This is a genomic window from Streptomyces sp. NPDC086989 (assembly GCF_044745505.1).
GTDB lineage: Bacteria > Actinomycetota > Actinomycetes > Streptomycetales > Streptomycetaceae > Streptomyces.
Genome location: NZ_JBIVAL010000027.1, coordinates 1 through 50752, shown reverse-complemented (window position 1 = coordinate 50752; position 50752 = coordinate 1). Strand labels below are relative to the sequence as shown.

The window sequence follows — 50752 nt, the reverse complement described above, 5'->3', positions numbered from 1 at the left end:
CCCGCGGAGCGGGATGGGTGACGCTCCGCGTCATCCCAGGGAAGGCGGGCCGCTCCGCGGCCCGCGAGAAAGCGCATGCGCAAGCTAGATTGCAAACTAGAAAGTCGCTGGTCAGCTGAGGGACAACAGACGCAACGACGCGGGAAGGAGGTGCCTCACCCTGCCGGAATTTCGGCCTTCCCGAATTCGGATTCGACTTTCTAATTCCGCTTCGCGGAATTAAAACCAGGTGGCCAATGTTTATTCTGGCACCTATTCTGCGGTTCTGATCTCTTCGCGATCAAAACCAATAAGGCGATTCCTGCAGTGACTTGAATTAGCGTCAACTGGGTTCTAGTTTTTTCATCTTACCCACTAGTGGAGTTATTGAATACCCCACTACTGCCCTTGCGTTGACGTTCTCGTGGAGGAACTCCGTTGAATCTAGGACCTAATTGGTAACTGGGCTCCCAGTGTCGTCCCCCCTGCGAGGCTGCGGCTGTTGTCCTTGGCTGGCGGCACCGCGGCGCGCCAGCGCTCGGTCACAGCTGGAACAGCTTCGGGCGCGGTGGTGTGTTGACCGAACTAGCTTAGGTGTTTTCGCAGGTCAGCCACGGTTTCTGCTAGCTTCCCGCCATGCCCGCTGAATAGCGTCCCGGAAGGGACTTGAAGAACTTTGTGCTGCCCGAGACAGGTCAGTTACTGGAGACCGAAGCCCGTGGGAGCCCGTGCAGCTCCTCGACGCGTTCGGCAGACCGATCGAGCCGGCCGCGGTCTACTTCAAGGCTCTACTCACCCCTCGCCGCGGGCCCCACGACGCCGACGGCAAGGTGCGCAGCCTCCTGCGCCGCCCCTGGCGGCCGCTCGACGGGGTATTGATCTCGATTCGGAGTAGCGGCGCGGCGCACCCCGATCTCTTGGCGTCCACAGGATCATGAGGGAGCCGGGACAGTACGAGGAGAAAATTTCGATGCCCTTCTTTGCCAAAGTAATGTCCGTATTTGTTGCCTCTCCTGGCGACACCTCAGATGAACGAGACGCCATCGAGGCGGCAATCCGCAGTTGGAATAGTGACTACTGCCTCAGCAAAGGAATCATCCTTCTGCCCCTGCGCTGGGAGCTTGACGCAACGCCTCAGCTGGGCTCGGGTTCGGCACAGGATAGCATCAATAGGGAACTCGTAGACCGTGCAGACATTATTGTCGCAATGTTCAAGAATCGACTCGGAAAGCCCACGAGTAACGGCCTGTCGGGAACTGCAGAGGAAATTGAAAAGGGAATCGAGCGGGGTCTGTATACGCATGTCTTCTTTTCGGCTGGTTCGTTCCCAAGAAATGTTGATCCGGCTCAAGTCGCGGCCCTCCAGGGGTTTCGCGCGCGTCTCGAGAGCGCTGGCATCATCGGCGAGTACATGTCACCCGAAGACTTGGCTAGTAAAGCTCGATCTGCGCTAGCGAGAGATGTGGAGCAGGAGCTTCAGAGAAAGGTGGGTGACTATTTGAGTCCTGACGACACCGAGCAAGGGGGTCCTGGCTGGCCGGCCCGCATCGTACCGTATATCGCGGATAATATCCTTGGAAATCTAAGTCTGGGCTTGAGGAATAGCGGGCGCACCCTGGCCGAGGATGTAGAAATCCTCGTTGAGCCAATTGGCGATGGGTCCCCGCCGGGATTTCTTGAACCGCTCATTGCCGAGCGCATCCATCCGGGCGACTCCGTGCACTTCACCTTCCCGCGATCCATGGGGATGGCGCCATCTATTAAAGTCAGATGCTTTTGGAAGGCGCTCGACCAACATTTCAAATCCGTCGACATTCTTCAGCTCTATTAACAACGTCTCTCAGATGGCTCCCTCGGCAGTTCCTCGCGCGACGGCGTTCTCACCAGGTCAAGTCGAGGTCGCGTTAGTTCGGAGAAGGCGTGACGGCTTCCAGGCCGGAGCCTGACAGAGGCGCACGGCACCGCGTTCTTCGTGCGCTTCAGTGTGCGTTCCGTTCGAGCACCGGTAGGCAAGCCAGGCTTGCCCAACTCCCCCAGGCTTCGGAGGCCGGCCGCGCGCGGAGTGCGGGTTCGCTTCAGCACAACGCGCCCTGCAACACGCCTCCGTCACGCCTGCCGGACGAAGAATGTGCAGGTCGGAGCTGCAACACCCGGCTCACGTAGTGCGGGTCGCGGGGCGCGTTGCACAGGCAGGGCTGGCTAGCCGGCCCGCGCGGCTAGGTATCAGCGGGCGGCAGAGTCGGGTTGGAGCCGGTGCGTGGAGCGGCAGCTTGCTGGGGGATCGACTGAATGAGAGCGGCCACAGGGGAGGGGGCGGGGAGCCCACGCCTGCCACCTGGCGGCAGATCTCCGTCCTCAGCGGTGGCGGGGTGTTGGGCAACCTGGTGGCGGGCTGTCTTAAGATTTCCCTCCGCTTCGGCCTCTTCTCGCTGTTCTTTCATTTGGTCCTGGATCAGGATGGCGTACCCCATCAAGCAAGCTACCGGGGAGCAGCAGAGCAGAAAATAGAAACCGGTGACGGCGGCCTGCGTGAAGTAGGTGCGGACAAAAATCTCGATTTCTGCCATCGGGAGCCGGGAGAGAACAAAGTCTCGGATCAGCTTGTCGAACCCGAGCGGGCCCCACAGCCAGTAGCCCGCTCCGAAGAGAATGGGCAGCTTGCGAATAGGCCAGATGTCTCGCGCAATGATCCGCAGCATGAGGAATGCACTGACGGGAAGGGAGATGATCGCTAAGAAAATCACGCAGGCGAGGATGCGCCAGCCTCCGAGGGCGTCCGGTCCCCTCTTCCCGGAGATGATGCGCTGCGCAGCGCCGGCCGCGGCGTCCTGGTACAGGAACGCGACCAGGCGGTTCATGTCCTCGCCTGCAGTACGCCGCTTCTTGACCAGTGGCTCTTCTTGGTTGTCTTCCTGCTGCTCGGGCTCTGGTCTGGCGACCTCACTCGCTTCATGCGGCTCCGGGCGGATGACGTTAATCACGACGTCTCTGACGATGCCGGCTAGACGTTCCGGTGTGATCAGGTGCTCGGAGCGCGTGGCGGCCCGTTTGGGCGCGGCACCGGGGCGGGACCTGGCTGTCTTCGTCCCGCTGTGTTGGTAAACGGCCGTAGGGATGGGGCCGAGTGGTGGCTCGTCGCCGAAATCGAACCACTCACCTCCAGCACGGTAGGCAGCAAAGGCCTGATGCAGGTGGGCTTCCAGGTCCCGGCCGCCAGGCGTCTGCCACAGCACCTCGAGGCGGTCGGGGTTGCCTGTCTGTAACTCTTTGAGACGCTTTTCGGGGATGATGCTCGTGCCGATCTTGACCCGGGTCGAACCGGCGGAGCCGATCACGTACACGTAGGAATCGCCTTCCGGCGTGGAGGAGGTCACGGCCATGACTCTACGAGCGGCTGCTGACATCGGTTGTTCGCTGGCGAAGTTCAGCGTTCGCAGGACGTGGCTTGGCAGGTCGGCGAGCATCCTGGGATGGACACTGAAGTAGTAGTGGCTCTTATCGGGCTTCCGGTCACGGCCTTGGGGGCTGCGATCGCTTACCCCGTGGGCCGGGCTGTTGCCCGTAGGCAGGCCGCGGACCAGCACGCTCAGTGGTTGCGTACTGAGCGCCGCAACGCGACCCAGGCATACTCCGACGTGACGACGAGGTTCATTGAGGAGCTCAGGTCGTCATGGGAGGAGGTCGGGCGGCCTGAATACGCGCACACTCGGCGTCGCGATATCGAGTTACGCAAGCGCCTGGACCCCGCGCTCTACGAGCCGTTGAAGCGGTCTCTGGGGTCGTTGCACAGCGCGGGAGCGGTAGTGGCGCTGCATGGACCTGAGGGGGTAATAGCCGCCGCTGAGGGCGTGTATGGGGCTGCGCTGGCGGCCACAGGCCAACTTCTGCGGTTCGATGCTGCCAACGTATCCCGGTCCATCCAGTTGTCAGCGATGAAGCATGACGAGTCCGGCCAGCGACAGCTGCAAGCAGCGCTGGAAGACCTGGACAGGGCGTTCGCGCGCTTGGCCGCTCCGTTGGGTCTGCCTGAGTACCCAGCCGAGATCGAGACGATGCTGCGAAGTGCCTCGGCGGCCGGCGCCGCTATCCAGTTCTTGCGGTCCCTCAACGAACCTGACGCGGCACGAGGCGCGATGCTCGATCTTCGCCACTCCCTGGAGGGCGCCGACGAAGAAACACGGCAAGCGCTGACCCCTGTGCTGGCACTGGAACCGCTGGTGGAGTTCAGCGCTTTTGCTGTCGCCATCCAGGCAGGCGAGCCGATCAACCCTGAACGCTTCTTCTCCTTGGTGGGCGCCGCAATGCCTGCCTTGATCAACCTGTACAGCGGGCTGCAGGACCAATCCGGGATGCTGCGGGGGCTCTTGGCAGAGCTGGATGCGGACCCTGTGCTGGTCAGCGCGGTAGAGACTATGACGGGGTACACCGAAAGGCTTTCCGAGCCCATGCAGATCTTTCAGCAGCTGCAGCAGCACTTTGAGCAGGCCCAAGAACTGGTCGCGACAGAAGTGCCTCCCACCACCGCAGTCGCGTGGGCAAGCGGTCTGCATCCGCTGACGGATTCCCTCCGTGCTTCCAACGCTCGTACCGAGGCGTTGATGCCACTGATGGGCGAGACACTCCGTCCGTTGTTCGATCGCCCGGTCGACGAAGCAGACGTGTTGATGCGCTGCGAGCTGGACCGGATCGTCCACGAGCACGTCGAGTTCCTGGAGCGCGCGCGAGAGGCAATCGACCTTGGATGACGCCGGACGTCAGGCCCCCAAGGGCGAGCTCCTGAGGTCTTCTGGAGGCTCAGCACCTTTGAGATACGGCGACGGCGTTCCCCTCTTTCGAGAGGCTCTGTGCGGTCTTGTGGAGGCGTCGCCCAGCCATCTCTGAGGAAGTGGCTGCGACGCGGGGAGGGGGTTGGGACGATCAAGGGTCGCCGTGCCAGTCATCGAGGAGGACGCGATGGTTCCTGAAGTACATCAGCCACCGTCTTGGGGGGACTACCTGCACCACCACTTGAACCTGACCCCAGAGTTCGAGGCCGGTCGTCTGAGTGTGGAGAGGGTCGCCGATGTCGTGATGCTCGCGATGGCCCACTCCGACGGGTACGCGGCGACCGCGCATTTGGTGTCGCTGATGGGCTCTCTGCCTGTGCCGTCGGATGAACCTCACGACTTCTGGTTCGAGCTGTGGCAGTCGTCCGGCAGTGCGTACTGGATGCCGGGGAACGTGAGGCACCACGTGCTGCGGGCGCTGCGGGGCGACGGGGCCGGCCTGGCCCATCACCTGATAAGTGCTCTTGCAGAGATGGACAGCGAGCGGCGGGCGGCTGCAGCCAAGGTCATTGGTGGGGTGCTTCAGGAGGGGCTTTTCGGCTTCCCGGTCTGGCAGCTCGGTCAGTGGTGGCTGCGTGATGTGGAGGAGACCTCGTGGCGGGTCGTGTATGCGGACCGCAAGCGCGTGACCCTGGATGAGCAGAGGGAATTCGAGGAGGGGTGGCGCACCTCCTGACAGTGCTCGCCTACGCGGCGGCCCTCGAAGGCATCCGGGGGCCGCCGCGCATTTCCTCCTTCAGGGATTGATCTCGAACTCCATCAGGTCGATGTTGTTCAGCTGGATCTCGGTGTAGGCGTTCTCGCCGCCAGCCTCCCGGATGTACTCGTTCTGGAGGTACTCGCGGATGATGCGGTGGGCTTCCTGCTCGTCTCCGTCTTCGAGCGCCTGCCACAGGGGTGTGGCGTAGAGGGGCGGGAGGGTCTGGGCGATGGTCCGCAGCCGTCCGTCGGGGGTGCTTCGGCCAGAGGAGGAGTTGGTGTATCCGATCTCGGCGCGGGTGCGGAGCTTCACGGGTACGGCTTTGGCGTCCTTGATGACCTTCTTCTGCAGCCGGGGCTTGGAGCTGGCGCGGACTTCGGCTTCCAGCCTCTGCGCGATCTGCTTGGGCGGGTTCTTCCGCTTGCCGCTGAGGTAGCGGTACACGGAATCGGGCGTGATGCCCAGGCGGGCGGCCACCCTCTTGACCGCGCCGGCCTCACCGCGCTGCTTCTTCTCCTCTCGCAGCAGGGCGGCCGCCTGTCCCTTGGCCGTCTTGGGGATGGCGCGCTGCTCTGGGGTGAGCTTGTCCTGCACAGCCCGGCGGAGTCCGTCGAAGATCTTGCCCATGGTGCTCACTCCCTTTCGTCGATGCGCTCGCCGTCACGCGGCGCGATGTACCGGGCGGGGTTCACGCCGCCGGTGTGGGTCTCGATGTACCAGTCCAGGGAGCGGGCGCCTTCTAGCTTCGCCCAGCCCGGGGCGACGCCCAGGCGGAACGCCCCGGGGATCTGCTGGCCGCTCTTGTCGCGCGGGATGGTCTCCAGCGGGGAGCGGGTGGTGGTCGGGTAGATGACGCAGTCGCTGTACGTGGCGAGGGGGGCCCGGCCGGTCAGTTGGAACGTCTTGACGATCTTTCGGTGCTGGACGATGCGGGCGGTGGCGATGACCGAGGCGCGGATGTCGGGGCGCCACCAGGTCTGCTCCAGGTCGGGCCAGGGCTCGCCGTCCTTGTAGCCGGGGTAGCGGGCCGGGGTGGTGCGGAGCTTGCCGATGCCGCTTTTGACCGACTGCTTGATGGCCTTGAGGACGGTGCGCTCGACGGGGTCGCCGTCGCCTTCGTCGAGGCGGGCCATGGCGGCCAGGAACTCTTCGGCGGCCATGTCCTCGGTGATGCCGAGGCGGGCCATGGTGGTCTTGTAAGCGAAGGAGAGGCGTTCGTTCCACGGGTCCAGCCATCCAGCGGCCAGGGGCTCGCGCAGCCATGCCTCGATCGGTTCGACGGTGAGGCCGAGCTTGCGGGCGTAGTCGCAGGTCTGGGTGGTGTACCAGCGGGGGCCAGCGGGCGGTTGGCCGTTCGGGGTGAACGGCGAGGGCAGGCGGGGGTCGAGCGGGTTGACCTGGCCGGGCTTGAGGCGGGTGGCGAGCTCGGTGTGAGCGTGGGAGAAGTCGACCTTCCAGGCTCCGGGGATCTTCGGGTCGAAGGCGGGGCGGATGCGGTGGATGGGGTCGCTGTCGCCGACCAGGAGCCGGGAGGAGCCGGAGAGGAAGGAGGTGTTGGTGTCGATGCCGACGCAGCTGGTAAAGGTCCGCTCGTCGTCGGTGACGTCGCGGTGCCAGTTCCACGCTTCCTCGCGCATCACCTCCTCCTCCGGACGGCTGGTGCCAAAGTGCTCGTGGACCACGGGGTGCTCGTCGGGGGCCTCGCAGGGGGCGGGCCTGCGCGCCTTGGTCAGCGATCCCTCAAGCGGGCCCGGCTTGAACACCTCGCTGACTGCACCAGTCTGCTCATCTCGGACCTCCACCCGGACGGGCCGGGTCTGCGGGCGCAGCTGGAGCATCAGCTCGATCCCGGAGGAGGCCATGGTGCCTCGCGGGGAGATGACGCGCTGCGCGTAGGTGCCCAGGGTGCGGGCGATCTGGGCCGGCGGGGTGTCGTCGTCCATGTACCAGCCGGACATGGCTCCCAGGGCGCCCCAGGGAACGATGCCGAGCTGGACGCACCGCCGGACGCCATCGTGGACGGGCTTGTAGATGCGGGCCCAGGGACCGAAGCCGCGGCGGGTGAGCGACCAGCCCGCCTTGGTCAGGTCCTTGATGACCTTGTCCGTGTCCGGGAGGCGCAGGTTGCTGCGGTCCTCCAGCTGTGGGGGCAGGCCGTACTTCTTGGTGGCGGCAGGCGTGAGGATCAGCAGAGGGTCGCCGTCGGTGCCCCACTTGTGCAGGCGGCGCTGTCCGAGGCCGGCTTCGAGGGCCCAAGGAATGAGCGTCTTGAGGCTGCGAGCCGGGACGTCGAGGGTGCGGCCGTCGGAGAGGTGCGCGAGGACCCGGCCGTCGTCGGTGACGTCGAGGACGGCCAGCGGCCCGTTCGGATACGCGGGGTCCGTCTCGGGGGCAGGGGCCTGGGCTCGGCGACGAGGTACGGCCGGACTGTCCTCGGTGGCGGGACGCGGGGAAGAGGTACGGGGCGCGGTGGGCCCGGGCTGTGCGGCCTGGGCCGGGATCAACGGCATCACCGGCGCCGCGGGTGCGGCTGCGGGCTGCTGGGCAAGGTGGGGGAACGCCTGGGCGTTGAGGTGCTGCATGGCGGGGTCGAGGTAGCCGACGTCGCAGCGCATGACGCCCGGGATCTCCATGTGCGCCCAGGCGCCGTTGCTCTGGTGGGTGGTGTGGTGTCCGCAGCGCACGCAGGTGCCACCGGGAACGTCGTCCATCTGCACAGCCATGCGGGTCGCCTCCTCGTCCGCGGGCGGGGGGCTGGCCGGAGCGGGCTCGGGCTGCGGGGCAGCGCCGGCTTCGGGCTCCTCGGTGATGGTGTCCTGGACAGGGCTGTCGCCCTGCGGCGTGCCGCTGTCGTCGCCGGGACCCTCGCCGCCTCCCCCTTCGGTGCCCGGGGTGGAGTCTTCGTCGCCGGTGGGGAGGACGAAGGTGTAGGTGTCGACGGTCGTACGGCCGGTGCGGACCTTGTTGCGGAGCTGGTTGTTCGTGATGAGGCGGCCGTCGTCTCGGAGGTCGCGCAGGCCCAGGAGTGCGTCTTCGATGTTCGCGTCGGCGGCGATGGCCTTGATGCCGTTGGAGAACACCGCGACGTGCTGGGGGGCGAGGTAGAAGCCTTCGAGTTCGCGCGAGGCGAGCTGGGGGGCGTTCTCGCCGCCCTGGATGTACGCCTTGTAGAGCGCGAAGTCGGGGAAGGCGCCCGGCCGGGAGGAGACGGCCTGGACGACGGCGGCCAGGAGGCGGTCGGCCGGGTTGCCGCCGCGCTCCTCCAGCTCCATGGTCAGCGTGCCAAGGCGCTCCCGGGCCGCGCGGAGGGCGGCGTCGCGCAGGCCGGTGACGTCCAGCATCTCTTCCAGGCGTTCGGCGCCGGCGACCGCGAGGGCCAGGTGCTCGCCGAGGGTGGAGGCTACGCCGTCGACGCCGCTGCCCAGCTCGTCTTCCGCCTTGGCGACGGCGTCGCGGAAGTCGTTCAGGCGCAGGTCGGCCAGGAGCCAGCGTAGGGGCCAGCCGTAGGCGCGGTAGCTGAGCTGCTTGACGCGCTTGGCGGTCTGGCCGTCCTTGACGATGGGGGTGGGGATTTCCACGACGCGGGCGGCGATGCCTTCGTTGGTGATGCGGCCGGTGACCGAGACGTTGCCGGTGGCGAAGAGGACCGATTCCCATCCGGCGGTGGTGCGGGAGCCTCCGCCGCGCAGGCCGATGGTGCGCTTGGCGCCGTCGGTGGTGGTGAAGATGGTCTGCTCCAGCTTGGGGCCGGAGAGTCCGGAGGCTCCCAGCTCGTCGCGGAAGGCGGTGACGATGCCGAGGGCGCCCAGGCTTTCCATCAGTCCGATCGGGCTGACGCTCCACCCGGTGACGACGTACTTGGGGTTGCCGAAGATCGCGGCGCCCGCGTCCATGCCGGTGGTCTTGCCCTGGCGTGCTCCGCCGACCGCCAGCACCCAGAAGCCCTGGCGCTCCAGCGGGCTGAGGTAGATGCCGCCCAGCGCGGCGCCGAGCATCAGGGCCAGGCGCTCGTTGCCCTCTTCGGCGGCGAGGGTGAGCAACTTCTGCCAGTTGGTGCGGGCTCGGCCTTCGCTGAGGATCTCGACGAAGTATCCGGGCGGGGCGACGTCTCCGGAGGGCACGACGAGGGTTTCCTCGTTGACCCAGCGCGGGACGGCTTCCTGCTCGGGGGCGTAGGTGACGGCGATCTCGTTGATGGCGGTCTGGACGGCCTTTTGCACCTTGTCGTCGGCGGACAGCGGCACGTTCAGCATTTGTGCCCATTCGCCGGTCTTGATCTGGTCGGGCGTGCACTTGGCGATCTCGGCGCCCTCGTCGAGGGACATCGTCAGGCGCAGGTCGTGGCGGGCGCGGCGGGCGGCACCGTCGCGGACCACCAGCTGCTCCAGCACGTAGGGCAGGACGGAGGAGAACTCCCAGACCTCGACGCGTTCGCCGGTGCGGGGGTCGCGGACGGTGGTGAGGCGGTAGACGCCGCGGTCGAACTCGTCGCTGCCGTCGCCCAGGGAGTACCGCCACTGGCCGGTCGACATCGCGAGGGGGTTGGCCGGCTCGATCTCGGCGGGCTTGGGACCACGCCGCTTCGGGCCGGTCTTCTCCTTGGGCTCCGCCTTCTTGGCCGGGGGCTTCTCCGGGGCGGGCGCCGCGGCCGGGGCTGCGGGTTCGGCGAGCGCGCCTTCCAGCGTGAGGGCGTCGACGTCCTCGAGCTCGTCGAGGGTGTGACCGGCCTGGAGGTGGTCGGTGGCGTCCGCGCCGTCCGTATCGACGGCCGCGCGCACGACGCGGACGGAGGCGGCGACGCCGTCGAGCTCGTCTGCGACCTGGGCGGCGTGGCGGTAGCCGACGAGGTCGTTGTCGGCGACGACCACGACGTGCGCGCCGCGGAGCTGCTCGGTGTGCTGGCTGGACCAGGAGCCGGCGCCGTTGGAGTGCGAGGTGCCCACTCCCCCGGCCGCGATGACGGCGTCTGCGTCGCCTTCGCCCTCGGTGACGTGGATGGTGCGGCCGTCGGCGATGGCGGCGGCGACGAGGGGGAGGTTGTAGAGGCCGAGCCAGTCTCCGAGCTTGCGGCCCGGGTAGGGGTTCTTGCCGTCCGGGTAGGAGGTGGCGAAGCGGCGGCCCTTCTTTTTGTCCGGGCAGGCCGCGTCCGTGCACTTGTGGCGGTGGACCCGGGCCAGGATCACACCGTCGACGTCGGTGTAGGTATGGGTGGTCTCGGCAAAGGCGTGGGTGTGCCCGGCCAGGGCCTTCTTGAGGCGGGCCTGGGTGGCCTTGCGAGCCTTCGCCACGTCCTTGCCCGGCGTACGGTCCTGCGCAGGCTCAATCGCGGCCTCGGGGGCCGTACGCCGACGCGGGAGGGAGGTGCCCCGGGCACCACTCTTGGCCTGGGCCTCCGGAGACAGCCCGTCGTACAGGTCTGCCCACTTCAGCCCGAGAGCGGCGATGACGTCGGCGCGGTCGCAGCCTGCCTTGCACTCGAAGACGACGCGGCCGGCCTTGTCGTGGGTCGGCGGCTTCCAGTCGGCGGAGAGCGAGGGGCTGTTCACGTCGTGCACGGGGCACAGGGCGTCCAGGCCGTCCCCACGGGGGCGCGGGTTGCAGTCGTGGGCCTCAAGCGCGGCGAGGAACCGCTGCAGGCTCACACGGTCGTGGGAGCCCTGCGCGGAGGTCTGGGTGGTGGGAGAGGTCACTGGTCACCGCCGTCGTAGATCGACACGGACGGAGTGACATTCCGGACATTTGAACTGCTGGTGTAGTGGATGGCCGAAGCCATGGGTACCCTCTCAACTAGCGAGGGCATCGCTTCCTGAACCAGCAGCGGTTGATAAGACCGCCTTCCGGGCTTGATAACCCCGGTCGGGAACAGGTCGCGATGCTTGTGAGTAGATGAGGGCCCGGAGAACCTTGCGAGGGGGAACCGGGCCTTTGTCGTGTTTGGGGTCAGGCGACCGCTATCACTCCGGACTCCTCGTTCCGGGCGCGCATGATCTCCCGCACCAGGTCCTGCAAGTCGTACGTCGCGTTCAGGAACGCCTGCGGGTCCTCGGCCAGAGCACGCGCCGAACGCTCGCTCAGCAGGCCGACCGACAGCGCGATCGCCATCCGCCGGCCGTTGTCCGGGGAGATCCCACGCCGGACGTCGTGTCCGGGTACGCCCGCTCTCGCCGCAATGGAGGCAGCCGTCGGCCGTGTGACGGCGCCGGACATCCGCGCGATCTCCGCAGCAGTGACCCCCATCCGCTGATCCGGGCCACGGTGAGATGAGCTCATGAGTCTCTCCCCATCCTTCATGAGAAAAATCATCAGACGTCAAGCTACACCACACCAGCGACTTCTGGATCACAACGCGCCACCTCTAAAAACGTTCGTCACAGCGGTACTTCGGTCGGATAGGCCGATGAGCCGGGCTGGCCCTGCACCAGCCCGGTCCCCGGGTCAGTCAGTTAGGCGTGGGCGCGTCCGAGTGCGGGCGTACGGGCATCAGCAGGTAGCGCAGGGCCCGGTCGGAGTCGGGGGTATGGAGGAGGACCGGCCGGTCGGGCCGGGTCAGACTCAGCTGCACGGTGCGGGACTTAAGGGCCCGAAGGCCGCCGAGCAGGTACGTCGGGCTGAGGGCCAGGCGGATCGGCTCACCCTTGACGGACCGGGGCTCCAGCTCGTCCCGGGTCCGCGCCTCGTAGCGGGATCCGCCCGCGACGACGAGGGGAGCGCCGGGCTGGATGGTGAGGCAGACCGGGACGTAGTCGCCCGCCACGGCGACGGCGCGGCGCACCACTTCGGCCAGTGCCATGCGGTCCAGCACCGCGGTGGTCACGAAGGACTTCGGGGTGAGCTTGTCGAGGTCCGGGTAGTGGGTGGCCTCCAGCGGCGTGTGGGCGACGGTCACGCCGGGCGTCGACACGGAGAACCGCTGTCCGTCGGCCGTGGGCAGGCCGATGGTCACGGTCTCGGCGTGCCGGAGGCCGGCGGCCGTCGCGCGCAGTGCCTTGCCAGGAACGAGGCAGAGCTGGGACGGGGCCCGGCGGGCAGTCCGCTCGATGGGGATGGACCGGAAGGAGGCGCGGTGCCGGTCGGTGGAGGAGAGCCGCAGTTCGTGGCCGGCCAGTTCGACACGGATGCCGCCGAGCATGGGCAGTGTGTCGTCGGTCCCGACCGTGACGGCGACCTGGTTGACGGCCGCGGCGAGCTCCCGGCCGCTGACCGTCCCGACGGTCCTGGGCAGGTCGGGCATCGCCGGGTACTCGCCGTCCAGGAGCGGGATGGCCATGCTGCTGGCGCCGAAGGCGAAGTGCGCGATGCCGGTCTCGACAGTGATGTCGAGCGGGGCCTTGGCAGGGAGGGTGCGAGCGATGGCCGTGAGCATCCGGCCCGGCAACACGGCAGCGCCAGCCACGTGCACGGCCGCCGGGAGGGCAGTGCGCATCGCCAGGGTGCGGTCGCCGGAGGCGGTCAGGTGCAGATGCTGGCCGTCTGCAGTGAGCTGGAGCCCGGCCGCGATCGGCTCGGTGGGCCGGGCGGGGATGCGGCGGCCGACCAGGCGCAGGGCGTCGGTCAGGGTCTCGGTGGTGAGGGTGAGCTTCATGCGGCGGTGCTCCTTCCAGAGGACTGCGGACGCGGGGAGGGGGTGGGTCGGAGGTCGATCGGGCCGGGCCCGTACGTGCCGGGCGTGGGCGGGGACAGGACGGCCTTGAGCTGGCCCCGGTAGAAGAGCCGGCCGTCGTCTCCGAGCTCGAAGGGGACGGGCTCCGGCTCGCCCTTGGGGCGCGGGACCGGCTCGTACACCGGGACGGTGTCGATCCGTTCGCCGTCGATGAGGAGCCCGCGGTGGTCGCAGCGGATGACGTGGCCGTAGCGGTGGACTTCGAGGGCCTGGCGGTTGGCGGTCTTGTCCTCACGGTCCCACCGCCAACTACGGAACTCATCCGTCATGCCGCCACCGCCTCGTGGAGGACGGCCCGCAGCCGAGACCCGATCCAGGTGCCGACCTGCGGGGAGACGGCGTTGCCGAACCCGTCAACCTGGTCGCGGGCCGATCCCCAGACGGTGAAGGTGCCGCGGTAGTCGTTGAAATCGACGTCGAAGCCGCAGCCGCGGCCGATCTCGTGCGCCGCCATCATCCGGTAGAAGCAGTCCTCCAGCGGAAGCTCGGCGAGCGACGCCTGCCACTGGGCCATGAGCAGCGCGGCCGTGTCGCGCGAGGTGAGTGTCCCGAGCGGGTCGGTAATCGGGTGCGGCGCGGTCTCGTTCCCGGTGGGACCGTTCTGCTTGTACCAGCCGGCGGCCGTCAGTACCGCCGGGATCTGCTCGGAGGTGAAGGTGGGCATCGCCTCGGCGTGCAGCGTGGGCAGCGTGTGCTTCCGGTACGGCAGGACACCGGAGGACAGCACGGCGAGGGTCTCCGAGCCGACCTGGGTGGGCAGCGGATCCCCTGCGCCACGCGCCGCCCCCTGGAAGTTGTCCACTGCGAGCGCCATCGGCGGCAGCGCGCCGGCGGCGTCCGGGGTCCACAGGGGCTGGACGGTCGGACCGGTCGACAGGAGCGCGGTCTCCTGCTGGCTGGTCTGCGTCGCCATCGGCTGCAGCAGGAGACGCTCCGAGCCGTGCACGCCCTTCGCGGGCATGAGGATCGCGGGGAAGTCGGCGAACCGCTGGCGGCACCGCTCGGCGCGCGCCATTGACGACCGCGCCAGCGGCCCCACAAAGCCGTCCTTGAACGTCTTGATCGGCTTGTCGCCGATGCGCGTGCCCAGATCACTCAGGTCGAGGGCGGCCAGCGAGGGCGTCATCGGCGGGACGACGGGGCGGCGGCAGGACGGGCACCGGTACTCGTACTGCTTGCCGTACATCACCGTGCCGGACGCCGGGACGCCGGTCTTCCACGTCCACACCGCCTCGACGTCCTTGTCGCAGCGCCCGCAGTGCGACACCGGCCGGTGCTCCAGGTCGGGCATCGGCAGGGACTTGTCGACGAACACCCAGTACCCGCGGTCCCTCGACTGCGGGACCCCGAAAAACTGGCTGTTCAGGTACAAGACCTTGGCGGGGTGGTAGCCGAGCAGCTCGAACTGCCGCAGCCACCACCGATAGGTCGAACCGTCCCCAACCGACTTGCGGCCGGGCAGTGCGACCCCCCAGGACGTGAGCTGGGTGGTGCACTCGACCAGGATCAGCCGCGGGTGGTGCTGGGCGGCGTACTGCAGGACGCAGTTGGCGGTGGCCCGATCCCGCTCCGACCTGGTCACCCGCGCCTCGTAGTCCGGGTCCTCCAGCTCGAACAGCGTCAGGCCCTGCTCGTACGCCCTGACCGTGTTGGCGAGCGAGTGGTTCACGCAGCTCACCCCGGCGGCCAGGAGATCGGCCGGAGGGAGATCGCGGGCGGAGTGGTAGTCGGCGGCCTCGGGGTCAACCAGGTCGGCGATCCAGTGCTCGGCGTCGGGGTGGTTCCGCTCGTGGACCCGAACCTTGTACTCGTTGTGGTTCGCGGCCATGATCGTCGTGAATCCGGCATCCCCGATGCCCTTGGTGAGCCCCCCGAAGCCGCTGAAAAGATCGACGGCGACATACTCGTCGTGGCGGAAGCGCCGATGCCTGGCGGCTGGCCGGTGAGTGGCTGTGCTGCTGCGCGTCTTCGCCTCCATCACAGTCCCGCCTCCGGGTCAGTGTCGAAGGTGAAAGTGAAGGTCATGGCGCCGGGGCCCGGCTGGATGCGGCCGTGCTCCTCCAGGAGCTCGAGGTGGCCCTCGGTGCAGATCAGGCGGCCGTCCTCCAGCAGCTCCCACTCGTAGGTGGCGGCGACCTCGCGGGCCTGCTGCTCGGTGTCGAAGTGGGCTTCGCCGCCGTCGGGGTTCTCCAGGACCTGGCCGCAGGCGTCGCAGGCGGCGGCCAGGCACGTCACGGTCTTGAGGGCCATCACCGCACCGCCTTCGCGGGGCGGCCGAGGGGGCGGATCTTCCAGCCCTTGTCGCGCCAGGTGCGGATCGTGCCCTTCGTGATGCCGAGGTAGAGGCCGACGTCGGTCGGGCCCATGCCCTTGGCGGTCAGCAGGCGCGCGATCTCGATCTGCTCGGGCCGGGTCAGGTGCTCCGGGAGCTCGCCGTTGACGGCGAGCTCGACGGCGATCCAGTCGATGCCGCGCTCCTCGTCCACAGTGGCCGCGCTGACGGTGGCGAGGCTGATGCGGTCCTGGCCGGTGCCCAGGCGGTGGGCGGTCCTCATCCGTCGGCGGGTCATGCCGCCACCGCCTCGGGCAGGACGACGACGAACTCGTCGCGACGGACGACGTAGTGGACGTGCGCGTCATGGCCGATACGGCCGGCGAGCCGGTCGGCGACGGCCAACGAGCGGGTGTTTCCCGCGGGAAACGTCTCCAGGCTCCGGCAAGGGCGGCCGTCGCAGTCGGCGCACCAGGAGTCGGTGGGCGGGCTCGCGGCGGTGCCGCTTGCGTCCCGGGCGATCGGTGTGGTCATCTCGGTCTATCCCTTCGGGGTGTGTGCGGGGCGCGTCCGCTTGCTTGCTGGCGATGGGGACGCGCCCCGTCCTTATGTCTGGGTGCTGGTGGTCAGAGGGCCTGCGGGCAGTAGGGGCAGTCGCAGTGGTGTCCGGCGAAGACGGCGCGTTCGCGCTCGTGCTCGGCGGCGGGGTCTGCGGCCAGGCGCGGCCAGCGGCCCGAGTGCCGCTCGGCCTGGACGACGGTGCGGACCTGGTCGACGGCGCCGCTGACGACGCCGAGGCGGAAGGCGATCAGGGACGGGTGTTCCTTGATGTGGCCGCGCACCAGGACGTCGGCGAGGTCCACGACCATCCCGTGCGCGGCGATCTGCACGGCGTCGAGGGTGTTGTTCACATCGCTCACGAGTCGCTGCCTTTCGGTGGGCCGCCGGGCCCGGGTGGTCCCGGCGGAAACGCGAGTCGAACACGCGGAGCCTGTGGACGCGGGAAGCGGAAACCGCCTCCCGCCGCAGGTCAGCTGTGGATAACTCCGAGGGCGAGGGCGCGCAGTTCGGCGTCGGCGAGGTAGCCGATGGCCAGGCGGCGGCCCTTGTCTCCGGGCAGGCGCAGGACGCCGGTCCCGCGTTCGGCGCTGATGAGGGCGGGGTCGATGCCCAGGCGGGACAGGAGCTGGCGGCTGGGGCGGCCCATGACGACGGTGGCCACCTTGTTCAGGACGTCCCGGTCGCCAAGGCCGAACCAGCGGAGCGCTTCGAGGTCGGCGTCGAGGGCGAGGTGGCAGCCGACGCTGTGGCCGGCCAGCACGATGGGCCGCAGCAGGCGGACGGCGGCGTCCAGCTCCGCGTGGCCTCCCCCGTTGATGCGGGCCCGCATCTGGGTGAGTTCGTCGGCGACCAGGAGCCGTCGCGGGCCCTGTTCGCCGGAGGTGTGCCGACGCATCATCTCGGCGTGGAAGAGGCGGATCTCCTCGGCGATCTCGGCCGGGGACCTGCCGATGGTGAGGCCCGGGAGGCCGTCCAGGTTCTCGAAGCTGGTCTGCTTGGGGTCGATGACGGTGACGGTGGTGCCGTCGACGAGGGCCTGCGCGGCGAGACGGCACAGCAGGGAGGAGACGCCGCCTCCGGTCCATCCGGCGGTCAGCAGGTGGGGGTGCTGGTCGAGGTCGAGGGTGACGGCCTCGCCGGTGTCGAGGTCGGTGCCCAGGGCCAGGTGGTGGTGGTTGTGCGCCTGGGGGATGCGGTTCGAGGTCATCGGGGTGCCCTTCTGGCAGATGGGTGGGTGGTGTGGTGGTCAGTGGTGGAGGGCGCCGAGGGCGAGGCTGCGGGCCTGCTCGGCGGTGATGTGCGTGAGGTCGAGCTGGCGGCTCTGGGCGGCGGCCGGGGTGCGCCAGATCGCGGCGCCTTCGCGGGGGCGCTCCAGCAGCGGGTCGATGCCCAGCAGACGGGCCAGGTCCTGGTCGGCGGGGCCGATCATGAGGGTGGCGGTGGCCGACCGGAGCAGGTCAGCGTCCAGCTGCTGCATGACGGTCGCGGCGTCGATGTCAGTGACGAGGTGGACGCCCGCGGGGCGGCCGGTCAGGAGGATCCGCTTGAGGTCGGTCAGCGCCCACAGCAGGTCGTGGTCCTCTTCGTCCTTGGCGTTGTGCCACAGAGCCGCGAGGCCGTCGACGGCCAGGACCCGCCGTCCGGAGATCAGGGCGGGGTCCGTCGCGGCGGCGCGGAGGCGGTCCTCCATGTCGTCGACGTAGGAACGGATGACGTCGCGGACCTCAGCCGGCTCGTAGGCGACGTCGAGGCCGGGGATGTCGACGAACTCCTCGTACTCGGCGGTCCAGCCGTCGATGACGGTGGCGGTTCCGCCGGTGGCGACGGTGTGCGCGGCGATCAGCCGGATCAGGGACGTGGTGCCCCCGCCCGCGTTGGCCGCGATCGTCAGGTGCGGGGTCGTGTCCCAGTCCAGGAGGACCGGGGCGCCGGTGGCCGGGTCGGTGCCGAGGGGCACTAGGTGAGGCCGGGCCGGGTCGGGGATGAAGGCGGTGGTCATGTTTCCTCGTCTCGGTCGGTCAGTGAGCGGTCATGGTCTGCGGGAAGCGGACAGGTCAGTCGCCAGCCGATTCGGCGATGGCGGCGGCGCGTTCCAGGAGCTCGAGGACGGCGCCGACGGTGAGCTGGCCGATGTTGTTGGCGACCGCGATGTCGTGGCGGCGGCGTACGTCGGCGGGGTCCAGGCCGCAGGCGCGGGCCTCGGCGTCGAGCCGGGCGAGGTACGCATCGGAGGGACGGGCGTAGGGGGCCGGGTCGGTCATCGCGGCGCGGATGTGGACGTGGGAGCGCAGCGCGGTGTCGGCTTCTGCGGCGACGGCCTGGAGCGCGCCGAGGATGCAGTGCCGGCCGCTGGTGTCGGTGAGCTCGCCCCGGCACCATCCGGCGGTGGCAAGGACTGCTGCGGCGCGGCGGATGTGGACGCTGGCCAGGTGCGCGGGGCGCAGGTGTCGGCGGGTGATTCGGTCCAGGAGGGTGGGGCGGGCGTACTGCTGGGCGGCGGCGGTCGCCCGCTCGTTGCGCTCGACCTCCGCTAGCCCGGCCGCGACGAGCGCGGCGATGTCGAACCCTCGCTCAGGGGCAGGAACCGGCGACGCGGGGAGGGGGTTGGCGGGGGCGGCCGGGGTGATCTGCGCCAGCCATGCCTCCACCTCGTCGGCGAGGAGTCGGGTGCTGGTCTCGATCTGGGCGAGGGTTGCGGTCATGATGGTGATCTCCGGTTCTCTTCTGGGTGCCGGGGACCCGGGACGGCTGACGCGCTTTGGTCAGTTGTGACGGCCGTCCCGGGGCGCAGCTAGCCGCGGGTGACGTCCAGGACACGGACCGGGCGGGCGGGGTCGTCCAGGACCAGCTCCGCGTCGCGGCGGTGACGAGCGGCGGTCAGGTCGTCGGCCTCCGCCAGGGCAAGCTCGCGGGCCTCGCGGCTGACCGTCGCGGTGACGACCAGGCACTGCCAGCCCCGGGCGCCGGTCTGCTTGTCTCGGGTCGGGATGTCGACTCGGAATTTCATGACCTCTCTCCTTCTCTTCCTTGGTCAGGCCGCGATCGGCTCGTCGTCGGCCCAGTCCTCGTCGTCCTCCAGCTCCTCGCCGTCCCCGTCGCCCTCGGCGGCCGGGAGGGTGCCGTGCGCGGCGCGGGCCAGGAGGGTCAGCAGGTCGTCCGCCATCTCGGCGGCGTCGCCCAGGAGCTCGGCCAACTCGCTGTGCTCGGCGGCCTGCGCGGCGGCGGTCATCGACTCCAGGAGCGCGGTGATGTCAGCGACCCGGCCGCGGGTGGCCAGGAGCTGCGGCTGGTGGTCGGCCGGCTCGCGCAGCTGGCGGATGGCCATGAGCGCGAGGGTCTGCGGGTCGGCGAACGCGGTGTCGGTCTGCGCGTCGAGGGCGGCGATCAGGTCGCCCTGGTCGGTGAAGACCGTCGCGGTGACGTCGGTGGTGGCGGTGGTGGTCAGCGGGTGGATGCTCATGTCGGTTCTCCTCCGGGTGATCGGGACTTGGGCGGTGCGGTGGCGGGCGGGCCCGCCGGGGACATGCCGGGTCAGTTCAGGGAGGTGCTGCGGCAGGAGCCGTCGTCGTCGCAGTCGGGCCTGGCCTCGATGTCTCCGGCCAGGCGGGCGGCACCGGAGAGGGTGGCGAGCGCGCCGACCAGGTCGTCGGTCGTGGTGACCTCGAACTGCTGGTAGCCCTTGCCGCAGTCGCACGGGGCCAGCAGCGTCGCCTCCGAGGCGCCGCTGAAGCCGCGCTCGGCGGGCCACCAGGTGTGCTGGAGCCACACCCCGTGGCCGAGGTAGGCGAACGCGGCGGCCGGGACGTAGACCTCCAGGCGGAACGAGGGGAACGACGTCCACCCATCGACGGCGCCCAGGGCTTCGGCCAGCGATTGCGGGAGCTCGCTGACCCAGCGGCCGGCGGCCTCCATCGCCTTGGCGCGCTCGCTGAGGTCGGTGTTACGGCGCACGGCCTCGGGGCTGTGGAACTGGGAGTACGCGATGAGCAGCTGCTCGAGCGCGCTGGCCTGCGACGAGCTGGTCGGGGTGGTCGGGTTCTTCATGACGCTCTCCTTGGATCGGACGTGGACGCGGGGAAGGGGCTGGTGGTCAGTAGCCGCGGATGCGGAAGCCGCGCAGGGCCGGGATGGAGAGCAGGGCGAACGCGATGACCGTGATGCCGAGGGCGACCTCGCGGCCGTCGGCCGGAGCGCCGTGCCAAACCATCCAGCCGGTGGCCGCCCCCGTGGCGCCCCACGCGAGGCGGGCGCCGAACGCCTTGGTGAGGAAGGACAGGAGGCCGGTGCCGAGGGCCGTGAGGATCCAGGCGCCGTACGCGGTCGGCGCAGAGACGGCGAGGCCGACGGTGTGGCTCTGCAGGTACGTCCAGACCGGGCTGGTGACGGAGGCCAGCAGGCCCGTCTGGCCGCCGGAACCCTCGGGCACCTGGACCCCCGCGACGGCGTTGACGCCGTCGACGGCGGACTGGGCGATCAGGGCCAGGCACATCACGGCGACGGCCGCCACGGCCAGCAGGACGGTGGCGCCGACCGTGGCCTTGATCCAGGTCGTCGTCTCGTCCCAGCCGTCGCGGAACGCGTTGCGCAGGTCGTCGGCGCGCTCCTCCAGCCACTGGCCCACGACCGGCCGGGCGATGCCGTACCAGCGGCGCATGGCGGTCCGCAGGCTCCGGGTGAACGCGCCGAGGCCGTTGTCCGGCTCGGCCGGCGCAGCCTCCTGGGTGGTCTTGAGGAAGAGGAACGGCGCCGGGGTCTGGTTCTGCGGGCTGGTGAAGTCGGTGTTGTCGGTGCTCATCTGGGTTTCGCTCCTGTGGGTGGGTCGGGGATAGGGGTGGGTTTTCGGGCTGGGGTGTGACGGGCCGGGGGCTACTTCTTCGCCTTCTTGGCCTTCTCCTTGGCGAGGGCGGCCTCGCGCTCCTCGGCGCCCGCGATGATCCGGTCGATCTTTCGCTTCTGGCGGCCGCTGAGGTTGCCGCCGCGGAGCACGGCGACGAGGACGGTCCCGGCGATCCGGGCGGCCTCGGTGTGGTTGATCGCGTCCTTTTCGTTGATGCGCATCTCGGGCTCCTTCGGGGTGGACTGGGCGGACGGCGGGTTGCCGGGTGCCGGGGTCAGCGGGTGCAGGCGGGGAAGGTCCGGCCGGGGTCGCACAGCCGGACCGCGGCCGGGTGCTCGGTGAGTTCGTGGAGCTGGCCCTCGGCGGTGCGGACGGTGAGCCGGCCGCCGTCGCGGGTGATGACCACGCCGAGCGGCTTCGGGCCGTCGAGCTGGTCGGGGTCCAGGACCGTGATCGCGAAGACCGGGATGCCGATCAGCGCGATGAACGCGGTCCGGGCCGGGCGCGGGAGGGAGGTGAACTTCAACATCGGTGGCGCTCCTTTCTCGTGCGGTCGAGATGGGGCTGCGGTCCGGTCGTGGACGCCGGAGCCCGGTGCGGAATTACGCGCCGGGAGCCAGCGACCGCGGCCGGTTCAGACCTTGAGAGTTCCGAGCCAGTTGAAGAAGGCGGCGAGCCAGTCACCGATCTGCGGCCCTATCGCGGAGTCCCGGACGTAGAAGCCGAGGATTCCGGCGATGAGCACGTGCCAGACCTTCATGGAGCCCATCTTGACCAGGGCCGCGCATGCCAGGAGAAGGAGAAGGATGATGGAAATGCTGGCCATTTGAATTCACCGTTTCTCGGGGGATTTTGAGACAGGGGTATCCAAGGAGCGTTAAGCAAGGGGTTTTGATATCGGCGGTGACGGCCCGGCCCGGTGATATCCGGGCCGCCACACGCTATTCGGCTACTTGGTGGCGACTTCCTTGACGCCCGTGCGGGGGAGGTTTGCCTGCCACCGCTTGAGGTCCTTGGGCCACCAGGCGGGGTAATTCCCGACCTGGAAAGTGCCCGGGATGTCGTCGCCTTCGCGCTTCTTGTAGCGGCTGCGGGCCTTGACGAAGGCGTCCTTCTCCATCTCCAGGAAGGCGGCGGCCGCGTCGTTGCCGACGATCGGCTCCGGCTCCTCCCGGGGCTGGACGAGGGGGATCACGACCCCGTCCGAATCACCATGGACATCACCCTCAGTCACGGGGTTGTTTGCACCGTTACTGTCGGTTTTGTCCATGGACAGTCCATGGACACTTCCCAGGTGATCGCTAGGAGTGGACACTCCCGCCTTCACCATGGACACAGGCTCCGGAAGAGCCTCTGCCTCACGCTGAGCGATCGGCACGTAAGCCGCCGGCCCGACCGGCGAGCGGCCGTTGAGCCCATACCTGCGGGCCTCGTCCTCCTCCACGAAGACGAGCTGGCACACCCGCTCCGACCCTCCGATAACCACGATCGCCCGCCCGTTGTGACGGCTCGACTTCGGCCTCGGCGTCGTAGCCACCAGCGAATTCCATGCCTGCGGGGAGAAACGGGCGAGAATCTTCGCTCCGTACTGGTCCCGCAGTTCCGTACCGCCTGCGGCACGGGCAGTAAGCCGCTGGTAGACACTGATTACGTTCATGTTGGCCTGGCGGCCCTTGAAAAGGGTCTTGGCGATCTGGCCGAACACCGGAGGACGAGCCGGGTCACCCTTCTGCTTCACGTCCACCCAGGTCTGGTAGGACTCCTCCGCGAAGTCGTTCTGCTCTTCCATCACCAGGAACCAGCGCGGGAAAGTCGCCGACTTGTCAGCCTTCTTGATCTGGTAACGCCGCTCCATTTCCAGCGCGAATGCGGCGATTGCCTCCCACTGCTCCCGGATCTCCGTGTAAATCTCGACCTCGGGAATACCGTCGAGGCAGTCCAGGGAAATCAGCTTCGGGTCGATGATGATGAACTTCTCGGCACCCTTGCGGATCTGCTGAACGATGACGTTCCGCAGGGTGGCCGACTTGCCGCCACCGGTGCCGATCGACAGCCCAACGTGGGGCGTCTCGTCCTCGAAGTCCAGCACGATCTTCTCGTTGCGGCTGCCCAGACCCAGCAGAACCTGCGAGTCGGACAGACCGTCGATCAGCTCCTGGATCTCGGGGTCGCTGAACAGCACCTTCTGCGGAGGCCGGGGCGGGTGCTTGAACGTCACCTTGAACTCGCGGTGGTTCCAGGACGCCTCCCACTCCCCCGGGACACGGCGCTTGACCAGCGAGGACACCCGCTCCTGCTCACCGGTGCCCAGTTCAGCCTCCGGCGGCAGGTTCACGGCGAGCACCGCGTTCTCCAGGGCGCGGGCCTGCCGCTCCGTCCACCAGGCCACCACCCGCCAGCTGTGCACCTTCTCCGCCCACCGGCGCGGCCGGCGCAGCATCTTCTCCCGGCCCAGCTCCAGGCGGGCGACCCAGCTCCAGCCGTCCATCCGCTCCACCAGCGCCACCGGAAGGCGGTCGCGCAGCGTGCGGTGGGTGATGTCCTCGCCGCCCATCAGGTGCTGCGGGATCGACACCCAGTCCTTGTACGAGGCCCCGTCCGGGATGTCGCCCAGGATCTTGCGAAGCGCCGCGAAGAACGGCTTCACGACCATCTCGCGGTGCCGCCGGTTGACCCGGCCACGCCGCCACAGCCACACCGCGATCACGAGGACGACCGCCACCGCGAGGGTGAACAGACCCTGGTAGTTGGCCCACAGCCACCAGATGCCGCCCACCGCAGCCGCCAGAACGACCAGGAGGAGCACCTTGGCCCAGCGCGGGACCAGGCTCAGCCAGTGCCGCTTGTGGCCCTTCGCCCAGGCTCCAGGCATCCAGGCCGGGGCGTCCGCTGCCTGCATCGGCGTCTGCTGGTGCGCGATGGCCTTCGCCAGTCGCCGCTCACTCCGGCCGGCCCCGCCCTTGACCAGAGCCACAAGCACCAGGGCGCCGACGAGAAGGATCCAGACCGGCATCCTCACTCACCCGCCGCAACGTCGTCACGCAGGCTGATCTCAACGGTGCTGCCGGTCAGGAGCAGCCCCATCAGCGTCAGCTGCACCTGCTCCGGCTGCTCCACGAACGCCTTGAGGTCGACCACGACCTGCATGGAGCCCTGCACGCCCTGCTCGCGGCCCTGCATCTGCGCCAGAACCAGGGCGAGCGCGCTGCTCTTCCCGCCGTTCGCCACCCCGCCGGGCAGTGCCTGCCACTGCCCGAACAGACCGTTCTCACTGCTCTCGGTCTTCTTGTCGTTCCAGTCGATGTTGCCGCTGTGGTCCGGGCCCTGCTGGGCCGCTGCGACAATGTCGTCCACGGTCATCTCCATCCATCTGGTGGGCCGTACCGGTCGGCGGGGATTGCTGCCAGGCGTCACGCCCGCCGACCGGATCAACCAACTCACTGCGGTTCTGATCAGGTAATTCGCTGCTCTCGTACTGTCTGGGGGTCCTGCCGTAGCTCTGCTGTACGGCCGAGACCATCACGGAGACCGGACACGCGGTCGAGCCCGCCTGCCGAACCCGCTGCATCCCGGCTGCCACGTCAGTCCCCGGAGGTAGGGCGGAGCTGACGGATGTTGCTCCGCCTCTCTTCCACCTGCTTCTTGGCGACCCGGTACGCCTGCCCCTCGTTAACGCCCTCCCGGCCGTGCAGGGCCAGCCACCGGACGAGCTGCCCGGCCACTGTCGAACCCGTCACCGAGATCGCGTAGCGGATCGCGTCGCTGTTCTTCGACAGCTCCGGCTCCTGCAACTTGGCAGTGTGCGCAGCCCGCTCCATCTCCTCGCGGCTCAGGACCGGCTCCCGCTCCTGCACCTGCTCCTCCGGCGACTCCTGCGCCCACACCGTGGCGTTCAGGACCGCGTCACCGTCGCTCGCCTCCGGGCTCGGCGCACCGCCGGGACCCTTCGGGTCGTCATCGTCGTCCGGACCGTCCTCGCCCTTGCTGGCTTCCTCCAGCAGCTGCTCCAACGCCTCGTCGACGCCGTCCTTCGACGCGGGGAGGGGGTTGGCCGCCTCCAGCTGGAGAGCTGCGGCAGAGCCGTGCTGGGCGAGGTACGTACGGAACACCTCGAACATCCGCTCCTCGCTGCTGGTCAGCTCCAGCGCGGGAGCGGCCGGCGCGGCAGTGACCTCGGGGACCTCGACCCACGGGGACGGGTGCACCAGCTCCACCAGCGCCGGGGCGTGCGAGGAAACCGCCAGGTCCGCCAGCAGGAGCCGCTTGCGCTCCGGGTTGCCCGCGACATCGGCACGGCGCAGCGTCGCGCGCAGCTTGCTCCGCAGTCGACGGCCACGCCACCCCTTGAGCTGCTTGTCGCTCAGGCTGCGGTACTTGTCGGCAAGTTCGGCGGCCCGGCTGCGGGCCCGCTCCTGGATGAGCTCCTCGGCGTCCTTGTCGTGCTCCGCGATGCCCAGACGGGCCAGGAGCTGCTGCTGGAACCGCCGCAGAATCCGGGCGGCGACGCCGTTGTTCTCAGCGTTCTCCTCACCGGAGTGCCGCAGCTCGATGCCCATCGCCAGGTGCCACAGGAGCGCAGCGCCCATCGGGCCGAGGACGATCCGCCAGGCCGCGCCGGCCGGCGAGTCGGACTCCGAGATCGCCGGTACCGCCAAGAAGGCAGACAGCACCCAGACCAACGTGCCCGGCAGGCCCGTACGCCGCAGCGCCGGGTTGTGCAGGTTCTGCCTCGCCATCAGCGCCAGGCCGAACAGCATCACCTCACCGACCAGGAACAGGCCCGCCCGCTCCCAGGTGTCCGTGATGTGCAGGTGCTCCTGCGCGAACCGCCAGGCGGTGTTGGCGCCGACGCCCGTCGCACCAAGGGCGCCGATCGTGGCCACGATCTGCGCGATCGTCATCCGACCCTGGGTGTAGCGGCGGGTCTTGAACGCCTTGATCCCGGCCCTCGCCCCGACAGCCAGCAGCGCAAGCAGCGCCAGGCCGACCACCACGGCACCAATCGCCACGGGCCAGGGGTTCGCCGCGGCGAAATCCCCGATCCATCCGGTCATTTCGTTCTCCTCCAGGTCAGGACGCACTTCACTAGGGCCGCTTCATTTTCGCTAAGTGAAGCGCTTAGACCTCACGCTACATGGCTACACATAGACGACGCAACATCTCACGCTACATTTTGAGGCCAGCGGGGCTAAGTCCTTACGCTGCGCAGGACTGATCAACAGCCTTGACGCGAGAGGGGAGCCGGAGAACCACTGCGTTTCCCTGCCGGTGCAGGGCCGCTTCAACCTCGCGCTGCTGCATGGGAAGCAGACCGCCGTGGATGCTGTCGTCCGTGTCTCCGGTGAGTACGGCCAGCGAGAGACAGCGGTCGCGGACCGGGCAGCTCTGGCAGACCTCGCGCTCCTCCTCGGTCCGGACCAAGTCACGGGCGATGGTGCGACTGGAACTGACGGTGCCGAGGTACCAGCGTTCGGCGTCGTACCGCCGACACTCCCCCAGTTCCTCGACGGTGGACTCGATGTCGGGCAGCGCTACCGAGTCGCGGACTGCGGCTACGCGAAGTGCGAGGTCGGCGACGGTGTCGAGCTTCATCGTGGCGTTCATCTGCGTCCCTTCCGAACTGGCGTTTTCGATGTGCCAACTCAATCGCGGAAGCCGGACTGCAGGTATCACGCTGCCTATCGGGACTGCTTCAACCCGGTCTTCACGTGCGGGTCGCTGCTCGTTGAAATCGCGTGTAGAGACGGCATGCTGGCGCTGCATCAGCCCTCCTCCCAAGCTCAGCCCGTACCGGTTGTCACCGGTGGGGCGCGCCCAGGCCGCCTGCGACCCGAACGGCCACCTTCCGGGCTCAAGCCCTGACTGCTCCTCCGATGGCCGGGTCCGTGGCCCAAGCCTTCGGCTTGCTCGCCGATTCCCAGTCGATGTGACGGATTCGCGGACTATCGTTCAAGTCGAAGGGGTACATCCGCGCAGCTCAGGGGCTTTTTCAACGATCGCTTCAACTCGCGGCTGATACCGGACTCTCGTGAGGCGGACCTAGCCTCCGGTTATGGATACGAACGGCGGGGGTGGCGTGGTGGCAAAGGAACATCCAGGATGGGTGCCGGGCACTCTGCGAAAGCATCGCGAGGCCCACGGGCTGACGCTGGAGGGGTCCGGAGAGGAACTGCGGAAGATCGCGGAGATCGCCCGCCTTCCGATCCAGGCGAACTTCCAGACCGTCTTCAACCACGAGGCAGGCAAGGCGTACCCGAACCCGCACTACCAGCGGGCGTACTGCCTCCTGTACAACGCGGCGCCCTGGGAGCTCCAGTTCCGGAGCAAGCTGCCGCACGAAGAACAGTCCCAGGTTCCGAAGATCACGCCGCACACCGACTCCGTGACGGGCGCGCACGTCCAGGCCGTGGAGTCGGCTCTTCTGCAGATCGCTCCGGGCGGAGAGGTCGACCACCACGGACTGCGCCACCGGATCCTGGATGCCTGGCGCCGGCGCCACACGGGCGGCGACCCGCACCGCCCTCATCTGGTGCTGGTCGGTGGCTACGCGGGAAGCGGGAAAAGCGAGCTCGCGGAGTTCATCTCATATCTGACTGGCTGGCCGCGGCTCGACAAGGACTCCTTGACCCGGCCGCTGGTCGAGGCACTCCTGGTTGCTCATGGCGGCGATCCTCACGACAGGCACACACCGCTGTACTTGGAGAAGGCGCGGGATGCCGAGTACCAGTGCCTGATGGAGACCGCAGCCGACAACATCCGCGCCGGGATCAGCACCGTGCTCGATGCGCCGTTCCTGCGGGAGTTCTCCGACCCGGCCTGGATGCAACGGCTGGTCAACAGGTGCAAGGCCCAGGGCGCCGAAGTCGCCGTGATCTGGGTGAAGTGTGATCACGAGAGCATGCGCGAGTACATCACGTTCCGCAGCGCGGCCCGCGACAGCTGGAAGCTGGGCAACTGGGACGACTACATCAAGGGCGTCGACGAGGACTTCGCTCCGAAGGTGGACCACTTCGTCGTCGACAACCGCCTCGGCTCCGCGGTGAGCCTCACGGACCAGGCCAAGCTCGCCATCGGACGGATGTACTCATGACCGCTCTGCCTCCCGCCGTGATCCTCTACGGCCCGCCGGCCGCCGGGAAGGACACCATCACCCGCGCGCTCACCGAGCTGGATACCGGCTTCGCCCAGTTCCAGCGGCTCAAGGTCGGCAGCGGCAAGACCGACGGCTACCGGATGGGCAGCGCCGAGGACCTCGCAAAGCTGGAGAAGGACGGCAAGGTCATCTACTCCAACAGCCGGTACGGCAACGTCTACGTTGTCGACCAGCCCGGCCTGGACGAGATGGTGGCCGCCGGCCTGACCCCCGTATTGCACCTGGGACAGATCGAAGGTGTCCAGGCCGTCATCGACACCTACCCGGCTCAGTGGACGACCGTCCTCCTGTGGTGCACCCGCGAGGAGACCGCGACCCGTTCAGCGGGGCGCGGCGACTCCGACACCGAGGCCCGGCTCGCGGCCTGGCAAGCCACCCAGGACGACATGGACTCCCACCCCGCCCAGGTCTGGGACCTGGTCGTGCAGACCGGCGACCATTCCCCCGCCGAGGCCGCCCAGCTGATCAGCCAGCGCGTGCGCGCTGCGTTTCCCGCGGGAAACGACTCCTAGCCCGGGAGCCTGCGCAGCTGCTCCAGCGCCCCCGCCAGATCCATACGGCCGTCGTCCTTCGCCTGCTCCCAACGGGCCAGGACGGCGGCCGCGGCGCGCAGCATCTCGTCCGGCAGTCCGGCGTCGCGCAGCATGTCGGCGGCCTCGAGGAGCTCTGGGCCCCACCGCCAGGCCCTGGCAGCTGTCTTGGGGATGTAGTCGACCTCAGTGAGGTACGAGCCCGTCCTCTTTCCGCCGATCGCAAGGAGTTCTTCGTCGACTCCGTGGTCGACCGCGAGGCCATAGGAGACAGCGGCCAGCACCCGGGATGCCTTCTGGTAGCTGGAGTAGGACAGCTTGAGGGCGGAGGCTTGTCCGAGCCGCTCTCCGAGGACGTGAGTGCGGACGTCGGTTCCGGCGAAGAGGCTGACGACGGCGTCCGTGCCGACGGGACCGGAGAGGTAGAGCGTCGGGTATTTGCCGCCGGTGGGCGGGGAGCCGACGATCCCGCCGTCGACCACGGTGGACGCGGGGAGGAGGGTGGCGCAGCGCACGGTCCGCTGCGGTGTGATGGCGTTCGCCTCCACCCAGACGCCCTCGTAGCCGGAGGCGCTGCGGGCCAGGTCCTCCGCGGCGACCGGTGGGCAGATGCTGAGCACCACCTCGGCGTTGGACAACACCTGCTTCAGGTCGGTGGCCGTGAGCCCATGTGCCTCAGCGCGTTCCCGCGTCTTGGCGGAGCGGCCTTCCGGGCACCACAGGACCAGGTGGCCGGCGCGGACGAGCTGGCCACCCACGGCTGCGCCCATCGAGCCGGGGTGGAGCAGACCGATCGTGGTCACTGATTGCCTTCTTTCAGCAGAATCTCGATGGCGTCGTTGACGGTGTCGACGCTGTGGTGCGCGGCCTCGAGGTGTTGCGGCCAGGTTCGGCCGCGGAGCCAGATGGTGCGCAGCCCGGCCTGATGGGCACCGCCGATGTCGCCCTGGGGGTTGTCGCCGACCATCCATGCCTTCGCCCCTTGGGCGCTGCCGCAGAGCGCGAGGGCGGTGTGGAAGGCGGCTGGGTCCGGTTTGCGGGCGCCTATCTCCTCAGAGATCGCGATGGCGTCGACGACATCGGCCAGTCCGGCCGCCGCGAGTTTGGCCCGCTGGATGTCGCCCGCCCCGTTGGTGAGGATCCCGACTTTCCATCCGGTGGCGCGCAGCTGCTCGATGCCCTCGATGGCGTTGGGCCGGACCTTGGCGTTGGCCGCGATGCCCTGGACGTAGTCGTTCCAGAGCTGGGCCGCCGGCTCGGCGAGACCGAGCTCGTCTCGGAGGCGGACGAAGGTCGCGGGGTAGGCCCGTTCTCCTAGCGCATCGGCGAGTTGCGCCTCGACTGCGGGGTCGAATCCGTGGTCGGCGGCGAAGGTGCGCGCCCAGTTGGCGACGGCTTCTTGGCGGTCGATGAGGGTGTTGTCCAGGTCGAACAGGGCGGTGGTCACGGCGCCGACCCTAGCCGGGGGCTTTCACAAGGACGCGGGGAGGAGGCGCCGCTTCGTACGGGGTCGTCCACCAGCTGGGACGTGGCCGCTAGGGTTCCACCATCAGACGTTGCACCACTCGGAGGACTCCATGACCACGCCGGCGCGCAGGCCCCTGAAAAAGCGGGGCAGCGGAAAGCTCAGCACCGAGCGTGAGAAGGCCGCGGCGGAGACCACCGAGAAGAAGAGCACCGCGACCGGGATTCATGCGCTGGACCCGGAAGAAGGGGAGCTCTTCGAGTGTGACCCGCTCTCCATCTCCCCCAACCCCATGAACCGGCGCCTGGCGCTCGGGGACATGGACGAGATGGTCGCCAGCGTCGCGCGGCAGGGTGTCCATACGCCCGGTGCCGTGATGCACATGGACCTGTTCCTGGCGATGTACCCCGAGTGGGCCGACCTCGTTTCGCACCCGGAGCGCCGGTACATCCTGGGTCCCGGGCACCGGCGGCACGCCGCAGCGCAGCAGGCGGGGAAGCCGATGCTGGTGATCCTGCGGAACAAGTGGGCCAAGTCCCGTTCCGTCGAGGAGAACCTGATCTCCGAGAACGAGGACCGGGTCGGACTCTCGCCCGTCGAACAGGCCCTCCAGCTCGATCTGCTGCGCCGGCGCGGGTTCACCACCGAGCAGATCGCCGAGCGGTCGAGCTACAGCAGCAAGGGCACCGTGTCCCGGTACCTGAACCTGCTGGATCTGCCCCCTGAGATCCAGACCGTGGTGCACGAGGGGCACCTGTCCCACAAGGCCGCCTACGTCCTCTCGACCATCAAGGACGACGAGGACTCCAACAGCTCCCCGGCCGCGCATGAGCTGCAGCGCCGGGCCCTGGGGTGGATGCGCGAAGAGGGCCTGAGCGCCGAGGCGGCGAAGAACCGGCTCAAGCAGCAGGCGGCGTTTCCCGCGGGAAACGCGACGCCTGCCGTCGCCGTACCCGACACCGCCCTCGGCTCGACGAACGACAATTCCCACCAGAAGCGCGACGCCGGAGCCCCCGAGCAGCAGGACGAGCAGCCGCTCCAGAAAGCGGACAAGACGCCTGCGAACGGGAAGGCCCCGATCCCCAAGCAGGCCCAGGGCAACCCCGCCCCCTTGAGCGAGCCCGAGGTGAGCGATGCTGCCGCCGCGGCAAAGGTGCGCGCGGTCGCCTGCCAGATCTTGCTGACTGAGGAGCGCTACGCCTCCGCCGAGGACATGTACACCCGCCTCGTCGACGCCGTGCTGAACCCCGAGGAGTGGAAGCCGGCGGCAGCGCTGGCCCACGCCTGGCTCCGTGAGCTCGGCAAGGGACCTGACTTCGGGCGGCCCAGCAAGTACGTGGCGGAAGTGGCCGCCTCGAAGGACACCAAGCTCAAGCGCCGCGTCGCCTACGCGATCGGCCTCGCCGCCGACGAGCTCCGCGCAGCTCAGCCTGACCGCACCTGGGATGACCGGGACCGTGCGCACCTTCAGCTGCTGATGACCAGCAAGGCTGCCTACCAGCCGACCGAGTGGGAGCAGCGCCAGCTCGGCCTCGTCTCCCCCGAGCACTGACCGCTCCCGCCTCGCTCGTCTCCGGAGACACCATGACCAGCACATCCGTAGCCACCGCGACCCGCGTCCTCGACAGGACCAGGGTCATCGTCTTCGCGCTCAAGGCCGGCGGCACCGCCAAGACCAGCTCGTGCACCAGCCTCGCCGTGATCCTCGGCGCCCGCGGCTACCGCACCCTGGTGATCGACCTGGACCCGCAGTGCAACACCAGCCACGTTCTCGGCTACAGCGCCTTCGGCGAGGGCCAGGTCGGCATCACCGACGTCATGAAGGCCGACGCCAGCCTCGGCGACGCCGTCGTACCGGCCCGCTACCAGGTCGACGACATCGACCCCGCGAACCCGGACGCCGCCTACGAGCCGATGCCCAACGTGTTCGTCATCCCGGGCAACATCGACGACGCGGACATCGACGAGGCCGAGCGGATCCTGAACGATTCACGCTCCGCCGACGCCTACTGGCTCCGAGAGGGCCTGGCGGAGATGGACGGCCAGTGGGACGTCGTCCTCATTGACTGCCCCGCCACCTACGGCCGCTCCACCGTCACCGCCTTCATCGCCCTCGACAAGAACGTCGACGGCGAAGTCCTGCCCCCAGTCCTGTGCACCTTCAAGGAAGCCGGCGCACTCGTCCGACTGGAAAAGAAGCTCAAGGAGATCCGCGAGCTGCGGAAGTACGCCATCAAGGGCATCGCCCCCGAGATGAAGCGGGTCCTCGCCTGCTGCGCACCCAACTCGTCCTTCGGACTGGCCGAACACCGCCAGACCCTCCAGGAGATCCAGGACGAATACGGCGACATCCTCCTGCCACTCGTCCACTGGTCCGGCGAGATGCCCAAGATCTACCGTCAGGACTGCCCCGTACCCATCCTGGCTCCGAATAGCATGCCCACCCAGGAGTACAAGAAGGTCGCCACCGCCCTCGGCTTCCCCGACCGGAGCTAACCGTTTCCCGCGGGAAACGCAGATCTGAATACGCCGAGGGGGCAGCACCAGATCGCTCTGGTACTGCCCCCTCGGCGCGCGTCAGATCTGTTCGAGATGTTGTCTGATCTGCTGCAGGAGCTTCACGTAGTTCCGCCGGTTACTGCCCTTCGGGTCAGTCTTGCCTCGCTCCCACATGCTGACCGTCAGGCGGCTGACTCCGAGTACCTCCCCGAACTGCTCCTGCGTGGCTCCGAAGCACTCTCGGAGACGAGTTCGATCGGCGGGAGGCGGGAGCACCGGGTGTTGCGCCATGAACGCGTCCAGCGCTGCGTGCAGTTCTTCCGTGGTCAGTTTCGGTGCTGGCTTACGAAACTTCCCCGGGTCCATCCTCGGAGCTTCCAGGTCGAGGAAGGCCCACCCGGGGTGCGCGTTGCACTCTGGCCGACGACTACGGATCTCGGTCGTTTCCGCCCTGAGAGCTTCCAGCCGAGACCCGTGCCACTCAATCTCGAAAATCTGGACACGCCCCCACCAGGGCTTGTCCTTGCTGTGCTGCTCCCAGCGCTTCCACGGATCACCGGCGATCCCGATGTAGAGCAGCCTCTTCTCGGAGTCGTACAAGCGGTATAACGCGGTTCGTCCCCCCTCCGCGGTCACGCCTCAGCGTCCCCTTCTCCGATCTCCCGCTTCATGTGCGCGAAGACCTCCAGGTACTTGGCACGCGTCTCTCCAGTCGGGTCGTAGGTACCCCGCTCCCACGCGCTGACCGTGATTCGGTGGACGTTGAGCTCCTTCGCCAGGTCCACCTGGGTTACCCCGTACGCCTTGCGGACCCGCTTCCTCTCTTCCGGAGGAGGAAGCGCGGCGTCCTGTCCTTTGGGCTTCTTCCGGCGCGCCTCAAGACCCGCGATCACCTGCTCCATCGTCTTCTCCTCGCTCTTGGAGTTTTCACCCTCACGAGACATGACGCTACACCGACCCCTTCACATCACACAACATCCACGCTACATTTGGACGCATAGCAACTCGCTACATACCCATAGTGAGATCGCTACCAGGATCGCATCACCCTGTACGTACTCCTAGCTAAGAGGGGGCGCTAAATGACCGCACACCCGGATGAGCCGACCACCCACGAGACAGACCTGACGCGGGGGAGGGGTTCGTCGGCTCCCACCTGGGAGTACGGCGCCCCGGACCTGGGCCTGGGCCCCGTGGCGCAGCCGGTGCAGCCGGCCGGTTCCGACGACGCGGCGCTGGATGGGGTGGAGGGCTGATGGCCGCTCGGGTGCCAGCTCCGGTGCGCAAGCTCGTGGACCGCGCCTCGGTGGTCGCGGCGCTGCTGACGGGCCTGGCGGTCGTGCTGCTGCTCGGCCAGCCGGGGGTCCCGGTGGTGACGTTCGCGGCTGGGGCGGTCCTGGCCTATGGCTCCTTCCAGTACGGGATGGCCCAGGCCCTGGGCAAGAAGCGTTCCCGTCGGCGTCCCGTCCGGCGCTGACAGTCCACATCCGAGTAGAGGGAGATCGTCATGCTGAACCGCATCCGGGATCTGATCACAGAGGTGAAGGACAACAGCCAGATGAGCCGGGACATGGACCAGGCCATCGCGTCCGGCGACCGGGAAGCGATGTCGACGTTCCGGACCGGGACGTTCGCCGCGGCTCTGACCACGGAGGGCCGGGAGGCCCGCGGCCGGGAGGTTGAGGAGTACGCGCGGAAGGTCGTCGAGGTCGACGGCGACGGAGCCCGCTTCCACCGGACCTTCCCCCGCAGGGACCGCGGCTGAGAGTTCTGACGGTTGCCTGATCCGCTCGCACCGGCCCCCGCTCGCGGGGTCGGGTCGAGCGGTGAGGGGGAGCTGTCAGGCGCCGGTCTGCCGGGTCTGCTGCTGAGTTTCTGATCTGACTGTCCCGCGCTGATCCCTTGGGGGGATTGCTATGTCCATCGAGCGTTCGACTCTCGCCTTCATCACGCTGATCGCCTCCCTGGTGGGGGCCTGGGCGGCGTGGACGGCCGCGAAGGGCGGGCACGACCCCATGACGGTCGGGTCGGTCGTGTACGGGGTGGTGGCCGGCGGCCTCGCGAAGCTCTTCGGCGGCGGGGCCACGGTGACCGTGGTCCGGTCGCTGCTTCTGCTCGTCGGCGGGGTGCTCGGCATGGTGGCCTCACTGCTCCTGGGGCGGTCCGCCGGGATCTACCTGACTCCGACCACAGCCTGACTGCTCGCAGTCACGACGTGCGGCCCGGCGGCCCCGGCCCGCAGAAATGGAGCCCAGCATGGCGTTCAAGGCGAAGGACCGGGTGCTCATCGTGTCCTGCGGTGACGACCCACGCGCGGCCGGAAAGGTCGGCCGGATTGTGGACGAGGTGCCCCCGGGGCCTCGCACCGAGGGACGGTGGACGGTGGGCGGGATCTCCCCGCTGATCGCTCCCGTCCTGTGCCACGCGCACGAGCTGCGCAAGCTCTGAGACCACCGTCGGCGGCGCTCCCCGTCCGGGGCGTGTGGTCGGCCTGCAAGTGATCTGGCAACGACTCAAGGAGGCGGCATGGCTCTGTTCGGGCCGAGTGTGCGGGTGAGGACCTACCGGATGGGCTGGCGGAGGGGCGCGGTCGCGCCGTTCCTGGAGGCGGCGGCGCCGGTGATAGCGCAGCTGCTGGAGAAGCGGTTCCGGCAGCGGCTGGAGCCGGTGGAGGTGACGTTGACCGTGTCGGACGGGCTGGCGGAGCTGGCCTGCCGGGCGGAGCAGACGTTCGTGCCCGGGTTATCGGGGCGGGTGCGGTCGAAGGCTCTGGATTCGGCGCGGCGGAACGCGCGGGAGGCGTCGGGGCACGTGGTGCTCCGGCCCGGCCGCCAGGGGACGCTGCTGCTGCTGAACGCCGAGGCCGAGGACGTGTCAAGCGGTGATCTGCGGGACGTGGCGAGGGTGCTGTGTCACGAGGGCGTGCACTGCGTGCAGATGGGGCGGCCGGGTGTGCGGGAGGCGCGGATCGCGTACGACCGGCACGGCTACGACGTGGAGCTGCTCGGTTCGGGTGCCGTGCGGGCGTACGAGGCGCTGGTGGAGGACCACGAGCGGGAGGCGTACGGGCTGGAGGACGACCTGGCGGACGAGCTGTTGCGGCGGATGAAGTGATGACGGTTCTCGGAGCCCGAAGGGGGCCCTTGGTGTTGAAGAAGCTGATCGCGTTCCTGAACCCGCGCACGGCGGCCGGGGTCGCCGGAGCCGGGCGTCCCCGGGTCGTGTGCCTGTGCGGGTCTACGAGGTTCTGGGCGGAGCTCGCCGAGGCGAACCTGCGTGAGACGGCGGCCGGCCGGATCGTCCTGGCTCCGGGGGTCGACATGAAGACGCCGCACAAGCTGTGGGCTGACGGGCAGGATGCCGAGGAGCTCAAGGTGCGCCTGGACGAGCTGCACCGGGCGAAGCTGCGGATGGCGGACGAGGTCCTGGTGGTCAACCCGGGCGGGTACGTCGGCGACTCGACGCGGGCGGAGGTCTCCTACGCGCTGAGTCTGGGCCTGCCGGTCCGCTACACCGACTCCACCGAAGCGGCGGCCGGCCCGCCCGCGACCGAGTCGCCGGTGGCCGGGTCGCGGTCGACGGAGGCACGGGCGCTGGCCTCGTACGAGCTGGCCGACTGGCAGTGCCCGCACTGCGACGAGACGGCCATCGAGGGCACCCACGCGTGGGACGACCGCGGCCCGCACCAGCTGCTGAGCGTCCACGTGCTGCGGTGCCCGGCCGGGCACTCCTGGTCCAACCACAACAACGGAGGCTGACGTGCAGCTGCTGTGGATGGCGGACTACTGGGTGGAGCTCGCAGGGAACTGGAAGCCGACCCGCGCGATCGACCAGGCGCTGGCGGCTGCGGGTGGCGGCAAGATCCTGGACGCGGGGGAGGGGTGATGGCCGTGGCCGGGGTCGAGGCCGGGCGGTACCGGGCCCGGCTCGCGCCGGAGGAGCCAGGCGGCCGGGCGGAGGACGCTGGCTGACCGAAGAACGCGATCCGAATTCGAGGGGGGCCCACCCCTTTGGGGGGTGGGCCTCTTCTGCTGTGCCCGCGGTCGGCGGTCGTCCGCCACGGGCGGGTCAGGCGGCTACCGGATTACGTTGACGATGACCTTGATGCCTCCGGCCGTGATCAGGGCGACTCCGACGGGGACAGAGGCGACGAGGCCGACGACGACGCCGGCGGTGATGCAGGCCGTGGTCAGGCCGAAGTCCGCCCACTCCAGGGCGCGGCTGGGCTTGGGCGTCGCCGGGAGCGAGGTGATGCTGTAGGCGGGGCCTGCGGTAGGTTCGAGCTCGGACACGAAGCTGGTTTCCTGTTCTGTTCTGTCTGCAGGTCCTGGAGCTTCTGCTTTGGACGGCTGGTTGCTCCAGGCCTGCTGGACGTCCGCGAGCGGGAAGCCCCCGATCACCTTGTCCTGCAGGGCTGTTCGCGCCCTGCAGAAGAAATCCTGCGCGACCCTTGACGCCTCGTCGGCTAGAATGGGCGACGGATTGATCCGCATGAGTCGCCATCAACTTGATACTCGTAACTTGATAGTCGAGATGATGCGGCACACATACGGATCAATCCGTAGCGGGGAACCCGTTGAAACACGTGGATCGAAGCAGACATGCGAGACGAACCGTGGTAACTGTGCAGATCCGGCGTGATTTGAAGGTGGAGACGCGGCTGGGGACCCTACGGGAGCTCCGCCGGGAACTCCTCCCTGCCGTCAACGAGACAGTCCAGGCGATCTGGAAGGGCGGTGTCGTACCGACCGGCATACGCGTCCGGCGGGAGTTCTACCGCCTGCCGGTCAAGAAGGTCGTGGATGACGAGCGCAAGCCGCTCCCCAAGGCCGAGCGACCCCTGGCCGCGCAGATGATCACACCCAAGGGGCTCACCCTGCGCCTGCAGCTGATGCTGCTGTACGCCGCCCAGTGCGAAGCCGCTCCCGGCAACGCATGGTCGTGCCCCTACCCGGTGGAGCTGAAGGCCGACGCCGACCACTCACTGATGCGGTTGATGGCCTCCGTCGCCGACTACAAGGGCCCCGGGATCCAGGGCGCCTCCGCCATGGTCAACCGCCGCAGGCAGATCACCCAGGCCCTGCTGCAGCTCGAGCGGATGCACCTCATCCGGCCGACCAATGGCCCCGGCCGGGCCCGGCAGGGCTACGATCTCCTGTCAGAAACCGGCAAGAGCACCGTCGCCGAGTCCGTCCCGTACACCGTGCCCGCGGATACCGAGGCCTTCATCGAGCTCCCGCCCGAGTTCTTCACCCAGGGCTGGATCCACATCCTCACCACGAGCGAGATCGCCGCCCTGCTCATGTGGGTCGACAGCGTCACCTACCACGCCACCCCACTGGAGTCAGAGCAGTTCCCCATCAGCCATGTCCCGAGCGACGTACGCCTCGGGCACTACGGACTGAGTCGGGACGCCTACGAGACCCATCAGCCGTTGGACTCATTCCAGCTGCTCGACGTGATCCGGCCCGAAAAGCGCTACATGGACGGAAAGTGGAACGGGTACTCGGAGAACAGCAGCGACATGTACTGCCACCGCGTCGCTCTCGTACCCGGCGGCTTCGCACGCGACGCCGGACAAGTCGTCCAGGACGTAGTACAGCGCCGTGACGCCACCAACGTCTGGTCACGTCCCCCCAACGCTCCCGAACGCCGGCTTGACCGCATCCGCTTCACCGACGCCGACCCCATGGCCCCGGCCAACTGGTCCATGTAGCCGCGCAAACGATGTCGGGGGTGACTCAGTCCTGACGTGGGGGAGCGATCGGGGCTGGTCATGGGCCCGTGTGCGGGACTGCTCCCTCGCGGCCGGAGAGCTCGACCTGACCTGTTTCTCGATGTTCTCTGCGGCACTGGTCAGTCATCCTGCAACCGCAGCCCTACGGGAGCGGTCTATTTCCTACGCCTTCTCATACGCCGGGGCATAATCGGCGGTTGCTCCGGTTGGGGTTCCTCGGTCTCCGTGGTGCCGTTCATTTTGGCGCTCGCCTGGAGGACTTGGTCGATGATGCGGCGGCGCATCTCACTCTCTGGGTCGTCCTTCAGGTCTTGGGCAAGGCGTTCGGCGGTGAGGTAGTACCCGGTGAGCACCGGCTGCTCGAAGTAGCGGTTGAGCTGGCTTAGGGTCTGGCCGTACATCTGGAGGTACGTACGGTTCAGGAAGGCCGAGAGGCCGGCTGCGACGGCAGCGATCGATCCGACGAAGACTTTGACCTGGGCGTTCTGGAAGTACAGACCCGCTGCGCAGCAACCGATGATGATCAGCAGGCCGATGGCCATGGCGCGCTGGGAGGAGCGGAAGGACCGGTCAGCCTGGTCGGTGGCGATCCGGTGATATTCGTCGATCTGGGTCTGGTTCAGTTCCAGGAGCGTGGCCAGTGGCGTGACGATTTTGAGCTGAGCGAGCCTTTGAGCGTCTTCTACTTGTTGCCGTTCCGCAGCGTCTTGCGTGGCTTTGATCTCGGCATGCTCTCGTCTGATCCTCGTCCAGAGGTAGTAGCAGCACCCGGTTGCGATCAGGAGGAGGGCAGCGACTAATGCTGCCCAGAGCCACCAGGGCGTAGGCGTGGCGTTAGGGCTTCTCTCGGTTCCGCCGAAGAGGAGAGCCCAGGCGACGACGATGCCGAGGACGATGATGACTGGGCTGCTTTTTCCGGCCGGGCTAGACCTGATGAACTGGCCGCGCATCGTGCTCAAGTGCCATCCCCCTGAAGTGCTGACCGCAGATTGAACGGGCAGTGTTGCAAAGAGGCGTCCCGTGCCGCACGCGACTGGGGAAGGAGGATCCCTTGTGCTGCCAGGTTTGAATTGGTTTGGCCGTATCAAGACCTTTCGGCGGCTGATTCGAGATCTTGTTGTGACAGGGCGCGCCGCCCACGGGATTCAAACTGGCACGGCTGCCCCGAACCCTGTGGCCGGGGCAGCCGTGTACTCCTCAGAGCTACCGGCGGATCTGCACCGTGATGCGGACGCCGCCGACGCCGAGGAACGCGGCTGCGACAGCCCCGACGGCGCTTGCGGCCTCGCCCTGGCCCAAGGCCGCGAGCACCACCACGGCAATGACGGCGATGAGCCCTGTGAGGGCGGTCAGCCAGCCCAGCAGATGGGCTTTGGACGGTAAGGGCGTTGGGGTACGGTCAAGTGACGCCAAGGGTCTGCTCTCCTCGCAATGGAACGGCTGCCCGATATATGGCGAGAGGGAGATTCCGCGAGGCCGGCCGTAGGAAGCATGGGCCTCACCGGAGTCTCCCTTCGCCGTTCGCCGGGGGTTTGACTCGTCCGCAAGGCTAGTCACCTATCCCGACATGGACACGCGTGCCCTCCCCCAACACGCCTTGGTGGCGCGGGTTTTCATGCTGTTAGGGCTAGCTCTCCGGCGCCTGAAAACCCGTCTCCGGTGGACCTCGAAACCTGCTGGTCAACGCGGTTTCAGTGTCGGAAACTCGTGCCCCCAACCGACTGCTCCGCCACGGCGAACCTGTGTCGCAAGTCACATGAAAACCTTGCGGTTGAACAGCTCAGAGATGTTGTCGGTCTCGTCGTCCACGAGCAACAGCTTCCTTCTCGCGCCGCTACGCGTAGCCCTGGCCGAGCTGGAGCATCGGAACGAGGACCGCGGCCGCGTCGCAGCGGTCGCATGCCTGGGCGCCGGGGCGCAGCATCGTGTCCAGGGCCTCCTCGATGCCCAGCTCGGCTCCGCCTCCGGCAGCGAGCTGGCAGTCGTGGTCGTGGATGGTGAACCCTCGGCCGCCGGGCTTGGGGCGTTGCACCCAGCCCCAGCGGGCGGGTGGTGGCTCGTGTACGGCCCGATGGGTCGGGACGACGGAGAGGTCGACGCCCTTGATGGGCTCAAGCTGGTCCGCGGTGACCCAGGTTCGGAACTCCATCGCCGAGACATCGCCCTCACCGTCGTACTCCCAGGTGGGTGCGCCTATGCGGTGGAGCCATGGCCAGTCCTCGTCGCGGCGGTGCTCATAGAGCCGGACCTGAAGGCGTTGGCGGCCGTCAGGCAGCAGCATCGTGATCGGGGCCCAGGGCTCTGGCTCAGCCCCGGTCCGCCACGGGTCGTGAACTGGTCGGTCACTTACGCCGCCTCCACCCATCCCTGTACTTGGCCTTAATCGCCAGGTCTTCAGCCTGATCTCGGCTCGGCGGTCAACTTCCTCGCTAGCGCCAGCGGCGGGGAAGGAAGCGGCGCCAGTTCCACCTGGTCTTGTGGTTCTTGGGGTCGACGCGGGGGAGGGGTTCGGGAGTCTGGTCCGGCGTCGGCGCCAGCGGGAGAACGGCAGTCGGCGTGGTGGCCTCATCGCGGGTCGGTGTCGTGAGGGCGGTGTCGAGGGTGAGCTGCACGGGGGTGCTCGGGGTGGGGTGGTTTTGGTGGTGGGCGGTGCGGGCGAGGGCGCGGCGGTGTTCTTCGCGGCGGCGTTGGGATGCGGCGAGGGCGGCCATGAGTCGATGTGCGGGGAGGGGTCGGAAGGCGGGCTGGGCGAGGGTGGTGAGGGGGAGGGGGATGAGGCCCCACCAGGCGGCGCCGGGTTCGGGGTGGGGGTGGGAGATGGTCCAGTCGTGGGCCCAGCGGGCGGTGGGGCCGCTCCAGTCCTCGCCCGTGCGGGCGTGGTGGGTGATGGGGCGGCCGCCGTAGGGGATGAGGAGCTTTTCTCCGGCCAGCCAGCAGACCTGGGTGCCTGCGGCGTTGACGCAGCGCTGCTCGCGGGTGGGGCGGAGTTTGTCGTGGACGGTGGGTTCGCCGGAGATTCGGACGGTGTGGGTGCCGGCGTAGTCGAAGGCGTTCGGGTCGTCGCGGTCGTAGATCCACCAGTGCGCCGTGTGATCGCCGTAGTGGGTGCGGACGGAGTGGAGGCGGGTTTGGGTGGTGTGCTGGTTCAGGAGCCGGTGGGGGTGGTCGATGACGGCGAGGTGGCGGCCGCGGCGCAGGACGAGGGCGGGTGGGAGGGGCCAGGCGGTTCCGGCGAGGGCGGGGTCGATTTCGACGCGGATGGTGATGGCAGGCGGCAGCGCGAGGCTGAGCCGGTTGTGGAGGGTGAAGGCGCGGGTGAGGTCGGCCTGGATGGCGGCGGCTCGGGCGGCGGGGGCCTTGCAGCGGTCGGGGTCGGCGCCGCCGGCGTCGTGGCGGAAGCGGGGGGTGAAGCCGGAGCCGGTGGTGGCCGGGGCGGCGAATATGAGGGCCTTGCCGCAGGCGCAGCAGCGGTAGCGGCCGTTGTTCTTGCCGCGGGGGAGGCGGGTGGGGGCGTCGGGTTCGCGGCGGAGGTCGATGACGCGGCCGTGGTCGGCGGTGTCAATGGCGTATTCGCTGAGGCGGGGGAGGCGCGGGCGGGGCCGGGTCGTGGTTCGGGTACTGGGACTGGACATCGGGCGGCTCCTGGTGGCGGGGCGTGCGGTGGTGAACGGGGCGGTGCGTGGTGGTGTGGAGCCTGACGCCCTGGTGTGTGTCCGGCACTTTGTCCGTAGCCTTCCTGCAGGTGAACTCCGGACAACGAGCCCTTTGTCCGGGACACGGCCGGACAATGCCGGGGGGCGGGAATGGCAGGTGGCAAGGGGCGGGGTCGGGCATGGGCGCCGCTGCGTGCGGAGTCCGAGGAGGCCGGGGAGTTAGCCCGGTTCCTTCGGCACCTGATGGACCTGCACGGGGTCACGGTGCGGGCGTTGGAGTCAGGGGTCCCGTACGCGCGGTCGACGATCAGCGACAACCTCACGGGTAAGGTGCCGCCGAAACAGTTCGTGGAGGCCGTCGTCAGGGCGGTGGTCTTAGAGCCCCGCAAGCAGGCTGTCGACCTGCGCAGGGCCCTGGACCTGTGGCAGGCCGCCCAGACGCCGTCGGCCTCGGTCGTAGTCCGGTCAGCCCCAGGCGCCGGGACCGCTCTCGCCCTGGCGGACAAGACTTCAGACCGGCTGTACGAGGTGATGGACCGCAACCTCGAACTGGAGAAGGACCGCATCGGCACCCAGCAACTCGTCCTGCTTCTGATGCGTCTGGTCGGCAGCCTCCAGGACCAGGTCGCCGCACTCAGAGACGTACCGGCGGCCGCCGCCGAGCTGGCTTCGGTCACCGAGCAGCTCCTCGCCGCGCAGAAGGAGCTGGACTGGGCGCGCCAGGCCCGTTATGAGGCCGAGCTTCTCGCCTCGCGGGCTCAGCAGGAGAGTGTCGCGTTGCAGGAGGAGCTGGCCCGGTTGCGGGCTGCGGCACCCAGTGCGGAGGAGGCTGTGCCGGTGGCGGCCCAGCTGCCGGCGGAGCTGCAGGAGGACTTCTTCCTCGCCGACGTGGAGCGGGCGTTGGCGACCGCCGAAGGGTTCCTCCAAGAGGGCGCGCAGTTGCGCGAGCGCCTCGGCGGAGAACTGCCGGACATCGGGCCGTCCCGGCCGGCGGAGGCGGTAGAGGACGAGGAACGGGCCGTGATGCGCATCGTGGTCCTGCTGGCCTGCCGGACCTTGGGTGTCGTGCTGGTGGTGGCCGGAGCCATGTTGAACTACGCGCTGAGCACCTGGTACTCCCGAACCGCGGGCGGCGTCGGCGCCTTGCTGTGGGGGCCTGGAGTGCTGCTCCTTGTGGACCCGTGGGACGCCTATACCGACTGGTGGCCCGCCCTGCGGGCTCGCATTCACCATGAGCCGGACCCGCCGGCCTGGAGCATCGACCTGGGCGCCATCTTCACCCGGCTGCTGCGGATCGCCTGGGCCATCGGCGCTTCGGTCGGTGGGGTGCTGATCCTGGCAACGTTCTACTGGTGGCCGTTGTGGTGGCTGATCCTGCTGGTGCCGGTGGCACTCGGCCTGGTCGGGTACACCGTGGCTGGGAGGAGCCTTCCCGCCGTACGGGTCCTGATGGCCATCACCGGACAGATCGCCGCCCTGTTCCCAGGCACCGCGCTCGCTCGAGCGTTCCACCTGGAGGCCCTGCCCCGCGGCCATGCCCCAGCACCGTGAACAGCCCTTGGGGGCGCGGGGGGAGAGCCGCGAGTGCCTTGTGCCGGTACGCCTCGAGTGAACCGGGACCAAGCTCCGGGGAGGGACCTGGCCGTCGCTCCCCTGCGGGGCGGGCACGGCTCTTCGGCATCGCTGCGGGCTGAGGAGGGACGTCCTCACTACATGCCCGCCTCCTAGGGACGCCGAACGGTGTCCTGCCTCTGTGTCGTATCGGCTGACGGTGGGATGGCGACGATCCGTCCGTCGACCACCTTCTTCCGGATCTCTGGTTCGCCGCCGGGCGCTGTGACGGCTGCCTGGTGCAGTGCCTCGCGGGCGGGCCAGGTCCAGGGATGCTCCCGCCAGTAGCTGTGCCAGCGGATCTGACGCGAGAGGTGGAGGAGGTGGCGGTCGAGCTCTCCCACGGGTGGTGGTGGTGGGATGGAGAGCTGGTTGTAGGTGCGGATCCACTCCACCTTGAGCTGGACCAGATCGTCCGGGAAGCAGTTTTCCGCCATGGCTCGATTACACCACGAGATTCGAACGCGAGTACGATTGCTGTATGTCGTTCGACTTCCCACCCCGTCTGCAGGCCCTTCAGGCCCAGCTGCACCGCGTGCGCGCCGAGTACGCAGCGTTCTGCCGGAGCCTCCCCTGGTCGGTGGAGCCGCATCCGGGATGGCAGGCACGCGAGGGCGTGTACTCACACCGCGGCGATGTGCCGGCGAGCCCCGGGTACACCGACGAGCAGCGCCGCCGGAAGGCTGCCTACGAGCAGCGGCTGCGCCGCCTGGCCTCGGTCGTCAGCGGTCATCCGTTCTGGTCGACGGTGGAGCGCGAGCAGGTCGTGGCGGCGCGGATGGCCCTCAAGCGGGTCTCCGCCGAGGAAGCGCAGGGCTAGCCATGGACATCGGTGGCGGGCCGGTCTGGCTCCCGCCGGACCTGGACCGGCTGCGGACCGTGGAAACCCTCTTGTCCGTACTCCTCGAGCAGACCCGCCAGCGGATCTCCGTGCTGGAGCAGGCCGAGCAGGTCCGCACGGACGCCGCCCGGCACAAAGCGCCGGTCGTGGACTGGGTTATCCAGTACGGCATCAGCGCCCAGCAGCGGCCCGAGCTCGTGCACACCGGCGACTGCCGCATGACCTCAGGCCGATCAAGACCCGTAACTCGCCGGCAGGCCCTGGAAACGCTGCAGAACACCGCGGCGCGCCCATGTGAGATCTGCCGGGCCGACTCCGCCCTCGGCCTCCTCGACCTGTAATCAGCGACCCCGACACGGATGCGATCACCATGCGGAGGGCTTGAGCTGGAAGTACAGCGAAGAGCGTGGAGGCGGTGGTGGTCATGGCTCGTCCGGTGTGGGCCGGAAATCTGGCGTTCGGGCTGGTCAGCCTGCCAGTCGGGCTCTATACGGCCACCGACAGCCACACCATCCACTTCCACCAGCTGGAACGCGGCACCTCCGACCGGATCCGCAACCGCAGAGTGAACGAGCGCACCGGTGAGGAGGTGGGACTGGACAACATCGTCAAGGGCTATGACACCGGCGAGGAGTACATCCTGGTCGAGCCGAAGGAGCTCGACGAGATCGCCCCGGGCCGCTCCCGCTCTCTGGAGATTGCCGGGTTCGTCGACCTGGAGGAGGTCGAGCCGATCTTCTTCGACAAGACGTACTACCTCGGCCCGCGCGGAGCGGAGTACGCGAAGGTGTACAGCCTCCTGGAGCAGGCCCTGTCCAAGGCCGGAAAGGCCGGCATCGCCACCTTCGTCATGCGCCAGCACGAGTACCTCGTCGCCGTGAAGGCCGAAGACGGAATCCTCACCCTCCACACCCTCCACTGGGCCGACGAGATCCGGGACCCGAAAAAGGAGATCGACACCCTGCCCGGAAAAGCGAAGGCCTCGGAGAACGAACTGAAGATGGCCGAGCAGCTCATCGAGGCCCTGAGCATGGACTGGGACCCCGACCAGTTCCACGACACGTTCCAAGAGAAGGTCGCCGCGCTGATCGACGCCAAGAAGACCGGCGAGACCGTGGAGAAGGCCGAACCGGCCGCGAAGGCCACCGGCGCCGTCGACCTCATGGAAGCCCTGCGCGCCAGCGTCGAGCGCGCCCGCAGTCCCAAAGACACCCGCGGGGAGAAGGCCACGACCGCAAAGAGCGCAGGGGGAAAGAAGAAGGGTGCGCCGGCGAAGAAGCGGCTCACTTCCAGCGCCGAGTCCCTTCAGCCACTGACCAAAGCCGAGCTCTACAAGAAAGCCACGGCCGCGCACGTGCCCGGCCGCTCGGCCATGACCCACGACCAGCTCGTCGACGCCCTTGCCGGTACGCCTGGCCGACGGTCCCGGTCCTGACACTGCTGCTGGGCACCGGCGGGAAGCTCTGTTCCTGCTTTTGACGCGGGGGAGGGGTCTGCTGGGCAGGTAAGTGCGCCCTGTGTGCGCCGGATCATGCGCCCTGGCTCTCAAACGGGCGCACTCTGTGATCCGTCTCACGTGAACTGTCGTTAACGCTGGTCGGCGCATTGGTGTAAGCGGACGCGAATGTTCCGCCAAGAACGAGTGTCCGCCGGTTAACCCGAGTGCCCGTTCGTGTCGGTGAGTACACGTGAGAGCACAGAGCGTTCTCCTCAGGGCTGCGATGGCTGGGCCCGGAGTCGCACCGGAACACGTAAGGAGGGTCAGTGGGGCACGAGATGGCCCGGTACGCGCCGAAAAACCCCGGCGCCTACCGGATGACCGCCGCAGGCCCGGACGCCGCAACGCGTCTGATAGCCCGCACCGCCTCGCAGGCCAAGGCAGAACGTACGACCGTGCCGCGCACCGATGTGCTGTACGCAACCTCCCAGCCGCATCTGGGAATCCGGAAGCCGGCCGTCGGGCCGCCGAATGATCGAGAGGGGGAGCGGTGAACGACTCGTCGTGGGACTACGAGCTGACCAAACCCGACCCGGCTGACTTTCCCGTTGCCTTCGAAGGCTTCTTCGCTCAGAACAAGAGCGCCTTCCTCCGGATCGCCGGCTCCCGGCTCCGCAACCGCCAAGACGCGGAAGACGCCGTCATGGAAGCCTCCTACAAGATCTACCGAAAGTGGGAGCGGATCCTGGCCCACGAGAACCCGAAGGCAATGGCCTACCTGATCCTGAGCAACTGCCTCACCGACTTCTACCGCCGCCGCACCCGGATGGCCGTCCGCGACGAAGCCGCGCGCCAGCAGACCCCCTCCGTCTCCTACTTCACCGAGCTCGGCTACAACGCCGCGCTCGACGCTGCCCTGGACGAACTGGAGAAAACGGCGCGTCTGCAGGCCAACAGCGTGCGCCTGCGCCACCTCGCCAACCTCTCCTACGAAGACGTCGCGCTGTACCTGGACATCACCCCGGGCGCCGCGAAGACGAACGTGTCCCTCGGCTTGGCGAAGCTGAAGGACCTCATGAACATCCCTGACGCGGGGAAAGGGGATTCCTGATGTTGGAAGAGATGCTCAAGGCCCAGGCCCAAGCTCTCCATGACGAATACGACGACCACGACACCACCGGCTTCCTGCGTCGCCTGGCAGATCACATCAACGAGGAAGGGCAGCGCCCACCCCGCGTCCGCCTGTCGGCCCTTCCGTACGACACTGGCGCCGAGCCCCAGGCGGAGGCCGTGGAACGACCTCCTCGGACCCAGGTGACGCCGCCCGCCCAGGGGCCGGAGGCACGGACCAGGACGCAGGGATTCGTCCGGCCCCGACTGCTGCGCCGTCCGCTGCGCCGGCGGCCGACACCCATCGCCCCGCCCGAGCCCGGCGTCAGCCCGGCCGCAGTGCTCGCCTACGTCCGCAAGCTGTGCGAAGTGGTCCTGGCCTCCAAGGACGTCGAACGGCTGGAAACCTTCGACGAGGACTACGACCAGGCCGGCGCACGCACCTACGCCTGCCTGCTCTACACCCTCGGCAAGCACGACGGCGCCCTGTACTGGTGGAGGTTTGCGGCGGGCGCGGGCGACCCGCTCGCAGCCCACCTTCTCGCTTCCCACCACGCAGCGGTCGGGCTGACGCCCGACGCCCGGGTCTGGCGGGCCTTCGCCCACATGCTCGGGTTCAGCAACGAACGCCACATCCCCGAGCCCGTCCACACTGAGACCGTGCTCGCGGAGAACTTTGCGGTCAACGTCCCCTGGCACCAGGAACGCCAGGCCTTCCGGCTCGGCCTCCCCAGGGATCTCGCCACCCGCTGAGCCTGCCGCTGACGGCCAGTGGTGCTCCCCAGTTCCGCCAAGGAGCCTGGGAGCACCACAGGCCTGACCAGCAAGTTTCCGCAGCCGGCTTACCAGCAGTAGCGGCCGATGCAACCGTTCCCCAGCGGTAAAACTGCAGTTCGGAACACTCGAGATCAACTTCTCCAGTGCAGCGTCAAAGCCTCCCGGCAGGACTTGCGGACCTATTCAGCGCCTCCTGCACGGTGCGCCCATCGAGCTTCCGCCATCGGTACGAGGCGACGCCTGCTCCCTCTCCATGCCACCGCGTGCAACGACGCATGCCCGAATCCAAGGGACCACCCATCCATGTCCCAATCAACCTCGACCTCGCCACAGGGCCCCGCCTCCGCCCCCCAGCAGCCGACGCCTCCACCGGCGGGCGGCGGCGCGGCGGCTCTCCTGCCCCTTCTGGTCCTGGTCTTCGCCCTGCTCGTACTCATCATCGGGGCGGGGCTTCTCTACGTGACGCTCGCCCACCCCTCCCTTGCGATGCCACTGACTGTGGCGGTCGCAGGAGTGACTGTCGTCTTCACCATCGCCGGCGTCATCGCCGCCTTCATCGCGGCGTCCAGGCGGTAGCCGACACGCGCTCGCCGCGGGAGACAGCCGGCGCGTCGCGTGCACAGCGTCAAGCATGGTCGAGCCGACAGAGGAGGAGACCACTCGCTTCTTCAAAAGTCTTCGGAAGATCACCTGACTCGGCGAGTTCTTCATAGCCACGTTCACCTAGCGGCATCCGATGCTGGGTGCTACCAGGATGCGGATCCAATCCCCTGCCTGACGCAGCACCGTTCCGTGTTCGAGGCGGCGGCGCTCCCGGTGTACGGCCGGATTTGCATGGGGTTGTGGCTGGTTCAACCTCTTGGCGAGGGAGCCTCCGGTGGACATCGTGAGGCAGGAAATGGCCGATCTACAGGAACGGGAACGCGATGTACGACGCCGATACCGCGCGAGAGCTGGCGGGCCGGGCGGCCCAGGAGCGTTACGACCAGGAGGTCCAGTCCGAGGTGATCGGGCAGGGGCTGGCCGCAATCGCACGGGCGCTCCTGGAAGTCGCCGCAGCCATCCGCGAGAGCAAGTAGAGGCACCTCCGACCTCATTCATCAACGCGTAGAGATCCACGCGCTATAGCTCCGGTGGAAAGCACCGTGCGGGGGGCTGTCGCCCTCGCCTTGCCCTCCTACATCCGCGCGGCGCGCGACGACGAAGAGCCTCTGTCCATCACCGTCCTCCACCAGGACATCGGCAAGCCCGTCGTCCACCGCTGATCCCTCCACACGAGGCAGGCCTCGACCAGGTTCTGGTCGAGGTCTGCCCCTTTGTCGTCATCGAGCAGTCGACAGTGTGCGGTCAGGCGCGGTAGGCGACAGCAATGCGCCGGCCCTCGTCGTCCTTCCTGTCGGTGAGCTGGTAGCTGAACCCGCACAAGGTGCGGCGGACCTCCCAGAAGTCCCCGCAGTACTGGTCGGCCTCGACGTTGATCGTGCGGCCGTGTTCCGGTCCGTACATCAAAAAGATCTTCATGGCGCGCACCGTAAAGATGTAGCTGCGCTTGTGTCGCGCGCCGATGGCGGACGTGTTCGGCTGCCGCCAACGTGCGGCGTCGCCGAGGTGGTCGTGCCTCCACTAAGGTCGTGACCAATCCGTGCCGACATGGGTGCGCGGGTCAGGGCCGGTGCCCAGAGCTCTCTGGGGCAGTACGACCGGCCCGCTTTCGGCCCCGATGTCCTACGGGACACCGGGGCCGGTTGATGTCCGTGCTCGCCGCGTCGAGCCACCCTGCCTGCCGATTCCATACCCGGATCGAGCCGACTTCGGCCGATACGACCAGGCACACCCGGTCCCGCTGCTCGTTTCTGTTTGAGTCCTCGCGGTGTTCCGCGGGGTGTCTCTGGTTTTGTGCAGAAACGGTGTCGGGCGCAGAGCACATGTCAGCAGGGCGCAAAGTTGTGTCGGCGCCCTGAACCCGTCCGTCGCCCTCGTGACGCGGCGTGGGGTGGAAGCCGGCGTGAACGCCTCGGTGGCTGCCGAGCCGCACTCGACCTGTTGTCTACCACAGGCCCATACGGCGCGGGTCACGACGGTTGCGCCGGGACTGCCATGGCCGTTTGTCGAAGGCAGACCGGCGGACATAGCCAGGGCTAAGGGCCTTGAGCCCGATGTGACGCACCATTTGCCGTCGAATTCTTAGTCGACGGACGAGCCCGCGTCGCGGGCGGTGCTCGGGGATGCGGTGCAAGTCCCGGGTGGTCAGATCACGGAGCCACCTGCGTCCATCCGCGTCGCGGAAGGTGACAGCGGCTGGCGCAGGCACCGCAATGTCGCTGGAGTAGGGCACCTCAATGGCCGCCTCGTTGTTCCCGTCACTGGCCTTCAGGACATCCGCTACGAGCAGCGGCCGGTCGCCCATGCGCTCGGGATGGGGCGCCCAGGTCAGACACTCCACGTCGAACACAGGCCGGTCGGAGGCGTTCTTGACCTGCACAACAATGACGAGATCTTCCCCATCCCGACCTGCAATGCGTGTCTCCTCCGGGGTGGGAGGGAACATCCAGCACGAGACGCGATTGGCGTCCGTCCGGTGCTTGTCGCCCCGGTCCCGCCCGATAATGTACGTGGTGGCGAGCAGGGCAGCGCTCGATCCGGCCGCGCTGACCCAGGCGGGGAGAGTTCCCCAGTCCATCCCGCTGATGTTCATGCGCTGCAGCGTGCCCCCTGCTCGGCCGACAGGTCTGCCAATTGAGCAACTTCAGAGCCTCGGCCCTACCGTGCTCCTCCGCGGCTACGGGTGCCTAGCCTCTTCCACCAGGGCGGCTCCTCAGTCCGGCGGCATCATCGACCGCTTCCACGACAACGTGCTCTACAACCTCCCGGGACTCTCCGTGTCGTCACCGCCTACTGACACGGACTCTGCGCATCCCACTGACATCAACCCTGCGCGCAACACGGCGTCCGTTCCTGCCTGGGCTCTGAAGGTTGTTCCTGCCTCTGGTGTTGGGCGACATGGGAATGGGCTCTGGCACTGATCTTGTGGTCGCTAACCGTGTGTGCCTCACCCGTGTCGTCTGTCACCAGAACACAGCCAGCACTTCGCGGTTGAGCTGCA

Annotated in this window: 61 protein-coding genes and 1 pseudogene; 25 read left to right on the top strand and 37 right to left on the bottom strand. The window is 68.3% G+C overall.

The window, feature by feature from the left end:
• Positions 1 to 949 precede the first annotated feature (949 nt).
• Positions 950 to 1810, top strand: a complete 861-nt coding sequence (locus tag ACIPK4_RS37375; RefSeq protein ID WP_402321699.1) for a DUF4062 domain-containing protein — start codon at positions 950 to 952, stop codon at positions 1808 to 1810.
• Positions 1811 to 2195: 385 nt separating this feature from the next.
• Here ACIPK4_RS37375 and ACIPK4_RS37370 read toward each other — a convergent pair whose 3' ends face one another.
• Positions 2196 to 3353, bottom strand: a complete 1158-nt coding sequence (locus ACIPK4_RS37370; RefSeq protein ID WP_402321696.1) for a GIY-YIG nuclease family protein — start codon at positions 3351 to 3353, stop codon at positions 2196 to 2198.
• Between the two features lie 558 nt (positions 3354 to 3911).
• On the opposite strand from ACIPK4_RS37370, the gene ACIPK4_RS37365 reads away from it, so the two are divergent.
• Both ACIPK4_RS37365 and ACIPK4_RS37360 read left to right on the top strand, forming a co-directional pair.
• Positions 3912 to 4724 carry a hypothetical protein gene (locus ACIPK4_RS37365; RefSeq protein WP_402321693.1) on the top strand — a complete coding sequence of 271 codons (813 nt, stop codon included), beginning with the start codon at positions 3912 to 3914 and terminating at the stop codon, positions 4722 to 4724.
• A 184-nt stretch (positions 4725 to 4908) separates the two neighbouring features.
• Entirely contained in the window at positions 4909 to 5481 is a 573-nt protein-coding gene (locus ACIPK4_RS37360) for a hypothetical protein (RefSeq protein ID WP_402321691.1), read from the top strand.
• A 60-nt stretch (positions 5482 to 5541) separates the two neighbouring features.
• Here the strand turns inward: ACIPK4_RS37360 and tpg are convergent, their stop codons facing one another.
• The 24 genes from tpg to ACIPK4_RS37240 form a co-directional block, all read right to left on the bottom strand.
• Positions 5542 to 6132 (bottom strand): telomere-protecting terminal protein Tpg, encoded by a 591-nt coding sequence (gene tpg, locus ACIPK4_RS37355; RefSeq protein ID WP_402321688.1) that lies wholly within the window; start codon positions 6130 to 6132, stop codon positions 5542 to 5544.
• Positions 6133 to 6137: 5 nt separating this feature from the next.
• Complete coding sequence (tap, locus tag ACIPK4_RS37350; protein ID WP_402321685.1) at positions 6138 to 11195, bottom strand: telomere-associated protein Tap; 5058 nt, start codon at positions 11193 to 11195, stop codon at positions 6138 to 6140.
• A 250-nt stretch (positions 11196 to 11445) separates the two neighbouring features.
• Positions 11446 to 11742 (bottom strand): hypothetical protein, encoded by a 297-nt coding sequence (locus ACIPK4_RS37345; protein WP_402321681.1) that lies wholly within the window; start codon positions 11740 to 11742, stop codon positions 11446 to 11448.
• Between the two features lie 202 nt (positions 11743 to 11944).
• Positions 11945 to 13087, bottom strand: a complete 1143-nt coding sequence (gene dnaN, locus ACIPK4_RS37340) for a DNA polymerase III subunit beta (protein WP_402321678.1) — start codon at positions 13085 to 13087, stop codon at positions 11945 to 11947.
• Positions 13084 to 13434: a hypothetical protein gene (locus tag ACIPK4_RS37335; RefSeq protein WP_402321675.1), complete on the bottom strand. Its 351-nt coding sequence runs from the start codon at positions 13432 to 13434 to the stop codon at positions 13084 to 13086. Before ACIPK4_RS37335 ends, dnaN begins: the two co-directional genes overlap by 4 nt.
• On the bottom strand, positions 13431 to 15143 hold the full coding sequence (locus ACIPK4_RS37330; RefSeq protein ID WP_402321672.1) for a DNA cytosine methyltransferase: 1713 nt from the start codon (positions 15141 to 15143) through the stop codon (positions 13431 to 13433). The genes ACIPK4_RS37335 and ACIPK4_RS37330 overlap by 4 nt, the downstream gene beginning before the upstream one ends.
• Positions 15143 to 15415 carry a hypothetical protein gene (locus tag ACIPK4_RS37325; protein ID WP_402321669.1) on the bottom strand — a complete coding sequence of 91 codons (273 nt, stop codon included), beginning with the start codon at positions 15413 to 15415 and terminating at the stop codon, positions 15143 to 15145. Before ACIPK4_RS37325 ends, ACIPK4_RS37330 begins: the two co-directional genes overlap by 1 nt.
• A complete protein-coding gene (locus ACIPK4_RS37320; RefSeq protein WP_402321666.1) occupies positions 15415 to 15735 on the bottom strand; it encodes a hypothetical protein in 321 nt (106 codons plus the stop codon). The genes ACIPK4_RS37325 and ACIPK4_RS37320 overlap by 1 nt, the downstream gene beginning before the upstream one ends.
• On the bottom strand, positions 15732 to 15971 hold the full coding sequence (locus ACIPK4_RS37315; RefSeq protein ID WP_402321663.1) for a hypothetical protein: 240 nt from the start codon (positions 15969 to 15971) through the stop codon (positions 15732 to 15734). The genes ACIPK4_RS37320 and ACIPK4_RS37315 overlap by 4 nt, the downstream gene beginning before the upstream one ends.
• Positions 15972 to 16063: 92 nt before the next feature.
• A complete protein-coding gene (locus ACIPK4_RS37310; RefSeq protein ID WP_402321660.1) occupies positions 16064 to 16357 on the bottom strand; it encodes a hypothetical protein in 294 nt (97 codons plus the stop codon).
• Between the two features lie 110 nt (positions 16358 to 16467).
• A complete protein-coding gene (locus tag ACIPK4_RS37305) occupies positions 16468 to 17205 on the bottom strand; it encodes an FtsK/SpoIIIE domain-containing protein (RefSeq protein ID WP_402321658.1) in 738 nt (245 codons plus the stop codon).
• A gap of 39 nt (positions 17206 to 17244) precedes the next feature.
• Entirely contained in the window at positions 17245 to 17997 is a 753-nt protein-coding gene (locus ACIPK4_RS37300) for a hypothetical protein (protein WP_402321655.1), read from the bottom strand.
• A gap of 55 nt (positions 17998 to 18052) precedes the next feature.
• On the bottom strand, positions 18053 to 18700 hold the full coding sequence (locus tag ACIPK4_RS37295; protein ID WP_402321652.1) for a hypothetical protein: 648 nt from the start codon (positions 18698 to 18700) through the stop codon (positions 18053 to 18055).
• Between the two features lie 89 nt (positions 18701 to 18789).
• A complete protein-coding gene (locus ACIPK4_RS37290) occupies positions 18790 to 19005 on the bottom strand; it encodes a hypothetical protein (RefSeq protein ID WP_402321650.1) in 216 nt (71 codons plus the stop codon).
• Between the two features lie 24 nt (positions 19006 to 19029).
• The gene (locus tag ACIPK4_RS37285) at positions 19030 to 19458 is read right to left on the bottom strand and encodes a hypothetical protein (protein ID WP_402321647.1); all 429 of its coding nucleotides are present in this window, start codon (positions 19456 to 19458) and stop codon (positions 19030 to 19032) included.
• 71 nt (positions 19459 to 19529) lie between these two features.
• The gene (locus ACIPK4_RS37280; RefSeq protein WP_402321644.1) at positions 19530 to 20042 is read right to left on the bottom strand and encodes a hypothetical protein; all 513 of its coding nucleotides are present in this window, start codon (positions 20040 to 20042) and stop codon (positions 19530 to 19532) included.
• A gap of 46 nt (positions 20043 to 20088) precedes the next feature.
• Entirely contained in the window at positions 20089 to 20793 is a 705-nt protein-coding gene (locus tag ACIPK4_RS37275; protein WP_402321641.1) for a hypothetical protein, read from the bottom strand.
• A gap of 71 nt (positions 20794 to 20864) precedes the next feature.
• Positions 20865 to 21056 carry a hypothetical protein gene (locus ACIPK4_RS37270; RefSeq protein WP_402321638.1) on the bottom strand — a complete coding sequence of 64 codons (192 nt, stop codon included), beginning with the start codon at positions 21054 to 21056 and terminating at the stop codon, positions 20865 to 20867.
• A gap of 53 nt (positions 21057 to 21109) precedes the next feature.
• Complete coding sequence (locus tag ACIPK4_RS37265; RefSeq protein ID WP_402321635.1) at positions 21110 to 21364, bottom strand: hypothetical protein; 255 nt, start codon at positions 21362 to 21364, stop codon at positions 21110 to 21112.
• Between the two features lie 105 nt (positions 21365 to 21469).
• Positions 21470 to 21661, bottom strand: coding sequence for a hypothetical protein (locus ACIPK4_RS37260; protein ID WP_402321632.1), 192 nt, complete (start codon positions 21659 to 21661; stop codon positions 21470 to 21472).
• A 123-nt stretch (positions 21662 to 21784) separates the two neighbouring features.
• The gene (locus ACIPK4_RS37255; RefSeq protein WP_402321629.1) at positions 21785 to 23848 is read right to left on the bottom strand and encodes an FtsK/SpoIIIE domain-containing protein; all 2064 of its coding nucleotides are present in this window, start codon (positions 23846 to 23848) and stop codon (positions 21785 to 21787) included.
• Between the two features lie 2 nt (positions 23849 to 23850).
• On the bottom strand, positions 23851 to 24189 hold the full coding sequence (locus tag ACIPK4_RS37250; RefSeq protein ID WP_402321626.1) for a hypothetical protein: 339 nt from the start codon (positions 24187 to 24189) through the stop codon (positions 23851 to 23853).
• A 227-nt stretch (positions 24190 to 24416) separates the two neighbouring features.
• Complete coding sequence (locus ACIPK4_RS37245) at positions 24417 to 25889, bottom strand: hypothetical protein (RefSeq protein ID WP_402321623.1); 1473 nt, start codon at positions 25887 to 25889, stop codon at positions 24417 to 24419.
• Positions 25890 to 26031: 142 nt separating this feature from the next.
• Entirely contained in the window at positions 26032 to 26439 is a 408-nt protein-coding gene (locus ACIPK4_RS37240) for a WhiB family transcriptional regulator (protein ID WP_402321621.1), read from the bottom strand.
• A 499-nt stretch (positions 26440 to 26938) separates the two neighbouring features.
• On the opposite strand from ACIPK4_RS37240, the gene ACIPK4_RS37235 reads away from it, so the two are divergent.
• Both ACIPK4_RS37235 and ACIPK4_RS37230 read left to right on the top strand, forming a co-directional pair.
• Entirely contained in the window at positions 26939 to 27925 is a 987-nt protein-coding gene (locus ACIPK4_RS37235; protein ID WP_402321618.1) for an AAA family ATPase, read from the top strand.
• Positions 27922 to 28500, top strand: coding sequence for a guanylate kinase (locus ACIPK4_RS37230; protein WP_402321615.1), 579 nt, complete (start codon positions 27922 to 27924; stop codon positions 28498 to 28500). Before ACIPK4_RS37235 ends, ACIPK4_RS37230 begins: the two co-directional genes overlap by 4 nt.
• Here the strand turns inward: ACIPK4_RS37230 and ACIPK4_RS37225 are convergent.
• Both ACIPK4_RS37225 and ACIPK4_RS37220 read right to left on the bottom strand, forming a co-directional pair.
• Complete coding sequence (locus ACIPK4_RS37225; RefSeq protein ID WP_402321612.1) at positions 28497 to 29321, bottom strand: DUF1932 domain-containing protein; 825 nt, start codon at positions 29319 to 29321, stop codon at positions 28497 to 28499. The genes ACIPK4_RS37230 and ACIPK4_RS37225 overlap by 4 nt on opposite strands.
• Entirely contained in the window at positions 29318 to 29965 is a 648-nt protein-coding gene (locus ACIPK4_RS37220) for an HAD family hydrolase (protein WP_402321610.1), read from the bottom strand. The genes ACIPK4_RS37225 and ACIPK4_RS37220 overlap by 4 nt, the downstream gene beginning before the upstream one ends.
• 130 nt (positions 29966 to 30095) lie before the next feature.
• On the opposite strand from ACIPK4_RS37220, the gene ACIPK4_RS37215 reads away from it, so the two are divergent.
• Complete coding sequence (locus ACIPK4_RS37215; protein WP_402321607.1) at positions 30096 to 31535, top strand: ParB/RepB/Spo0J family partition protein; 1440 nt, start codon at positions 30096 to 30098, stop codon at positions 31533 to 31535.
• Positions 31536 to 31567: 32 nt separating this feature from the next.
• Positions 31568 to 32479, top strand: coding sequence for a ParA family protein (locus tag ACIPK4_RS37210; protein ID WP_402321604.1), 912 nt, complete (start codon positions 31568 to 31570; stop codon positions 32477 to 32479).
• Between the two features lie 81 nt (positions 32480 to 32560).
• Here ACIPK4_RS37210 and ACIPK4_RS37205 read toward each other — a convergent pair whose 3' ends face one another.
• Together ACIPK4_RS37205 and ACIPK4_RS37200 are read right to left on the bottom strand one after the other, a co-directional pair.
• Positions 32561 to 33082 carry a helix-turn-helix domain-containing protein gene (locus ACIPK4_RS37205; RefSeq protein WP_402321601.1) on the bottom strand — a complete coding sequence of 174 codons (522 nt, stop codon included), beginning with the start codon at positions 33080 to 33082 and terminating at the stop codon, positions 32561 to 32563.
• A 32-nt stretch (positions 33083 to 33114) separates the two neighbouring features.
• On the bottom strand, positions 33115 to 33384 hold the full coding sequence (locus ACIPK4_RS37200) for a helix-turn-helix transcriptional regulator (protein WP_402321598.1): 270 nt from the start codon (positions 33382 to 33384) through the stop codon (positions 33115 to 33117).
• A gap of 180 nt (positions 33385 to 33564) precedes the next feature.
• On the opposite strand from ACIPK4_RS37200, the gene ACIPK4_RS37195 reads away from it, so the two are divergent.
• The 8 genes and pseudogenes from ACIPK4_RS37195 to ACIPK4_RS37160 all read left to right on the top strand — a co-directional run bounded on the left by ACIPK4_RS37195 (position 33565) and on the right by ACIPK4_RS37160 (position 36367).
• A complete protein-coding gene (locus tag ACIPK4_RS37195) occupies positions 33565 to 33738 on the top strand; it encodes a hypothetical protein (RefSeq protein WP_402321595.1) in 174 nt (57 codons plus the stop codon).
• Positions 33738 to 33959, top strand: a complete 222-nt coding sequence (locus ACIPK4_RS37190; RefSeq protein WP_402321592.1) for a hypothetical protein — start codon at positions 33738 to 33740, stop codon at positions 33957 to 33959. Before ACIPK4_RS37195 ends, ACIPK4_RS37190 begins: the two co-directional genes overlap by 1 nt.
• A gap of 30 nt (positions 33960 to 33989) precedes the next feature.
• Positions 33990 to 34247 (top strand): hypothetical protein, encoded by a 258-nt coding sequence (locus ACIPK4_RS37185; protein ID WP_402321589.1) that lies wholly within the window; start codon positions 33990 to 33992, stop codon positions 34245 to 34247.
• A 151-nt stretch (positions 34248 to 34398) separates the two neighbouring features.
• The gene (locus ACIPK4_RS37180; RefSeq protein WP_402321586.1) at positions 34399 to 34680 is read left to right on the top strand and encodes a hypothetical protein; all 282 of its coding nucleotides are present in this window, start codon (positions 34399 to 34401) and stop codon (positions 34678 to 34680) included.
• A gap of 58 nt (positions 34681 to 34738) precedes the next feature.
• Positions 34739 to 34930, top strand: a complete 192-nt coding sequence (locus ACIPK4_RS37175) for a hypothetical protein (RefSeq protein ID WP_402321584.1) — start codon at positions 34739 to 34741, stop codon at positions 34928 to 34930.
• 78 nt (positions 34931 to 35008) lie between these two features.
• On the top strand, positions 35009 to 35596 hold the full coding sequence (locus tag ACIPK4_RS37170) for a hypothetical protein (RefSeq protein WP_402321581.1): 588 nt from the start codon (positions 35009 to 35011) through the stop codon (positions 35594 to 35596).
• Positions 35597 to 35643: 47 nt separating this feature from the next.
• Positions 35644 to 35997, top strand: a pseudogene (locus ACIPK4_RS37165) (hypothetical protein); the annotation flags it as partial.
• 244 nt (positions 35998 to 36241) lie between these two features.
• Positions 36242 to 36367, top strand: a complete 126-nt coding sequence (locus ACIPK4_RS37160; protein ID WP_402321575.1) for a hypothetical protein — start codon at positions 36242 to 36244, stop codon at positions 36365 to 36367.
• Positions 36368 to 36558: 191 nt separating this feature from the next.
• On the opposite strand, the gene ACIPK4_RS37155 is transcribed toward ACIPK4_RS37160, so the two are convergent.
• Positions 36559 to 36774: a hypothetical protein gene (locus tag ACIPK4_RS37155; protein WP_402321572.1), complete on the bottom strand. Its 216-nt coding sequence runs from the start codon at positions 36772 to 36774 to the stop codon at positions 36559 to 36561.
• 332 nt (positions 36775 to 37106) lie between these two features.
• Here ACIPK4_RS37155 and ACIPK4_RS37150 point away from each other — a divergent pair, with 332 nt between their 5' ends.
• Complete coding sequence (locus tag ACIPK4_RS37150; RefSeq protein WP_402321569.1) at positions 37107 to 38198, top strand: hypothetical protein; 1092 nt, start codon at positions 37107 to 37109, stop codon at positions 38196 to 38198.
• Positions 38199 to 38374: 176 nt separating this feature from the next.
• Here ACIPK4_RS37150 and ACIPK4_RS37145 read toward each other — a convergent pair whose 3' ends face one another.
• The 4 genes from ACIPK4_RS37145 to ACIPK4_RS37130 all read right to left on the bottom strand — a co-directional run bounded on the left by ACIPK4_RS37145 (position 38375) and on the right by ACIPK4_RS37130 (position 41851).
• Positions 38375 to 39169, bottom strand: a complete 795-nt coding sequence (locus ACIPK4_RS37145) for a hypothetical protein (protein ID WP_402321702.1) — start codon at positions 39167 to 39169, stop codon at positions 38375 to 38377.
• A gap of 253 nt (positions 39170 to 39422) precedes the next feature.
• Positions 39423 to 39632, bottom strand: coding sequence for a hypothetical protein (locus ACIPK4_RS37140; protein ID WP_402321566.1), 210 nt, complete (start codon positions 39630 to 39632; stop codon positions 39423 to 39425).
• A 421-nt stretch (positions 39633 to 40053) separates the two neighbouring features.
• Positions 40054 to 40500, bottom strand: coding sequence for a DUF6233 domain-containing protein (locus ACIPK4_RS37135; RefSeq protein WP_402321563.1), 447 nt, complete (start codon positions 40498 to 40500; stop codon positions 40054 to 40056).
• Between the two features lie 148 nt (positions 40501 to 40648).
• Entirely contained in the window at positions 40649 to 41851 is a 1203-nt protein-coding gene (locus ACIPK4_RS37130) for a hypothetical protein (protein WP_402321560.1), read from the bottom strand.
• Positions 41852 to 42115: 264 nt separating this feature from the next.
• Here ACIPK4_RS37130 and ACIPK4_RS37125 point away from each other — a divergent pair, with 264 nt between their 5' ends.
• A complete protein-coding gene (locus ACIPK4_RS37125) occupies positions 42116 to 43423 on the top strand; it encodes a hypothetical protein (protein ID WP_402321557.1) in 1308 nt (435 codons plus the stop codon).
• A 173-nt stretch (positions 43424 to 43596) separates the two neighbouring features.
• On the opposite strand, the gene ACIPK4_RS37120 is transcribed toward ACIPK4_RS37125, so the two are convergent.
• A complete protein-coding gene (locus ACIPK4_RS37120; RefSeq protein WP_402321554.1) occupies positions 43597 to 43920 on the bottom strand; it encodes a hypothetical protein in 324 nt (107 codons plus the stop codon).
• Positions 43921 to 43964: 44 nt separating this feature from the next.
• Between ACIPK4_RS37120 and ACIPK4_RS37115 the strand changes: the two genes are divergently transcribed.
• The 8 genes from ACIPK4_RS37115 to ACIPK4_RS37080 all read left to right on the top strand — a co-directional run bounded on the left by ACIPK4_RS37115 (position 43965) and on the right by ACIPK4_RS37080 (position 48728).
• On the top strand, positions 43965 to 44303 hold the full coding sequence (locus ACIPK4_RS37115) for a hypothetical protein (protein WP_402321551.1): 339 nt from the start codon (positions 43965 to 43967) through the stop codon (positions 44301 to 44303).
• A gap of 2 nt (positions 44304 to 44305) precedes the next feature.
• Positions 44306 to 44665 carry a DUF6233 domain-containing protein gene (locus ACIPK4_RS37110; protein ID WP_402321548.1) on the top strand — a complete coding sequence of 120 codons (360 nt, stop codon included), beginning with the start codon at positions 44306 to 44308 and terminating at the stop codon, positions 44663 to 44665.
• Positions 44666 to 44748: 83 nt separating this feature from the next.
• The gene (locus ACIPK4_RS37105) at positions 44749 to 45759 is read left to right on the top strand and encodes a Ku protein (RefSeq protein ID WP_402321545.1); all 1011 of its coding nucleotides are present in this window, start codon (positions 44749 to 44751) and stop codon (positions 45757 to 45759) included.
• 329 nt (positions 45760 to 46088) lie between these two features.
• Complete coding sequence (locus tag ACIPK4_RS37100) at positions 46089 to 46316, top strand: hypothetical protein (RefSeq protein WP_402321542.1); 228 nt, start codon at positions 46089 to 46091, stop codon at positions 46314 to 46316.
• Complete coding sequence (locus tag ACIPK4_RS37095) at positions 46313 to 46873, top strand: RNA polymerase sigma factor (RefSeq protein WP_402321539.1); 561 nt, start codon at positions 46313 to 46315, stop codon at positions 46871 to 46873. Before ACIPK4_RS37100 ends, ACIPK4_RS37095 begins: the two co-directional genes overlap by 4 nt.
• On the top strand, positions 46873 to 47625 hold the full coding sequence (locus ACIPK4_RS37090) for a hypothetical protein (RefSeq protein ID WP_402321536.1): 753 nt from the start codon (positions 46873 to 46875) through the stop codon (positions 47623 to 47625). The genes ACIPK4_RS37095 and ACIPK4_RS37090 overlap by 1 nt, the downstream gene beginning before the upstream one ends.
• Before the next feature lie 327 nt (positions 47626 to 47952).
• A complete protein-coding gene (locus ACIPK4_RS37085) occupies positions 47953 to 48225 on the top strand; it encodes a hypothetical protein (RefSeq protein ID WP_402321534.1) in 273 nt (90 codons plus the stop codon).
• Positions 48226 to 48575: 350 nt separating this feature from the next.
• A complete protein-coding gene (locus ACIPK4_RS37080; protein WP_402321531.1) occupies positions 48576 to 48728 on the top strand; it encodes a hypothetical protein in 153 nt (50 codons plus the stop codon).
• 268 nt (positions 48729 to 48996) lie between these two features.
• Here the strand turns inward: ACIPK4_RS37080 and ACIPK4_RS37075 are convergent, their stop codons facing one another.
• Both ACIPK4_RS37075 and ACIPK4_RS37070 read right to left on the bottom strand, forming a co-directional pair.
• Positions 48997 to 49170: a hypothetical protein gene (locus ACIPK4_RS37075; RefSeq protein WP_402321528.1), complete on the bottom strand. Its 174-nt coding sequence runs from the start codon at positions 49168 to 49170 to the stop codon at positions 48997 to 48999.
• A gap of 526 nt (positions 49171 to 49696) precedes the next feature.
• Entirely contained in the window at positions 49697 to 50344 is a 648-nt protein-coding gene (locus ACIPK4_RS37070; protein ID WP_402321525.1) for a hypothetical protein, read from the bottom strand.
• Positions 50345 to 50752: the final 408 nt, after the last annotated feature.

What these genes read in the sequence shown, in the direction of transcription:
- ACIPK4_RS37300 (WP_402321655.1), bottom strand. Translation starts at nt 17,997, where the DNA reads ATGACCACCGCCTTCATCCCCGACCCGGCCCGGCCTCACCTAGTGCCC.
- ACIPK4_RS37345 (WP_402321681.1), bottom strand. Translation starts at nt 11,742, where the DNA reads ATGGGGGTCACTGCTGCGGAGATCGCGCGGATGTCCGGCGCCGTCACA.
- ACIPK4_RS37315 (WP_402321663.1), bottom strand. Translation starts at nt 15,971, where the DNA reads ATGACCACACCGATCGCCCGGGACGCAAGCGGCACCGCCGCGAGCCCG.
- ACIPK4_RS37325 (WP_402321669.1), bottom strand. Translation starts at nt 15,415, where the DNA reads ATGGCCCTCAAGACCGTGACGTGCCTGGCCGCCGCCTGCGACGCCTGC.
- ACIPK4_RS37210 (WP_402321604.1), top strand. Translation starts at nt 31,568, where the DNA reads ATGACCAGCACATCCGTAGCCACCGCGACCCGCGTCCTCGACAGGACC.
- ACIPK4_RS37240 (WP_402321621.1), bottom strand. Translation starts at nt 26,439, where the DNA reads ATGAACGCCACGATGAAGCTCGACACCGTCGCCGACCTCGCACTTCGC.
- ACIPK4_RS37195 (WP_402321595.1), top strand. Translation starts at nt 33,565, where the DNA reads ATGACCGCACACCCGGATGAGCCGACCACCCACGAGACAGACCTGACG.
- ACIPK4_RS37320 (WP_402321666.1), bottom strand. Translation starts at nt 15,735, where the DNA reads ATGACCCGCCGACGGATGAGGACCGCCCACCGCCTGGGCACCGGCCAG.
- ACIPK4_RS37245 (WP_402321623.1), bottom strand. Translation starts at nt 25,889, where the DNA reads ATGACCGGATGGATCGGGGATTTCGCCGCGGCGAACCCCTGGCCCGTG.
- ACIPK4_RS37295 (WP_402321652.1), bottom strand. Translation starts at nt 18,700, where the DNA reads ATGACCGCAACCCTCGCCCAGATCGAGACCAGCACCCGACTCCTCGCC.
- ACIPK4_RS37075 (WP_402321528.1), bottom strand. Translation starts at nt 49,170, where the DNA reads ATGAAGATCTTTTTGATGTACGGACCGGAACACGGCCGCACGATCAAC.
- ACIPK4_RS37265 (WP_402321635.1), bottom strand. Translation starts at nt 21,364, where the DNA reads ATGTTGAAGTTCACCTCCCTCCCGCGCCCGGCCCGGACCGCGTTCATC.
- ACIPK4_RS37330 (WP_402321672.1), bottom strand. Translation starts at nt 15,143, where the DNA reads ATGGAGGCGAAGACGCGCAGCAGCACAGCCACTCACCGGCCAGCCGCC.
- ACIPK4_RS37105 (WP_402321545.1), top strand. Translation starts at nt 44,749, where the DNA reads ATGGCTCGTCCGGTGTGGGCCGGAAATCTGGCGTTCGGGCTGGTCAGC.
- ACIPK4_RS37180 (WP_402321586.1), top strand. Translation starts at nt 34,399, where the DNA reads ATGTCCATCGAGCGTTCGACTCTCGCCTTCATCACGCTGATCGCCTCC.
- ACIPK4_RS37290 (WP_402321650.1), bottom strand. Translation starts at nt 19,005, where the DNA reads ATGAAATTCCGAGTCGACATCCCGACCCGAGACAAGCAGACCGGCGCC.
- ACIPK4_RS37305 (WP_402321658.1), bottom strand. Translation starts at nt 17,205, where the DNA reads ATGACCTCGAACCGCATCCCCCAGGCGCACAACCACCACCACCTGGCC.
- ACIPK4_RS37135 (WP_402321563.1), bottom strand. Translation starts at nt 40,500, where the DNA reads ATGCTGCTGCCTGACGGCCGCCAACGCCTTCAGGTCCGGCTCTATGAG.
- ACIPK4_RS37115 (WP_402321551.1), top strand. Translation starts at nt 43,965, where the DNA reads ATGTCGTTCGACTTCCCACCCCGTCTGCAGGCCCTTCAGGCCCAGCTG.
- ACIPK4_RS37280 (WP_402321644.1), bottom strand. Translation starts at nt 20,042, where the DNA reads ATGAAGAACCCGACCACCCCGACCAGCTCGTCGCAGGCCAGCGCGCTC.
- ACIPK4_RS37145 (WP_402321702.1), bottom strand. Translation starts at nt 39,169, where the DNA reads ATGCGCGGCCAGTTCATCAGGTCTAGCCCGGCCGGAAAAAGCAGCCCA.
- ACIPK4_RS37255 (WP_402321629.1), bottom strand. Translation starts at nt 23,848, where the DNA reads ATGCCGGTCTGGATCCTTCTCGTCGGCGCCCTGGTGCTTGTGGCTCTG.
- dnaN (WP_402321678.1), bottom strand. Translation starts at nt 13,087, where the DNA reads ATGAAGCTCACCCTCACCACCGAGACCCTGACCGACGCCCTGCGCCTG.
- tpg (WP_402321688.1), bottom strand. Translation starts at nt 6,132, where the DNA reads ATGGGCAAGATCTTCGACGGACTCCGCCGGGCTGTGCAGGACAAGCTC.
- ACIPK4_RS37190 (WP_402321592.1), top strand. Translation starts at nt 33,738, where the DNA reads ATGGCCGCTCGGGTGCCAGCTCCGGTGCGCAAGCTCGTGGACCGCGCC.
- ACIPK4_RS37175 (WP_402321584.1), top strand. Translation starts at nt 34,739, where the DNA reads ATGGCGTTCAAGGCGAAGGACCGGGTGCTCATCGTGTCCTGCGGTGAC.
- ACIPK4_RS37185 (WP_402321589.1), top strand. Translation starts at nt 33,990, where the DNA reads ATGCTGAACCGCATCCGGGATCTGATCACAGAGGTGAAGGACAACAGC.
- ACIPK4_RS37085 (WP_402321534.1), top strand. Translation starts at nt 47,953, where the DNA reads ATGTCCCAATCAACCTCGACCTCGCCACAGGGCCCCGCCTCCGCCCCC.
- ACIPK4_RS37335 (WP_402321675.1), bottom strand. Translation starts at nt 13,434, where the DNA reads ATGACGGATGAGTTCCGTAGTTGGCGGTGGGACCGTGAGGACAAGACC.
- ACIPK4_RS37110 (WP_402321548.1), top strand. Translation starts at nt 44,306, where the DNA reads ATGGACATCGGTGGCGGGCCGGTCTGGCTCCCGCCGGACCTGGACCGG.
- ACIPK4_RS37080 (WP_402321531.1), top strand. Translation starts at nt 48,576, where the DNA reads ATGTACGACGCCGATACCGCGCGAGAGCTGGCGGGCCGGGCGGCCCAG.
- ACIPK4_RS37365 (WP_402321693.1), top strand. Translation starts at nt 3,912, where the DNA reads ATGAAGCATGACGAGTCCGGCCAGCGACAGCTGCAAGCAGCGCTGGAA.
- ACIPK4_RS37070 (WP_402321525.1), bottom strand. Translation starts at nt 50,344, where the DNA reads ATGAACATCAGCGGGATGGACTGGGGAACTCTCCCCGCCTGGGTCAGC.
- ACIPK4_RS37170 (WP_402321581.1), top strand. Translation starts at nt 35,009, where the DNA reads ATGGCTCTGTTCGGGCCGAGTGTGCGGGTGAGGACCTACCGGATGGGC.
- ACIPK4_RS37215 (WP_402321607.1), top strand. Translation starts at nt 30,096, where the DNA reads ATGACCACGCCGGCGCGCAGGCCCCTGAAAAAGCGGGGCAGCGGAAAG.
- ACIPK4_RS37270 (WP_402321638.1), bottom strand. Translation starts at nt 21,056, where the DNA reads ATGCGCATCAACGAAAAGGACGCGATCAACCACACCGAGGCCGCCCGG.
- ACIPK4_RS37200 (WP_402321598.1), bottom strand. Translation starts at nt 33,384, where the DNA reads ATGGAGCAGGTGATCGCGGGTCTTGAGGCGCGCCGGAAGAAGCCCAAA.
- ACIPK4_RS37260 (WP_402321632.1), bottom strand. Translation starts at nt 21,661, where the DNA reads ATGGCCAGCATTTCCATCATCCTTCTCCTTCTCCTGGCATGCGCGGCC.
- ACIPK4_RS37285 (WP_402321647.1), bottom strand. Translation starts at nt 19,458, where the DNA reads ATGAGCATCCACCCGCTGACCACCACCGCCACCACCGACGTCACCGCG.
- ACIPK4_RS37375 (WP_402321699.1), top strand. Translation starts at nt 950, where the DNA reads ATGCCCTTCTTTGCCAAAGTAATGTCCGTATTTGTTGCCTCTCCTGGC.
- ACIPK4_RS37125 (WP_402321557.1), top strand. Translation starts at nt 42,116, where the DNA reads ATGGACCTGCACGGGGTCACGGTGCGGGCGTTGGAGTCAGGGGTCCCG.
- ACIPK4_RS37090 (WP_402321536.1), top strand. Translation starts at nt 46,873, where the DNA reads ATGTTGGAAGAGATGCTCAAGGCCCAGGCCCAAGCTCTCCATGACGAA.
- ACIPK4_RS37120 (WP_402321554.1), bottom strand. Translation starts at nt 43,920, where the DNA reads ATGGCGGAAAACTGCTTCCCGGACGATCTGGTCCAGCTCAAGGTGGAG.
- ACIPK4_RS37230 (WP_402321615.1), top strand. Translation starts at nt 27,922, where the DNA reads ATGACCGCTCTGCCTCCCGCCGTGATCCTCTACGGCCCGCCGGCCGCC.
- ACIPK4_RS37275 (WP_402321641.1), bottom strand. Translation starts at nt 20,793, where the DNA reads ATGAGCACCGACAACACCGACTTCACCAGCCCGCAGAACCAGACCCCG.
- ACIPK4_RS37130 (WP_402321560.1), bottom strand. Translation starts at nt 41,851, where the DNA reads ATGTCCAGTCCCAGTACCCGAACCACGACCCGGCCCCGCCCGCGCCTC.